General features: G+C 73.6%; 50 protein-coding genes, 1 tRNA gene and 2 pseudogenes. 16 read left to right on the top strand and 37 right to left on the bottom strand.

All coding sequences use genetic code 11. From position 1 onward, the window contains the following. The first annotated feature begins 138 nt into the window (after positions 1 to 138). Positions 139 to 651: a SigE family RNA polymerase sigma factor gene (locus IH44_RS0116495; RefSeq protein ID WP_030460323.1), complete on the top strand. Its 513-nt coding sequence runs from the start codon at positions 139 to 141 to the stop codon at positions 649 to 651. Between the two features lie 29 nt (positions 652 to 680). Continuing rightward, positions 681 to 1970, top strand: a complete 1290-nt coding sequence (locus IH44_RS49405) for an LCP family protein (RefSeq protein WP_051816970.1) — start codon at positions 681 to 683, stop codon at positions 1968 to 1970. Between the two features lie 7 nt (positions 1971 to 1977). Here IH44_RS49405 and IH44_RS0116485 read toward each other — a convergent pair whose 3' ends face one another. After that, on the bottom strand, positions 1978 to 2859 hold the full coding sequence (locus tag IH44_RS0116485) for a phosphotransferase family protein (protein WP_051816969.1): 882 nt from the start codon (positions 2857 to 2859) through the stop codon (positions 1978 to 1980). A 392-nt stretch (positions 2860 to 3251) separates the two neighbouring features. Here IH44_RS0116485 and IH44_RS48070 point away from each other — a divergent pair. Further along, a pseudogene (locus IH44_RS48070) lies at positions 3252 to 3758 on the top strand (carbohydrate binding domain-containing protein); the annotation flags it as partial. Between the two features lie 225 nt (positions 3759 to 3983). After that, a pseudogene (locus IH44_RS48065) lies at positions 3984 to 4940 on the top strand (chitinase); the annotation flags it as partial. An 86-nt stretch (positions 4941 to 5026) separates the two neighbouring features. Here the strand turns inward: IH44_RS48065 and IH44_RS0116475 are convergent. From IH44_RS0116475 to IH44_RS48055, 7 genes are all read right to left on the bottom strand, one after another. Next, on the bottom strand, positions 5027 to 5440 hold the full coding sequence (locus IH44_RS0116475; protein ID WP_030460319.1) for a hypothetical protein: 414 nt from the start codon (positions 5438 to 5440) through the stop codon (positions 5027 to 5029). Next, the gene (locus IH44_RS43665; protein ID WP_081966918.1) at positions 5437 to 6663 is read right to left on the bottom strand and encodes an ImmA/IrrE family metallo-endopeptidase; all 1227 of its coding nucleotides are present in this window, start codon (positions 6661 to 6663) and stop codon (positions 5437 to 5439) included. Before IH44_RS43665 ends, IH44_RS0116475 begins: the two co-directional genes overlap by 4 nt. Positions 6664 to 6734: 71 nt before the next feature. Further along, positions 6735 to 7715, bottom strand: a complete 981-nt coding sequence (locus tag IH44_RS0116465) for a hypothetical protein (RefSeq protein ID WP_030460317.1) — start codon at positions 7713 to 7715, stop codon at positions 6735 to 6737. Between the two features lie 281 nt (positions 7716 to 7996). Then, positions 7997 to 8296, bottom strand: coding sequence for a hypothetical protein (locus tag IH44_RS0116460; protein WP_030460316.1), 300 nt, complete (start codon positions 8294 to 8296; stop codon positions 7997 to 7999). 41 nt (positions 8297 to 8337) lie between these two features. Next, positions 8338 to 8901, bottom strand: a complete 564-nt coding sequence (locus IH44_RS47260; RefSeq protein WP_030460315.1) for a peptide deformylase — start codon at positions 8899 to 8901, stop codon at positions 8338 to 8340. 17 nt (positions 8902 to 8918) lie between these two features. Then, on the bottom strand, positions 8919 to 9260 hold the full coding sequence (locus IH44_RS48060) for a hypothetical protein (protein ID WP_232794963.1): 342 nt from the start codon (positions 9258 to 9260) through the stop codon (positions 8919 to 8921). Beyond that, positions 9260 to 9790, bottom strand: coding sequence for a helix-turn-helix transcriptional regulator (locus tag IH44_RS48055; protein WP_232794962.1), 531 nt, complete (start codon positions 9788 to 9790; stop codon positions 9260 to 9262). The genes IH44_RS48060 and IH44_RS48055 overlap by 1 nt, the downstream gene beginning before the upstream one ends. Before the next feature lie 136 nt (positions 9791 to 9926). On the opposite strand from IH44_RS48055, the gene IH44_RS0116445 reads away from it, so the two are divergent. From IH44_RS0116445 to IH44_RS0116430, 4 genes are read left to right on the top strand one after another with little or no spacing between them, the layout of a single operon-like run. Next, complete coding sequence (locus IH44_RS0116445) at positions 9927 to 11078, top strand: vegetative cell wall protein (protein ID WP_030460314.1); 1152 nt, start codon at positions 9927 to 9929, stop codon at positions 11076 to 11078. Continuing rightward, positions 11075 to 11794, top strand: a complete 720-nt coding sequence (locus tag IH44_RS0116440) for a hypothetical protein (RefSeq protein WP_030460313.1) — start codon at positions 11075 to 11077, stop codon at positions 11792 to 11794. Before IH44_RS0116445 ends, IH44_RS0116440 begins: the two co-directional genes overlap by 4 nt. Next, positions 11791 to 13029, top strand: coding sequence for a hypothetical protein (locus IH44_RS0116435; RefSeq protein ID WP_030460312.1), 1239 nt, complete (start codon positions 11791 to 11793; stop codon positions 13027 to 13029). The genes IH44_RS0116440 and IH44_RS0116435 overlap by 4 nt, the downstream gene beginning before the upstream one ends. Beyond that, the gene (locus IH44_RS0116430; RefSeq protein ID WP_030460311.1) at positions 13026 to 13883 is read left to right on the top strand and encodes a hypothetical protein; all 858 of its coding nucleotides are present in this window, start codon (positions 13026 to 13028) and stop codon (positions 13881 to 13883) included. Before IH44_RS0116435 ends, IH44_RS0116430 begins: the two co-directional genes overlap by 4 nt. Here IH44_RS0116430 and IH44_RS0116425 read toward each other — a convergent pair. The 5 genes from IH44_RS0116425 to IH44_RS0116405 form a co-directional block, all read right to left on the bottom strand. Further along, a complete protein-coding gene (locus IH44_RS0116425; protein WP_081966917.1) occupies positions 13880 to 14422 on the bottom strand; it encodes an ATP-binding protein in 543 nt (180 codons plus the stop codon). The two genes, IH44_RS0116430 and IH44_RS0116425, sit on opposite strands and share 4 nt — an antisense overlap. A gap of 189 nt (positions 14423 to 14611) precedes the next feature. Continuing rightward, positions 14612 to 15955, bottom strand: coding sequence for a GH1 family beta-glucosidase (locus tag IH44_RS0116420; protein WP_030460309.1), 1344 nt, complete (start codon positions 15953 to 15955; stop codon positions 14612 to 14614). Positions 15956 to 16012: 57 nt separating this feature from the next. Then, the gene (locus IH44_RS0116415) at positions 16013 to 16855 is read right to left on the bottom strand and encodes a carbohydrate ABC transporter permease (protein WP_030460308.1); all 843 of its coding nucleotides are present in this window, start codon (positions 16853 to 16855) and stop codon (positions 16013 to 16015) included. Further along, positions 16852 to 17832, bottom strand: coding sequence for a carbohydrate ABC transporter permease (locus IH44_RS0116410; protein WP_030460307.1), 981 nt, complete (start codon positions 17830 to 17832; stop codon positions 16852 to 16854). The genes IH44_RS0116415 and IH44_RS0116410 overlap by 4 nt, the downstream gene beginning before the upstream one ends. A 17-nt stretch (positions 17833 to 17849) precedes the next feature. Next, the gene (locus tag IH44_RS0116405; protein ID WP_030460306.1) at positions 17850 to 19160 is read right to left on the bottom strand and encodes a sugar ABC transporter substrate-binding protein; all 1311 of its coding nucleotides are present in this window, start codon (positions 19158 to 19160) and stop codon (positions 17850 to 17852) included. A 143-nt stretch (positions 19161 to 19303) separates the two neighbouring features. Here IH44_RS0116405 and IH44_RS0116400 point away from each other — a divergent pair, with 143 nt between their 5' ends. The 5 genes from IH44_RS0116400 (at position 19304) to IH44_RS0116380 (ending at position 24413) form a co-directional block, all read left to right on the top strand. After that, the gene (locus IH44_RS0116400; protein WP_030460305.1) at positions 19304 to 20533 is read left to right on the top strand and encodes an ROK family transcriptional regulator; all 1230 of its coding nucleotides are present in this window, start codon (positions 19304 to 19306) and stop codon (positions 20531 to 20533) included. A 148-nt stretch (positions 20534 to 20681) separates the two neighbouring features. Then, positions 20682 to 20984 (top strand): hypothetical protein, encoded by a 303-nt coding sequence (locus IH44_RS0116395; protein ID WP_030460304.1) that lies wholly within the window; start codon positions 20682 to 20684, stop codon positions 20982 to 20984. A 165-nt stretch (positions 20985 to 21149) separates the two neighbouring features. Continuing rightward, positions 21150 to 21350, top strand: a complete 201-nt coding sequence (locus tag IH44_RS0116390; protein WP_030460303.1) for a hypothetical protein — start codon at positions 21150 to 21152, stop codon at positions 21348 to 21350. A gap of 60 nt (positions 21351 to 21410) precedes the next feature. Continuing rightward, positions 21411 to 23267, top strand: a complete 1857-nt coding sequence (locus IH44_RS0116385) for an AfsR/SARP family transcriptional regulator (protein WP_030460302.1) — start codon at positions 21411 to 21413, stop codon at positions 23265 to 23267. A 150-nt stretch (positions 23268 to 23417) separates the two neighbouring features. Continuing rightward, entirely contained in the window at positions 23418 to 24413 is a 996-nt protein-coding gene (locus IH44_RS0116380; RefSeq protein WP_030460301.1) for a helix-turn-helix transcriptional regulator, read from the top strand. A gap of 25 nt (positions 24414 to 24438) precedes the next feature. Here IH44_RS0116380 and IH44_RS0116375 read toward each other — a convergent pair whose 3' ends face one another. The 19 genes from IH44_RS0116375 to IH44_RS0116285 form a co-directional block, all read right to left on the bottom strand. Then, positions 24439 to 26205, bottom strand: a complete 1767-nt coding sequence (locus IH44_RS0116375; protein WP_051816965.1) for a DHA2 family efflux MFS transporter permease subunit — start codon at positions 26203 to 26205, stop codon at positions 24439 to 24441. A 43-nt stretch (positions 26206 to 26248) separates the two neighbouring features. Continuing rightward, positions 26249 to 27424, bottom strand: a complete 1176-nt coding sequence (locus tag IH44_RS0116370; RefSeq protein ID WP_030460299.1) for a hypothetical protein — start codon at positions 27422 to 27424, stop codon at positions 26249 to 26251. Beyond that, on the bottom strand, positions 27421 to 28056 hold the full coding sequence (locus IH44_RS0116365; RefSeq protein ID WP_198545000.1) for a hypothetical protein: 636 nt from the start codon (positions 28054 to 28056) through the stop codon (positions 27421 to 27423). The genes IH44_RS0116370 and IH44_RS0116365 overlap by 4 nt, the downstream gene beginning before the upstream one ends. A gap of 707 nt (positions 28057 to 28763) precedes the next feature. Further along, positions 28764 to 31088 carry a beta-ketoacyl-[acyl-carrier-protein] synthase family protein gene (locus IH44_RS0116360; RefSeq protein WP_030460297.1) on the bottom strand — a complete coding sequence of 775 codons (2325 nt, stop codon included), beginning with the start codon at positions 31086 to 31088 and terminating at the stop codon, positions 28764 to 28766. After that, complete coding sequence (locus IH44_RS49115) at positions 31088 to 32116, bottom strand: aminomethyltransferase family protein (protein WP_030460296.1); 1029 nt, start codon at positions 32114 to 32116, stop codon at positions 31088 to 31090. The genes IH44_RS0116360 and IH44_RS49115 overlap by 1 nt, the downstream gene beginning before the upstream one ends. A gap of 35 nt (positions 32117 to 32151) precedes the next feature. After that, on the bottom strand, positions 32152 to 34176 hold the full coding sequence (locus IH44_RS0116350) for a GNAT family N-acetyltransferase (protein ID WP_030460295.1): 2025 nt from the start codon (positions 34174 to 34176) through the stop codon (positions 32152 to 32154). Positions 34177 to 34220: 44 nt separating this feature from the next. Continuing rightward, a complete protein-coding gene (gene fabZ, locus IH44_RS0116345; protein WP_232794961.1) occupies positions 34221 to 34766 on the bottom strand; it encodes a 3-hydroxyacyl-ACP dehydratase FabZ in 546 nt (181 codons plus the stop codon). A 2-nt stretch (positions 34767 to 34768) separates the two neighbouring features. Next, the gene (locus IH44_RS0116340; protein ID WP_030460294.1) at positions 34769 to 35059 is read right to left on the bottom strand and encodes an acyl carrier protein; all 291 of its coding nucleotides are present in this window, start codon (positions 35057 to 35059) and stop codon (positions 34769 to 34771) included. A gap of 54 nt (positions 35060 to 35113) precedes the next feature. Next, the gene (gene fabG / locus IH44_RS0116335) at positions 35114 to 35866 is read right to left on the bottom strand and encodes a 3-oxoacyl-ACP reductase FabG (RefSeq protein WP_030460293.1); all 753 of its coding nucleotides are present in this window, start codon (positions 35864 to 35866) and stop codon (positions 35114 to 35116) included. After that, a complete protein-coding gene (sbnB, locus tag IH44_RS0116330; RefSeq protein WP_030460292.1) occupies positions 35863 to 36894 on the bottom strand; it encodes a 2,3-diaminopropionate biosynthesis protein SbnB in 1032 nt (343 codons plus the stop codon). The genes fabG and sbnB overlap by 4 nt, the downstream gene beginning before the upstream one ends. Further along, a complete protein-coding gene (gene sbnA, locus IH44_RS0116325) occupies positions 36891 to 37946 on the bottom strand; it encodes a 2,3-diaminopropionate biosynthesis protein SbnA (protein ID WP_030460291.1) in 1056 nt (351 codons plus the stop codon). Before sbnA ends, sbnB begins: the two co-directional genes overlap by 4 nt. Further along, positions 37943 to 40282, bottom strand: a complete 2340-nt coding sequence (locus tag IH44_RS0116320) for a lantibiotic dehydratase (RefSeq protein ID WP_030460290.1) — start codon at positions 40280 to 40282, stop codon at positions 37943 to 37945. The genes sbnA and IH44_RS0116320 overlap by 4 nt, the downstream gene beginning before the upstream one ends. Next, positions 40279 to 41484 carry a PLP-dependent aminotransferase family protein gene (locus IH44_RS0116315; RefSeq protein ID WP_030460289.1) on the bottom strand — a complete coding sequence of 402 codons (1206 nt, stop codon included), beginning with the start codon at positions 41482 to 41484 and terminating at the stop codon, positions 40279 to 40281. The genes IH44_RS0116320 and IH44_RS0116315 overlap by 4 nt, the downstream gene beginning before the upstream one ends. Positions 41485 to 41497: 13 nt before the next feature. Next, the gene (locus IH44_RS0116310; protein WP_030460288.1) at positions 41498 to 41740 is read right to left on the bottom strand and encodes an acyl carrier protein; all 243 of its coding nucleotides are present in this window, start codon (positions 41738 to 41740) and stop codon (positions 41498 to 41500) included. After that, on the bottom strand, positions 41721 to 43259 hold the full coding sequence (locus tag IH44_RS0116305) for a class I adenylate-forming enzyme family protein (RefSeq protein ID WP_030460287.1): 1539 nt from the start codon (positions 43257 to 43259) through the stop codon (positions 41721 to 41723). Before IH44_RS0116305 ends, IH44_RS0116310 begins: the two co-directional genes overlap by 20 nt. Continuing rightward, a complete protein-coding gene (locus tag IH44_RS0116300) occupies positions 43246 to 44193 on the bottom strand; it encodes an ACP S-malonyltransferase (protein WP_030460286.1) in 948 nt (315 codons plus the stop codon). The genes IH44_RS0116305 and IH44_RS0116300 overlap by 14 nt, the downstream gene beginning before the upstream one ends. Positions 44194 to 44283: 90 nt before the next feature. Next, on the bottom strand, positions 44284 to 45081 hold the full coding sequence (locus IH44_RS0116295) for an ABC transporter permease (protein WP_035955325.1): 798 nt from the start codon (positions 45079 to 45081) through the stop codon (positions 44284 to 44286). Next, positions 45081 to 46061, bottom strand: coding sequence for an ABC transporter ATP-binding protein (locus IH44_RS0116290; RefSeq protein WP_030460284.1), 981 nt, complete (start codon positions 46059 to 46061; stop codon positions 45081 to 45083). Before IH44_RS0116290 ends, IH44_RS0116295 begins: the two co-directional genes overlap by 1 nt. Before the next feature lie 201 nt (positions 46062 to 46262). Continuing rightward, on the bottom strand, positions 46263 to 46706 hold the full coding sequence (locus IH44_RS0116285) for a MarR family winged helix-turn-helix transcriptional regulator (RefSeq protein WP_030460283.1): 444 nt from the start codon (positions 46704 to 46706) through the stop codon (positions 46263 to 46265). A gap of 92 nt (positions 46707 to 46798) precedes the next feature. Here IH44_RS0116285 and IH44_RS0116280 point away from each other — a divergent pair, with 92 nt between their 5' ends. Continuing rightward, a complete protein-coding gene (locus tag IH44_RS0116280; protein WP_030460282.1) occupies positions 46799 to 47740 on the top strand; it encodes a zinc-binding dehydrogenase in 942 nt (313 codons plus the stop codon). A gap of 26 nt (positions 47741 to 47766) precedes the next feature. On the opposite strand, the gene IH44_RS0116275 is transcribed toward IH44_RS0116280, so the two are convergent. The 4 genes from IH44_RS0116275 to IH44_RS0116260 form a co-directional block, all read right to left on the bottom strand. After that, positions 47767 to 48780 carry a hypothetical protein gene (locus IH44_RS0116275; RefSeq protein ID WP_030460281.1) on the bottom strand — a complete coding sequence of 338 codons (1014 nt, stop codon included), beginning with the start codon at positions 48778 to 48780 and terminating at the stop codon, positions 47767 to 47769. A 91-nt stretch (positions 48781 to 48871) separates the two neighbouring features. Next, positions 48872 to 50422: an LCP family protein gene (locus tag IH44_RS0116270; RefSeq protein ID WP_030460280.1), complete on the bottom strand. Its 1551-nt coding sequence runs from the start codon at positions 50420 to 50422 to the stop codon at positions 48872 to 48874. 458 nt (positions 50423 to 50880) lie between these two features. Next, positions 50881 to 52110, bottom strand: a complete 1230-nt coding sequence (locus IH44_RS0116265) for an arginine deiminase (RefSeq protein WP_030460279.1) — start codon at positions 52108 to 52110, stop codon at positions 50881 to 50883. A 117-nt stretch (positions 52111 to 52227) separates the two neighbouring features. Then, positions 52228 to 53586: a basic amino acid/polyamine antiporter gene (locus tag IH44_RS0116260; RefSeq protein ID WP_369794956.1), complete on the bottom strand. Its 1359-nt coding sequence runs from the start codon at positions 53584 to 53586 to the stop codon at positions 52228 to 52230. 257 nt (positions 53587 to 53843) lie between these two features. Here IH44_RS0116260 and IH44_RS0116255 point away from each other — a divergent pair, with 257 nt between their 5' ends. Both IH44_RS0116255 and IH44_RS43660 read left to right on the top strand, forming a co-directional pair. Next, positions 53844 to 55016 carry a glycosyltransferase gene (locus IH44_RS0116255; protein WP_030460277.1) on the top strand — a complete coding sequence of 391 codons (1173 nt, stop codon included), beginning with the start codon at positions 53844 to 53846 and terminating at the stop codon, positions 55014 to 55016. Positions 55017 to 55290: 274 nt separating this feature from the next. Beyond that, complete coding sequence (locus IH44_RS43660) at positions 55291 to 55701, top strand: hypothetical protein (RefSeq protein WP_157852344.1); 411 nt, start codon at positions 55291 to 55293, stop codon at positions 55699 to 55701. 75 nt (positions 55702 to 55776) lie between these two features. Here the strand turns inward: IH44_RS43660 and IH44_RS0116245 are convergent. Beyond that, positions 55777 to 55849, bottom strand: a tRNA-Lys gene (locus tag IH44_RS0116245). Between the last annotated feature and the right edge of the window lie 129 nt (positions 55850 to 55978).

Genomic DNA, 55978 nt, shown 5'->3' with positions numbered 1-55978 from the left:
AGGGATACTCCGTTGTCGGACGACTTTTCGAACCGGTCCGGGCGCGGGTGAAACATCGCGGGGGCCCCGGGTCGTCATAGGGCGGACCAGGTCGAGGGGAGACGGAACGTGGGCACTGCTGCCGGACGGCGGGCCGCCATGGAGGAGGAGTTCGTCGCGTTCGCCACGGCCCGGTCCGGGCAGCTCTACCGCTCCGCGTACTTCCTCACCGGCGGGGACTCCCACCTGTCGGAGGACCTGGTGCAGGACACGCTGGGGCAGATGTACGCGCACTGGCACCGGCTGCACCGGCCGAGCTGGGCCGGCCGGATCGACAACCCGGCCGGGTACGCGCAGACCGTGCTGGTGCGGGCGTACCTGACGCACCAGCGGCGGCGCAGCAGCAGCGAGCGTCCCAGCCAGGCGCTGCCGGAGCTCGCCGAGGACGGGCCGGACTCGGCGCTGCGCCTGGCCCTGGTCGAGGCGCTGGCCCAACTGCCGCCGCGGGACCGGGCGGTGGTGGTGCTCAGGTACTGGGAGGACCGCAGCGTGGAGGAGACCGCGGCGATCGTGAAGGACAGTTCGGCGGCGGTGCGGACCAGGTGCTCGCGGGCGCTGGCCAAGCTGCGCGGGCTGCTGGGCGGGGACCTGGCGGAACTGGTGGCGCGATGAACCCGGGGCGCGACGGACGGAGTGGTGCGGTGGACGGCGGGGCGAGCGGGGCGAACGGCGACGGGGAGGGGGAGTTCGAGGTGCAGTTGGGGGCGGCCTTCGGGCTGACGGGCAGCGGGCCGGGGCCGGAGGTGACGGCCCGGCTGGTCGACGGCGGACTGGCGGCCGGCCGGCGGCGCACCCGGGCCAGGCGGCGGCGCACGGTGCTGCTGGCGGGGGCGCTGACCGCGGCGGTCGCGGTCGGGGCGGGGCTGCTGACCGCGCCCCGGGACGTGCCCGGGGAGCGGACCCCGGTGGTGGAGCTGGCCCACTCCGGGCCGGACCCGGCGCCGCCGCCGCTGGCCGGCGGGGTGACGGTCCTGCTGGTCGGCACCGACTCCTCGGTCGACGCCCGGGGCGAGCAGGCCCCGGACGGGCTGCGCCACGGCGACCTGCACAGCGGCGGGGCCAACCAGCTGGACGCCACCGACACCGTGATGCTGGTGCACGTCCCGGCGGGCGGCGGCGAGGTGCGGCAGCTCTCGCTGCCCCGGGACGTGCTGGTGCGGGACGGCAACGGCCACGAGGTGCCGCTGGGCCACGTCTACCTGGACGCGGAGACCGCCGAGATCCAGCGGCTGGACGCCCAGGGCCTGCCGGCGCCGGAGCTGCGCGAGCGGGGCCGGGAGGCCGGGCGGCGGGCGCTGTTCCAGGCCGTCGAGATGCTCACTCTGGTCCGGGTCAACCACTACGCGGAACTGTCGATGACCGGCTTCTACCGCACCGCCCAGGCCCTCGGCGGGATCCCGGTCTGCCTGAACCACGCCGTGGACGACCCGGCCAGCGGGGCCCGGCTGCCCGCCGGGCGGCAGGAGCTGGGGCCCGCCCAGGCGCTCGCCTTCGTCCGGCAGCGGCACGGCGTCGGCGACGGCTCCGACCTGGAGCGGACCCGGCGCGCCCAGGCGTTCCTGGCCGGCGTGGTGGAGAAGCTGCGCGGCGGCGGGGTGCTGGCCGACCCGGGGAAGCTCGGCGCGCTGTACCGGGCGATGGCCGACGAGCTGGTGGTGGACCAGGACTGGAGCCCGGTGGACTTCGTCCGCCAGGTCCCGGCGCTGGCCGCCGGGCGGGGCACCCTGACCACGCTGCCGGTGACGCGGGAGGGCACCCGGCTGCGGGCGGTGGAGGGCGCGGCCCGGCGGATCCTGGCCGACGGCGCGGAGCCGTCCGGCTCCGCCTCCCTGGCCGCGTCCGGCCCCGGTGCCACCGCCCCGGCGGCGGACCCGGGGCCGGAGCCGGGGCCGGAGCCGGTCGAGCTGGGCGGGGCGCCCTGCGTGGACTGACCCGCCGTCAGCCGAGGGCGGTCCAGCCCCAGGGGCGGGGGCCGTGCTCGCCGAACAGGCAGGCCAGCCGGTAGTCGGCCTGGGCGCGGTGGCGGGGGTTGGCGCCGGACTGCTGGAGGGCGTAGCAGGTGAGCCGGAGTTCGCGGATGTCGCGGAGCACCGGGTAGCCGGGCCACTCGGTGACGTCGGCGCCGTAGGCCGCGCAGAACGCGGCGTACGTCCGGGGCGGGACGGTGCCGAAGGTGTGGCGGCCGACGGCGGTGGTGGTCAGGTCCCACTCGGCCGGGCCGAGCGCGGTGCGTTCGAAGTCCAGCAGGTGGGCGGTGGTGGCGGTGACCGCGAGGTTGCCGCTCCAGGCGTCGCCGTGCACGACGTGCGGCGGCCGGGCGGGGAGCGCGAGTTCGCGCCAGGCGGTGCGCAGGTCGTCGAGGCGGGCGTGCAGGCGGCGGCGGTCCGGGCCGTCGAGGGCGGCCGCGGCGATCCGCTCCGGGAGCCGGACGAACGGGTCGAGGACGCCCAGCCCGCCCTCCGGCGGGGGCAGCCCGTGCAGGCGGCGCAGCGCGGTGGCCAACTCGACGGCGGTGCCGGGGCGGTGCGGCGGCAGCTCGTGCCAGAAGGTGGCCGGGCGGCCGCGCACGGCCAGCGGCACCGGCGGGTGGCCGAGCGGTCGGACGGCCGGCACCCGGTGCCGGTGCAGCCACCTGGCTACGGTCAACTCGCGTTCGGCGACGTGCAGTTGGCCGGGCCGGCCGATCCGGGCGACCACTCCGCCGGGCAGCCGCCACAGGGTGTTCTCGCCGGCCCGGATCAGTTCGGCGCCGGCGCTCGGGCGGCCGGCGGCGGCGCAGGCCTCGGCGAGCAGGGCGGCTGCGGGGCTGCGGCAGTCCACGTCTCGGGCTCCCTCCGTTCGGCGTTCGGCGTTCGGGGTGCGGGGCGGGTCGTGCGGCGTGCGGGGGCCGGCGTGCGGGGCCGCGGCCAGTCTGCCTCGCCCGGGGGCGGGCAGGAAGGGCGTACGGGGGCACGGGGTGCGGCTCCGGCCGTTCATGCCCTCGCGGAGGGCCGGCCGGCAACTCCCGTGCTCCGGGCGGCGATCGGCGACCCTTCCCGGGAGTGGTCCAGACCCTCGCTATTGGTCCAGACCTATTGACGCCCCTTGCCCCCGCTCCTACGATCCGGCTGGGCACAACCCCCCACATGTCCCCACCTCACCCACAGCCGGGCATCGCGCCCCCACAGCGCTGGTCATGGTCATGACCAGGTGTTCGGCGGGAAGGGATCACGATGTTCCGTCGAAGGTCGTACACGCCCGTGGAGCGCGCCGCCCAGGCGCCCCGGGTCAGCCACGCCCGGTCCGGCCCGAGCGCCGCGAAGCGCACCCTGGCCGGCGTCAGCGCCGCCGCCGTGATCGGCGCCGGCCTCGCCGTGGCCGGCTCGGTCACCGCGTCCGCCGACGTCGCCAACCTGATCGCCAACCCCGGCTTCGAGAGCGGGCTCGCCAACTGGACCTGCACCGGCGGCAGCGCGATCGTCGGCAGCCCCGTGCACGGCGGCACCGCCGCGCTCCAGGCCACCCCCAGCGGCCAGGACACCGCGCAGTGCTCGCAGACCGTCAGCGTGCAGCCCAACTCGCAGTACACCCTGAGCGGCTTCGTCCAGGGCAGCTACGTCTACCTCGGCGCCACCGGCACCGGCGTGAACGCCTCCACCTGGGCCCCGGGCAACGCCTCCTACGGCCAGCTCAGCACCACCTTCTCCACCGGCGCGTCCACCACCTCGGTGACCGTCTTCGTGCACGGCTGGTACGGCCAGCCCGCGTTCTACGCCGACGACCTGGTGCTCAGCGGCCCCGGCGGCAGCGGCAGCCCGTCGCCCTCCAGCAGCGCGCCGACCTCGCAGCCGCCCACCTCCCAGCCGCCGACGTCCCAGCCCCCGACGTCCCAGCCGCCCACCTCGCAGCCCCCGACGTCCCAGCCCCCGACCTCGCAGCCGCCCACCAGCAACCCGCCCGGTGACGCCACCTGCGCGACCAAGCCCCGGCCGACCGGCAAGGTGCTCCAGGGCTACTGGGAGAACTGGGACGGCGCCTCCAACGGCGTGCACCCGGGCCTCGGCTGGACCCCGATCACCGACAGCCGGATCGCCCAGCACGGCTACAACGTCCTCAACACCGCCTTCCCGGTGATCCTCTCCGACGGCACCGTGCTCTGGCAGGACGGCATGGACACCGGCGTCAAGGTGGCCACCCCCGCCGAGATGTGCCAGGCCAAGGCCAACGGCGCGACCATCCTGATGTCGATCGGCGGCGCCGCCGCGGGCATCGACCTCAGCTCCTCCGCCGTCGCCGACAAGTTCGTGGCGACCATCGTGCCGATCCTGAAGAAGTACAACTTCGACGGCATCGACATCGACATCGAGACCGGCCTGTCCGGCAGCGGCAGCATCGGCACGCTGTCCGCCTCGCAGTCCAACCTGATCCGGATCATCGACGGCGTCCTCGCCCAGATGCCGGCCGGCTTCGGCCTCACCATGGCCCCCGAGACCGCGTACGTCACCGGCGGCAGCGTCACCTACGGCTCCATCTGGGGCTCGTACCTGCCGATCATCAAGAAGTACGTCGACAACGGCCGGCTCTGGTGGCTGAACATGCAGTACTACAACGGCTCCATGTACGGCTGCTCCGGCGACTCCTACTCGGCCGGCACCGTCCAGGGCTTCACCGCCCAGACCACCTGCCTCAACAACGGCCTGACCATCCAGGGCACCACCATCAAGGTCCCCTACGACAAGCAGGTCCCCGGCCTCCCCGCCCAGCCCGGCGCGGGCGGCGGCTACATGGCCCCCAGCCTGGTCTCCCAGGCCTACGGCTCCTACAGCGGCCAGCTGAAGGGCCTGATGACCTGGTCCCTCAACTGGGACGGCTCGAAGGGCTGGACCTTCGGCGACAACGTCAAGTCCCTCCAGGGCCGCTGACGCCCCGCCGGCACCGAAGCACCGAAGCACCGCAGGGCCCCGGGAGCACCCACCGCTCCCGGGGCCCTGCCCGCTCCACTCGGCAGTCAGAGCAGTTTCATCCGACGCACCCATGGCAGGAACCCACCGGACCCGAACGGGTAGCGTGCCCCGGTGTCGACCATCGCGTCGGCGAAGGCGTTCGCCGCGTACTCGGTGATCCGGCCTTCCCGCAGAGCATCGGCGAGGACCCGAAGCGAACCCTGGACCGGCATCCCGTGCTTCTGGGCGGCCCGGCGGGCATCCGCATCGTCGATGACCGCCGTCGCCCCGTGCACCTCGGCCCAGTCGAGGACGGTCGCTTCGCCGTGGTTCGAGCGTTCGCCGGAGACCACTTCCATCCAGCGGACCAACGCACCGAGTTCGTCGAGGCCGTCCACGTGGACCTTTTCCAGCCAGCCGAGACCCGAAATATCCAGGTTCGCGTAGACGAGCTCATCAACAACGGTTGCCGTCGTCACGTTACGGCAGAGGGTCCCCTGCCGTTCCCGAGCGAAGTCGGCCAAGAGGTCGATGCGGTCGGCCTTGATCGCATGGAACAGGGGCGAGGTGTCCCAGACCAGGATGGACGCGCCGGGCGCGGCAGTCGCCACGGGGCGGGTTCCTCCAGCCTGCGCAACGGCAGGTCATCGACGGTGATCGCGCCGTGCAACAGTTCCACCGCGCGCGGACCGGTCACGTCACCACCGGCCCAGGCGTCGAGGACGGCTCTGCGCCACTGGGGTCCGGTGGTGCCGACGGTCAGGTCTTCAACAGGCTCCGCCCCGTGCACGGAGAGAAGATCGCCGCGGGTCGGGGTGTCGGCCCGCAACTGGCGTGCCTGTGCGCTCGAAACCAGCCCGAGCCTGGCGGCCTTGTGCACGACGGCTCCCCACGAGATCCGGTACCGGGCCGCGATCTCGATGAGGAAGGTCCGCGGTCCGACGTCCTGTCCTCGGTTCCGCCACTCCTCCCGGAGGTCCGCGTCCCGGATCAGCAGTTCCTCGGCGAACCGGTCGATGAGTTCTTCCCGTTCGTCCCGGCCGGCCGCCACCGAAAGGTCCGAGTGGTACTCGTCCTGAAGCAGGTGGTGTCCGAGCTCGTGCGCCGCAGTCCAACGACGTCGGCCCGGGGCCGCCCTGCCGCCCACGACAGCCACCCCGAAGCCGTCGAGAAGCAGGGAGGCCCCCTCCCCCTCCGCGTCAACGCTGAGGAGGTACAACCCGAACTGCTCTGCAACGCGTGCGACACCGCCCAGGGGCCCGCCGGGTCTGCCGATCGTTGCGCGTGCTGCCTGGGCGAGCGCTCCTGGATCGACCAGGCCCTCCGGCCTGGTGGGAGCCGGCGGAGGGACGAGGAAACCCTCTCCGATCAGCCACTGCGCGTCCCGCGCATGTGCTTCGAGAAGGGCATCGAAACGAAATCTGGCGCGGGACGCACCATCCGCGTCCTCGTCCAGGCTGTGTCGGCGCGAGACCAACGGGGCCGGCGGGCGGGTGACGAAGTGCGCAGCAGGAACGCCCAGCGCTTCCGCCAGGCGAAACAGCTCCACGGCAGAAATCTTGCGCTCGCCGGACTCGATGCGTACCAGCATGGTGCGGTCCAGACCGAGTCGTACGGCGAGCTCTCCCTGGCTCATCCCTGCGGCTCGTCGTGCTTCCGCAACTCGCTCGCCGATCTCGCTCCAGTTCCCGATCGTCTCCATGTGTGCGATTTTTGCACACCTCGGACACGAACGCGGGTCCTCCCGCCACCGACCAGGACGCGGTGCGCTCCTCAGGCCCACGGGGGCGCACCGGGGGCGACGGGTCGGGACGTTCGGAACGGCACCAGCAGCTCGGAGCGGCGGGGATTGGCAGCCCGCAGGGTCGCGCGAAGGTCGTTCCACTCAGGGGTGCCCGGCCGGACCACCGGGTGGCCGTCGGAGGTGAATCGCTTCGTGACCGGGTGCTGCTCGACGGCTGCGCGCGGACGCGGAATGACGACCGGATGCCGGGGGCGGGGCGGGTGCTCCGGGCGGGTCGGTGGTCGGCCGTCGTACGGGGCTCGCGCGCGCGGAGTGGTCACTGTCCCAACTACCTCAGCCATCCCCGTGTCCAGACGTGTGAGACGTGTCGTGTCCGCACGTGCGGACGAGCCGCTCGTCACGTGCGGACCAGTGACGTCGTCACGTGCGGACGAGTCGGTGTCCTCCGGCGGCGTCAACTCGTCCGCAGGTGCGGACGAGTGAACCCGTCCGCACTCGTCCGCACGTGAGGACGAGCAGGTGCGCACCCGCCCCCGTGCCCGCCCCTGCGCCCGCTCGTGCTCGCGCTTCTCCTGTTGCTTGACCCGCCGGGCGTCCGAACGCAGCACGTCGAGGCACCCCCGCCAGTCCGGCAGGTCGCCGAAGGGCATCAGCAGCCGGTAGCCCGCGATCCGGCCGCCCTGGTCACGCCGTAAGAAAACCAGACCCGCCGCCTCGGCGGCTTCGTAGTAGCGCTGGACCGTCTCCTTCGAGCAGCGCACGAACGCGGCGACGGTGTCCCGGGAGGGCGGCGTGCGCAGGTTGGTGCCGTCCTCGTCGGCCATGTCGCCGAGGTACAGCAGGAACCCGGTGAAGTCACCGGAGAGGGAGCGCCATTGCGACTGCCCCCGGGAGGCCCGGGGGATCTGCTTGACCCACCGGTTCCGTAGGCCGTTGCGCCAGGCCAGCCGGACGGACACGGACGCGTCCCGGCGGGGCGGGGTGGTGACGGTGGTGGTGACGGAGCACATGCGCGTACGCCTTTCCGGGCAATGGCCCAGGCGTACGGAGTCGATCGGCTAGACTCCGAATGCGCCTCCCGCCATACGCCTTGGGGGGCTCGGGCCGCTCCGGGATTTTCCGCCAAGAAAATTTCGCCCGGACCGGCCATGGTTGATTGATCCCTCGGATGCTACATCCGAGGGATCATCCATTTCACCTCGCCCGCAAAGCAATTGACCAGCAGTCAGAAAATAGGATTGCGCCCCATTCCCCTCCCGCCGAAATAATCCGATGAACGGGCGGGAGTGAATTATTCGAATGCGGCCGCCCGTTCGTTGATTTCCTCCGCACCGGCCGTTCCCCGCAACCCGTGGAGCCGGGCCCGCATGTCGTGGACGGCGTCCCGGATTTTGACCGATCTGATGCCGTCCGCACAGTCGAGGAAGTCACACCAGGAGGCGAGCGCGCCGTCCACGTCGTCCTGCCACAGGCGAACGGCCCCGAGGTCGGCGAGAACGATCGCACGGGTACGGCGGCGGTCGAGGCCGTGGATGTCGAGCGCCGCGAGCGCGTACGCGCTGGAAGCGGCCATGAACTCCCGGTGATCCACCACGTCCCTCCGGCTCAGCTCGATGACGGAGTCCGCGATTCTCAGTAGTTCCAGGTGGAACCGGTGCCCCGGTACTCCTCGACGGGGATGGGGTGGACGCCGGGCTGCATCCGGTCGGTGTAGAGCAGGCCGTCGAGGTGGTCGATCTCGTGGGCGATGAGTCGGGCCAGGCCCCGTTCGTAGACCATCGCGGTCTCGGCGCCGTCGGGGCCGGTAGTGGTGACTTCGATCCACAGCGGGCGGGGAACCAGGCCGCGGACGTCGAAGAAGCTGAGGCAGCCCTCGTACTGCTCGTCCGTCTCTGCGGAGGCGGCGGTGACGCGGGGGTTGAGGAGGACGATCGGGGCGGCGTCCGGGGTGGGCGGGAGGACGAGGGCCGCTGCGCGATCGATGCCGATCTGGGGGGCGGCGAGGCCCATGCCCTTGGCGAAGGAGTGGACGCGGCCGATGTGCTCGACGGCGGCGAAGAGCAGGTCGACGGCGGATCGGACGGCGTCGTGCTCGGCAGGCAGGTCGAACGGAACGGACGGCCGGTGGAGGATGTCGGCTCCCTGCTGGACGACACCGAGGTTCTGCATGTGCTGGCTGGGCCGCACCTCGATCACCTGAACTCCTTGGTGGGTTACCGCTGGTGGGGGTTACGGAACCGCCATTCGAGGCGGAAGCGGGCGTGCAGGGCCGGATCGTCCGTCGTCCATTCGTAGATTCTCCGACCGGTGCTGTCCCGGCGTTCGGGAGCGGTCCGCAGGGGCACTGACTCGGCGGTCATCGAGGTCTCCGTGCCCCAGACCACCGGGTCGAGGCCGGCCGGAAAGTCGAGACGGACCAAGAGGTGCTCGGTGGGCAGGCGAACCGCGCGCTGGAACCAGTGGCCCCACTTGCCTTCGGTGACGCTGTAGGCGTACTCGATCCACGTCGCGTCGCCCGGATAGAGGGGGAAGCGGCCGTCCTCGTTCTCGAACATCAGCCACACCTCCTTGAAGGCGTCGCGGTCGTGCTTGGCCTGCCAGCGCATCGCCTCGCCCCGGCACTCGGCGGTGAGCGCCAACTCTCCCCAGGTGAGCGGGTGTTCGGCTCGCCTCCGGTGTTGCGCAGGCGGCGGCGCATGGTGAGCCGGTAGACGCCGTCGTCGAAGCGGAGTCGGGCTTCGTCGTGCTCGACGACCAGGGCGGAGCCGGAGGCGTACGGCTGCTCGGCCCGGCGCGGGGCCGGGGGAACGGCCTGGGGGCGGGTGCGGAGGCGGACGCCGTCGAACTCCGTCCAGCGGCGCCAGACGGCCTTGCCGGCGTTCAGGACCTCGTCGGCGAGGCGGGCGAACTCCTCGGTCGGCCGGTGGCGGCCGGACTCGATGTGGCTGACGTAGGACGGATCGAAGCCCATCTTTCCGGCCAGGCTCCGCATGGACAGGCCGCGGACCTCGCGCCAGTAGGACACCTCGGCGGCGAACGCCTCGGCGGCCTGCTCGACCGGATCGGTTTCGGTCGCCTCGGTCATCCCGCCGCTCGCCCCCGATGAGTGATGAATGAACCGTGAGTGATGGTAGTTCAGCATCCCGTCACCGGCCCAGCCCCCGCTGTCCTGGTTCCCGCAGCCGCCCGTCCGGGCGGCGCGAGGAGAGGGAGAAGCCCTGATGCCGAAGGTGCTGTACCTGCTCAACATCTCCAACCCGGACCGGCTGTCGGCCGACTCCGGCTGGGTGGTGGCCGACACCCTGCTGCCCGCCCTGGTCGACGCCGGCGCGAGCACGGTGTTCGCCGCCCCTGCCCCGGTGACCGATGCGCGGGTGGGCTTCGAGCCGACCCCGGTGCCAGGCACGAAGTACCGGGCCCGCTTCGACGGCGACACCGCCGCCCTCACCGGCCTGCTGCAACGCGTGCGCCCGGACGTGGTGGTGGCCAACCAGGTCGAGTCCGCGCCGCTGGTGCGGGCGGCGATGCTGGAGGCCGGCAACGGCGCGGTCCTCGCGGGTTACTGCCACTACCTGCCGTTCTCCTTCGCCCGCACCGAACTGCTGCTGGACCCGTCGTTGGACGACGGCGGCCTCGGCCACCCGGTGCTGCTGACCTTCCTGGCCGGCGTCGCAGCCCTGGACCGGGTCCTGGTGCACTCCCAGACCGCCGCCCGCTGGCTCACCGACGCGGCCGAGCGGGCCGGGCTGGAGATCGGCGAGCGGCTGCGGATCGTGCCGCCGCCCCGCGATCCTGCCCTCGTCCGCGAGGACACCCCTGACCCGCCGCAGGGCGGGACGGCGACGGCCGTGTACAACCACCGCCTGTACGCCCACTACGGCACCCAGGAGTTCCTGCGCCTGGCCGTCGAACTGGCTTCGCCCGCACTGCGGTTGACGGTGATGGATCTGCTCGGCAACCGGCGCCCGGGCCGCACCGCCCTGGACGACAGCCCCGAGCGCTTCCGCAACGCGCTGGCCGGGCTACCGGGTGTCGAGGTGGTCTCCGACGGCGGTGACCGGGCCCGCTACCGGGAGGTGCTGGCCGCCGCGCACTTCGGGATCGCGCCGTACCGGCCGTCCTGCCCGTGGTCGCTTTCGGTCGTCGACTGCCAGGGCATGGGCCTTCCGGTGATCTCCCCGCGCATGGGGTGGATGGCCGAACACATCCACCCCGACCTGCTCTTCGACACCCCGGCCGAGGCCGCGAAGACCACCGCCCGGCTCATCGGCGACCCCGCGTTCTACGCCGAGCACTCCGCCTTCGCCAAGGCGTCCACCGAGGCCATGGCCCCCGCCGTGATCGCCGCCCGCTACCTGGAGGCCCTCGCGTGACCGGCGCCGGCTTGGACGCGGTGTTCCTGTCCTTCGACGAGCCGCTGGCCTCCGTCCTGCACGCCCGCACCGAACGGGTGCTGGGCCGTCCGGTCAAGCGCCTGCACGGCGTCCACGGGATGCGCCGCGCGTACGGGCTGTGCGCCCAACTCGTGGACACGGAGGCGTTCTTCCTCGGCGACGGCGACTTCGAGATCGACGAGCACTTCGATCCGGCCGCCGTCGCTCCGCTGGCCGAGGGGGTGGCGATGCGGGTGTGGCAGGCCGTCAACCCGGTCAACGGCCTCACCTACGGCTACGGCGGCATGAAGCTGATCCGCACCGCCGCCCTGCGGGAGATGGGCGAGGCGTTCGACGTGCTCGCCGCGCTGCCGGGGAAGGTCGAGTTCGCCAAGGCCGTCGCCGGGATCACCCGGTTCGACCAGAGCCCCTTCCACGCCTGGAAGGCGGGTTTCCGCGAGTGCGCGATGCTCACCCGCGGCTGCGAGTACGGCACCGCCCCGGCGGACGCCCACTTCCGGATCGCCTCCTGGACCGACCGGGGCCAGGGACCGTACGGCGAGTGGGCGGTGCTCGGCGCCCGCGAGGGCGTCTCCTTCGCCGATGCCGGGCACCGCGCCGAGCCGGCCGGCTTCGACCTGATCAACGACCCCGCCTGGCTGCACCGCCGCTTCCACCAGGCGCACGGCACCGCCCTCCCGGCAGGCACCCGGTGAGCGGTCGGCGACCGCTGGTACTGATCGAGCCGCGCGGGGCCGGGCACTCCCCGCGCGTGCTCGCCGACCTCGCCGCAGCGGTCTCCGGCCGCGCGCTGGCGGTCCTGCTCGGCGGCACCGACCACGACACCGCCGCCGCCATCGCCTCCACCGGCGCCCGGCTGGTCGTGCGGCCCTCCGGCGCCCCCGCCCGCGTCCTGTGGGCGGCGGCCCGCACCGCCGACTGCCTGGCCGCTGCGGGGATCCGAGCGACCCGGGCCCTTCGGCTGCCCCGACGGGTCCGGCGGGTGCCGCACCAGGGCGTCCTGCTGGCCCACTGTCTGGCCGAGGCCGCCCACCTCGCCACCGCCCGCGCCGTACTCGCGGACGAACCACCTGGCGCGGTGGTCGTGCTGACCGCCGGCGAAGCCCTGCACCACACCACCGCCCGCCTCGGCCGACTTCCGCACCTGCGGTTCGTCCACGAGGTCGCCACCGTCCCCGCCCGCTTCCTCCAGCGCCTCGACCGCCCCGGCGGGCCCGCAGTACGGGTGCTGTGCCCGACCGAGGCCGTCCGGGCCGACGTCCAGGCCAACGCGCCCCGCGTACCCGTACGGGTGCGCGCGTTCGCGGTCCTCGGGGCCGCGACCCCGCCGGACGAACGGGAGCGGGAGGTGGCCCGGACCGTGTTTGGCATCCCACCGGGCGAGCAGGCTCTCGCACTGGTGGGCGGCTGGTGGCCGCACAAGGACATCCCCACCGTCGCCGCCGCGCTCGGCCTGATCGACCGGCCGGTGCACCTGCTGGTTGCGGGGCACCCGCTGGACGCCGCCCTACTGGGGAAGGTCCGGGCACTCGGGCACGTGCGGCTGCACGTCCTGGAACGCCGAGCGGAGGAGGCGGAGGTCCGGGCCGTGTACGCGGCCGCCGACCTGACCCTGGTCTCCCGCCGCCGCAGGGTGGCCAAGGAGTCGGGCCTGGTCACGGACGCCGCCCGCCACCGGATCCCGCTGCTGGCCTCCGACCACGACCCCGACCTCACCCGTGTGCTGGCCGGTTGCGGCTGGGCCCGGCTGTTCACCGCCGAAGACCCCGCGGCCCTCGCGCACGCCCTCGACACCGCCCACCTCAAGGCGCCCCGCAGACCGGGCCCCGCCGACGCCCGCGCGCTCGGCCTGCCCACCGCCCGGGAGCAGGCCGCCCACCTCGCCGACACCTGGACCCGGCTGACCGCCGAAGGAGACCCGAAGCGATGACCCTGTCCGTCCCGCCGCTGATCGCGGTGATCGGCCCCGTCGAACCCGAGCTGCTGGCCGCGTTCACCGCCCACTACCGGGCGCTCGGCGTCGCCCGCTTCCACCTGGCCTTCCACTTCCCCGACCACGTCACCGCCGACCTCCGCCAGGCCCTCCACGCTGCCTGCGGCAACCTCGGGATCGTTGCGGAGATCACCAGCACCGGGCCGTGGCACGAGAGCGTCAACGGCACCCTGCGCGACGAACTCCGCCACCGGGCCGGGGACGGCTGGCACCTGCTCACCGACTCCGACGAACTCCAGACCTACCCGTTGGGCATCACCGCCGCCGTCGCCCGCGCGGAGGCCGACCGCACCGGCACCGTCCGCGGGCTGATGCTCGACCGGGTCAGCGCCGACGGTTCCCTCACCGGCTTCGACCCCGCCACCGGCTTGGACGCGGCGTATCCGCTCGGTGGGTTCGTCACTCACCGCGTGGTCCGCGGCGACCCCCGGAAGATCGTCCTCGCGCACTCGTCCGTGCCGGTCGCCGCCGGCAACCACCGTGCCCCCGGCCACTGGCCGGTCAACCGACCCCCGGTCGTGGTGCACCACTTCAAGTGGCGAGGCGGTGTCGCCGACGACGTCCGACGCCGGGCCGAGCACTCCGCCAGCGGCGCTTGGCAGGCCCTCGGCCCGTCCCGCCACAGCGAGGCCCAGCGGGTCCTCGCCCACCTGGAGCGACACGGCGGCCGGATCGGCGTTCAGGCGCTGGGGCTGCGGCCGGTCACCCTCGCCGCCGTTCCCGAGTGGTGGGCGAAGGAGGCCCAGCACATCGTGGACACCTGGCGCCCGCCCACCAGGCCGCTCGGCTAGAACGAGCCGGGCTCGACGGTCTCCTCGCCCTCGCCGTCGGGGACGTCGAACCGCTGGTAGAAGTCGTCCAACGCGTCGGCCGTCACGGTCAGCGCGTTGGCGTCCTCACGGCGGTTGCGCTCCTCCAGCCGCCGCAGCAACTCGGCCTTGGGCACCGGGAAGTACAGCAGTCGCCACCGCCCGCCCGCCTCGGTGACCAGCTTCTTCCACTCTTCGCGGTCCCGCCGCAGCCACAGCCCGTGGTCGAGCACCACGTCCATCCCGGCGCCGACCAGCTCGACCAGGCGCTCGCGGACCTCCCCGACCACCGGGGCCTCCAGCTCGAAGTACCGGTGCTCGGGGTAGTCCACCCCGTAGCGGCCGTACCTGGCGTGCACCAGCTCGTCCACCGACAGCCGCACCGCCCCCGACGGCTCCAACACCCGGGTGGCATAGGTCGTCTTCCCCGAACCGGTCAACCCGACCAGCAGGAAGACGGTCGGTGTGTGGTAGGCAGGATCGGGCGTCCGCGGCGCTGCCCCGAAATCGTTCTCCTTCACGCACTCATCGTCCTCTGCGTCCGAGTGGCGTGGAGACCGTCGAGAGGAAACCGTCCGGGTTCTGATCGGGTAGATCGGATCTACGTAGATGCGATCCACCCGTGCGGAGAGCGGCGGCCGGACGACAAGAGGCAGGGCCCCGGGAGTGAGCGGGTGCTCCCGGGGCCCTGCGGGGTGGTCGGTCGGGGGTCAGGCGCGGGCGCGGTGGGCGGCGATGAGTTGGGAGTAGCGTTCGCCGCTGGTCTTGAGGGTGCGGACCTGGGTGTCGTAGTCGACGTGGACGAGGCCGAAGCGCTTGTCGTAGCCGTAGGCCCACTCGAAGTTGTCGAGCAGGGACCAGGCGAAGTAGCCGGCCAGCGGAGCGCCCTTGGCGACGGCGCGGGCGCAGGCGGCGAGGTGGGCTTCGAGGTAGGCGGTGCGTTCGGGGTCGTCGACGCGGCCGTCGGCGGTGACGGTGTCGCGGTAGGCCGAGCCGTTCTCGGTCACGTAGATCTCGCGGACGCCGTAGTCCTCGGTGAGGCGCAGCAGCAGTTCCTCGATGCCGGGGGCGTGCACCTCCCAGTCCATGGCGGTGCGCTCGGGGTTGGGGCCGGGCACCTGGCGGAAGCCCGGGACGGGGCCGGTGGGGTCGTCGGCGACGATCTGGCGGAAGTAGTAGTTGAGGCCGATCCAGTCGAGCGGGGCCGAGATGAGCTCCATGTCCCCGTCCTGGACGGGGAGTTCGACGCCGTAGAGGTCGAGCATGTCCTGCGGGTAGCCGCGGCCGAGGACCGGGTCGAGCCACCAGCGGTTGATGTGGCCGTCGGCGCGCAGGGCGGCGGCGAGGTCGGCGTCGGACTGCGAGGCGGGCTCGATGGTGGAGAGGTTGTTGACGATGCCGATCCGGGCGCCGGGGACGGCGGCGCGCAGCGCCTGGACGGCGAGGCCGTGGCCGAGGTGCAGGTGGTAGGAGGTGCGGACGGCGGCGGTGAGGTCGGTGAGGCCGGGGGCCATCTTGCCTTCGAGGTGGCCGATCCAGGAGGAGCAGAGCGGCTCGTTGAGGGTGCACCAGTCGCGGACCCGGTCGCCGAGGCGTTCGGCGACCACGGCGGCGTACTCGGCGAAGCGCTCGGCGGTGGCGCGCTCGGGCCAGCCGCCGCGGTCCTGCTGGGCCTGCGGGAGGTCCCAGTGGTAGAGGGTGGGGAACGGGGTGAGGCCGCGCTCCAGCATGCCGTCGACCAGGCGGTCGTAGAAGTCGAGGCCGGCCGCGTTGACCTTGCCGTCGGCGAGCGGGACGACCCGGGGCCAGGCGATGGAGAAGCGGTAGGCGTCCAGGCCGAGCGAGGCGGCCAGGTCGAGGTCCTGGGGCCAGCGGTGGTAGTGGTCGCAGGCCACGTCGCCGGTGTCGCCGTTGTCGACCTTGCCGGGGGTGTGCGAGAAGGTGTCCCAGATCGACGGCGCGCGGCCGTCGGTGCTCGCGGCGCCCTCGATCTGGTAGGCGGCGGTGGCGGCGCCCCAGCGGAAGTTGGCCGGCAGCGCGTCGAGGTGGTTCACGGGGTGGTCCTTTCGAGGGTGAGGGGGCGGGCGGCCTGACGGCTCGTCAGCGGTGCGTCACTTGACGGCACCGGCGGTCAGACCGGCCACCAGGTAGCGCTGCAGCAGCAGGAATCCGGCGACCACGGGGAGGCTGACGACCAGCGAGGCGGCCATCACCTGGTTCCAGTAGACGTCGGTCTGGGTGGCGTACCCCTGGAGCCCGACGGCCAGCGTGCGGGTCTGGTCGTTGGTCATGACGGAGGCGAACAGCACCTCGCCCCAGGCGGTCATGAAGGCGTACACGGCGACCGCGATGATGCCGGGCAGCGCGGCGGGGACGATGATCTGCACCAGGGTGCGGATCGGGCCGCAGCCGTCGACCGCGGCGGCCTCGTCGAGGTCGCGCGGGATGGAGTCCAGGTACCCGGCCAGCATCCAGATCGAGAACGGCAGCGAGAAGGTCAGGTAGGTGAGGATCAGGCCGCCGCGGCTGCCGTAGAGCGCGATGCCGGTGGAGTTGCCGATGTTGACGAAGATCAGGAACAGCGGCAGCAGGAACAGGATGCCGGGGAACATCTGGGTGGACAGCACGGTGATCGTGAAGATCTTCTTGCCGCGGAAGCGGTAGCGGCTCACCGCGTAGCCGGCCAGCAGCGCGATCAGCACGGACAGGGCGGTGGCCGAGCCCGCGACGATCAGCGAGTTGGTGAAGTACTTGGCCAGCGGGACGGTCGTCCAGATGTCGATGTACGGCCGGAGGGTCAGGTGGCTGGGGAGCCAGCGCCACGGGCCCTGGACGTCCTGCAGCGGCTTGAGCGAGGAGCTGAGCATCACCGCGACCGGGGTCAGGGTGAAGACGGCCAGCACCAGCAGCACGATCCGGCGCAGCCAGCGGAAGGAGGCGGGCGGGTTGATCATTCTGCGTCCCCCCGACGGCGGTTGGTGGCGAACAGGTAGACCGCGGTCACCAGCAGCAGGAAGAGCAGCAGCAGGACCGACATCGCCGAGCCCTGGCCGAAGTTCCAGGTGATGAAGGAGGACTGGTAGATGTGGATCGAGATCAGGTCGGCGGCCTGCGGGGCGGACTTGCCGAACAGTACGAACGGCGTGTTGAAGTCGTTGAAGGTCCACAGGAAGAGGACCAGCACCAGCACCAGGTTGACCGGGCGCAGCGAGGGCAGGGTGATCCGGCGGATCTGCTGCCAGACGCCGGCGCCGTCGAGCGCGGCGGCCTCGTAGAGCTCGCGCGGGATGTTCTGCAGGCCCGCGGTGAGGGTGAGGAAGGCGAACGGCCAGGACTTCCAGACCGAGACGGTCAGCAGCGCCCAGAAGCTGTTGTCGCCGATCAGCCAGAACGGCTTGTCGCTGGTCAGGTGGAGCTGGTCGTGCAGGACGTGGTTGATCAGGCCGGTGTCCCGCTGGAACATGAACGACCAGGTGATCACGGCGGCGAACACCGGCAGCGCGTACGGCAGCATGAACGCCGCGCGCAGCAGTCCGCGGCCGCGGAAGGCGTCCTGGGTGAAGATCGAGGCGGTGACGCCGATCAGCCAGGACAGGCCGACCGAGAGCACGGTGAAGGCGCAGGTCACCCAGAACGAGTGCAGCAGCGCCTTGCCGACCGGGGCGTCGAACTCCAGCGCCACCTTGAAGTTGTCGAAGCCGGACCAGGGCGCCGAGCCCCAGTCGCGGATGAAGAACTGGGTGAGCTGTTTGAACGCCATCACGATGCCGGTGACCATCGGCACCAGGTGGATCAGCAGTTCGGCCAGCAGGGCCGGGAGCAGCAGCAGGTAGGGCAGGGCGCTGCGCCCGAACTTCTCGCGGATGCGCCGGCGGGCGGGGGCCGCCCCCTGCGGGGCGGCCTCCTGACCGGCGGTCTGACGGTCGATCACTTTCTCGGGCACGTTCGTCAGCTCGCCGGCATCTGCTGCTGGGCCTTGGACAGCTCGTCCTTGACCGTGGCCTCGGTGACCGGCTTGCCCGCGGCGGCGGACGCCAGCAGGTTCTTCACGGCGGTGCCGATCAGGGTCTCGAACTGGCTCTCGGTGGGGACCTGCGGGAGCGGCGCGGCGCTCTTCTGCAGGACGCCCGCGAGGGTCTGCAGCTCGGGGGTGGCGAAGGCGGCGTCGGACTGGGCGGCCTTGACCGGCGGGAGCGAGCCGTAGGTGCCGTTGAGGGTCTTCTGCTCCTCGTCGCTGGTCATGAACTTCACGAAGTTCAGGGCGCCGTCGAGGTTCTTGGTGTTCTTGAAGACCGCGAGGTTGATGCCGGCCACCATCGAGGTGGTGGCCTTGTCGCCGGTGGCGCCGGCCGGGGCCGGGACCGGGACGACGCCGTAGTCGTCGGGGTTCATGCCGTGCGACTTGAGGTTGGCGCCCGCGGACTGCCACATCAGCATGGCGGCCTTGCCGGTGGCGAAGTCGGTCACCGACTGGTTGGCGGCGTACTCGGCGTTGCCGGGGGCGGCGATCTTGTCGTTGGCGATGAAGTCGACGTACTGCTTGACCGCGGCGACCGCCTCCGGGCTGTCGAACTGCGGCTTGCCGGAGGCGTCGTAGAAGCCGGTGCCGTGCTGCATGCCCAGGGTGAAGGCGTGGTGGACGTTCTCCGAGACGTTGCCGCCCTCGATCGCCAGGCCGTACTTGTCGCCCGAGGTGAGCTTCTTGCCGTCCGCGACCAGCTCCTCCCAGGTGGCGGGCGGGGTGGCGATGCCGGCCGCCTGGAACAGCTTCTTGTTGTAGTAGAGGCCGTAGGCCATCGAGTACAGCGGGACGGCCGCCGGGTCCTTGCCCTTGGCGCCGGCCGAGGCGATGGTCGACTCCAGGAAGCGGTCCTTGCCGCCGATCTTGTCGAAGGCGGCCTGGTCGAACGGGAGCAGCGCGCCGGTCGCCTGGAGGGAGGCGGACCAGGTGTTGCCGATGTTCAGCACGTCCGGGCCCTGGCCGGAGGCGGTGGCGGCCAGGATTCTGTTCAGCAGGTCGGACCAGGGGATGACCTCGAGGTTGACCTTGATGCCGGTCTGCTGCTCGAACTTCTTCAGCTCGGGCTCCAGCACCTGCTTGTCGTTCTCCAGGCTGCTGCCCTGGTTGGAGGCCCAGTAGGTGAGGGTCTTCGGGCTGGAGTTGCTGCCGCCGCCGCTGTCGCCGCCGCCGCAGGCGGAGGCGGTCAGGACGATCGCGGCGGTCAGGGCGAGGGCGGCGGAGATCCGGTGGGTGCGCATGGGAGGAGCCCCTCTCGGGCTGTCGTCTCGTGGGGGTGAAGCAGCAGCACGGAGCGCTTACTTCACGCCGAGATTTAACGTCTGAGAAAAGTAGACGTCAAGAGGCGCGACCGCGTAGATTCTGCAACGAAGAAGGGACACCGATGACACCCCGAGGCAAGCAGACCGTCCGCGACCTGCGCCGGAGCAGCCGCTCCACGCTCCTGCGGCACCTGTACTTCCACGGTCCGCTGAGCCGCCAGGAGCTGGGCACCGCGACCGGACTGAGCGCCGGATCGGTCAGCAACGTGACGGGCGAGTTGCTCGCCGACGGCCTGATCGAGGAGTGCGGGTCGGTCGAGTCCGACGGCGGCCGCCCGCGCATCCTGCTCCGGGTCACCCCCGGCCAGGCCCACCTGGTCGGCATCGACATCGGCGAGACCCAGGTCCGGGTCACCCTGTTCGACCTCGCGCTCACCGAACTCGCCTCCGCCGACCAGCCGCTGCTCGCCGCGCACGACCCCGAGCGGGTGGTCCGGATGATCGCCGGCGGCCTCGACCAGGTGCTCGCCGCGGCCGGCGTCCCGGCCGAGAGCGTGCTCGGCATCGGCATCGGCGTCCCCGGCATCGTCGAGCAGGGCACCGGCCCCGACCCCGGCGCCGGCATCGTCGTGCACGGCCAGACCTTCGACTGGGACGCCGTCCCGTTCGGCCGGATGCTGCGCGAGCACACCGCGCTGCCGCTGTACGTCGACAACGGCGCCAAGACCCTCGGCCAGGCCGAGATGTGGTTCGGCGCCGGCCGCGGCAGCCGGCACGCCGTGGTCGCCCTGTTCGGCTCCGGCGTCGGCGCCTGCGTGATCGCCGACGGCGTCCGCTTCCGCGGCGCCACCAGCTCGGCCGGCGAGTGGGGCCACACCAAGGTGCACGTCGGCGGCCGCCGCTGCCGGTGCGGCTCGCGCGGCTGCCTGGAGGCGTACGTCGGCGCCGAGGCTCTGGTCGAGCGCTGGGACGGCACCGTGCCCGGCACCAGCGAGAAGGCCGGCCTGGCGGCCCTGCTGCGGGCCGCCGAGGACGGGCAGCCCGCCGCCGTCGAACTGCTGGACGAGGCCGCGGAGTTGCTCGGCGCGTCGATCGCCGACCTGGTCAACCTGTTCAACCCCGAGCGGATCGTCATCGGCGGCTGGGCCGGCCTGCTGCTCGGCCCCCGGCTGCTGCCCGCGATCGGCGAGGCCGCCACCCGCTACGCCCTCTCCTACCCCCGCTCCCGCACCACCATCACCCTCTCCGACCTCGGCCCGGACGCGGTGACGCTCGGCGCGGCCACCCTGCCGCTGACGCATTTCCTGGACAGCGGCGGCGAAATGCCCGACCACCTCGCCGCGGCCGTCTGACCCCCGGGCTCCCCTTTTCCCTCCGGTCCCACTCGTACCGCACATCCCGTCCGCTCGAGAATCGCTCGAGCGGACGCTTTATGCCACGGCATAAAGCGACCAGCCGGAAGTCGTTCGGGTACTTAGAGGCGGGACCGAAGATGGAAGCATGTATCTGGTTCACGCGAGGTTGCGCATGCCGGCCGGCGGTGGAGTGCCCCCCGGCCTGGCCGAGATGATCCACGCCCACGCCCGGGAGGCGGACGCGCTGGAGCACGTCAGCGTCCACGGGGAGGAGTCCGGCGAGGTCACCGTGGGGGTGTTCAGCCTGGCCGCCGGACTGGCCGAGGCCGAGGAGCGGGCCGCCGACCTGCTGGTGCGGGCCGTCGACCTGGAGCCGCAGCTGGCCGGCTCCGCCGTGCTGTCGGTGGGCGCGGCCCTGGTTCCGGGCCCCTGGTGGGACTTCGACTGAGGCCGGTGTGGACGGCTTAGGTCAGTGCATGTTCCGTCCAGCCGACCCCTGTTCCCTCCCGCTCCCGGGAGGCGCACAGTAGAGATGTCGGCGGGAGCGAGAGCCCCGGCCAGGAGCCCCGGGAAAGAATCCCGGGAAAGCCCACCAATTTCCGAGGAGAATTCCGTGCTGGTCACCCGTGTCTCCAAGTTCGCCGCTTCCGTGGTCGTCACCGTCGCCGCCCTGACCGTTTCGGCCGGCGCCGTGGAATTCTCCGGAAACGTCGCGGACGGCGCAGGGACCGTCCAGGTCGACCCGACCCCGACCGCCACCGCCACCCCGCACCCGGGCGTCTCCCCGCAGGGCGACGTCACCTGGGGCGGCTGAGCCGGCCGGGCACGGCAGCGCACGACCACAGACCGATCGCATTCACGGGGGTGAAGGACGATGGAATTCCTGGTGCTGGGCGCCCTGGAGGCCCGCGAGAGCGGTGTCCCCGTGGACGTCCGGGGCATGCGGCAGCAGAGACTCCTGGCGCTGCTGCTGCTGAACGTCGGCCGGGTGGTGCCGATGGACTTCCTGGTGGACGAGCTCTGGGAGGACCCGCCGACCTCGGCCCGCCCCCAGGTGCACAACGCCATCCGGGACCTGAGACGGGTGCTCGCCGCGGGCGAGCACCGGCTGGTGACGGCCGACGTCGGCTACCGGCTGGCCGCCCCGGAGGACGCGGTGGACGCCAACCGGTTCGCCCGCAAGGTCCGGGAGGCCCGGACCGCCGAACGGGACGGACGGTTCGCCGAGGCGATCCGGCTGCTGCAGTCCGCCGTCGACCTGTGGCGCGGCGAGGCCTTCGCGGGCATCCACTGCCCGGCGGTGACCAGCGCCGCGGTGAAGCTGAACGAGCAGCGGATCGCCGCCGTCGAGGACCTGATGGCGCTGCGCCTGAAGGTCGGTGAAACCTCCTCCCTGGTGGGCGAGTTGACCGCACTGCTGGCCGAGTACCCGCTGCGCGACTCGCTGCGCCGCAGCCTGATGACCGCGCTGTGCCGCAGCGGCCGGCAGGCCGACGCGCTGGCCGTCTACGACGAGGGACGGCGCTTCCTGGCCACCGAACTGGGCCTGGAGCCCAGCCCCGGGCTGCGCGCCCTGCACGCCGAGATCCTGGCCGACGGGCCCGGCGTGCACGGCGCCGCCGCCGCCCCGTCCGAGCCGCCCGCGCCGCGCCCCGCCCGGGTGCAGGAACCGCCGGGCCGGCCCAACTGCCTGCCGCACGACCTGGCCGACTTCACCGGCCGGACCGCCGAGTCCGCCCTGCTGCTGGAGGCGGTCGGCCGGCGGGCCCCGGGCGCCCCGCTGATGCTGGCGGTCGACGGGATGGGCGGCGTCGGCAAGACCACCCTGGCGGTGCGGATCGCCCACCAGCTGACCGGGCAGTTCCCGGACGGCCAGTTCTTCGCCGCGCTGGACGGCTTCGACGAGTCCCGGCCCCCGGTGCCGCCGATCCAGGCGCTGGCCGCGCTGCTGCGCGCCGACGGCCTGCGGCCCGAGGAGGTCCCGGCCTCGCTGGAGGAGCGCAGCGCGCTGTGGCGGGCCCGACTGGCCGGCCGGCGCTGCCTGCTGGTGCTGGACGACGCCGCGGACAGCGCCCAGGTCCGCCCGCTGCTGCCGGGCGCCGGGGAGACCCTGGTGCTGGTGACCGGACGGCGCAAGCTCAGCGCCCTGGACGGGGCGGTGGCGCTGCCGCTGGACGTGCTGCCGCCGTCCGACGCGATCGAACTGCTGGCCCGGGTGGCCGGTCGGGCCAGGGTGGCCCGGGAGCCCGCCCGGGCCGCCGAGGCCGTCGCGCTCTGCGGGCACCTGCCGCTGGCGGTGCGGATCGCCGCGACCCGGCTGCGCGACCGCCCGGCCTGGACGGTCGCCGACCTGGTGGCGCGGCTGGCCGACCCGGCCCGGCGGGCCCGCTGCCTGCGCACCGCGGACCGGGACCTGATGGTGCTGCTGCGCGCCTCCTACCAGTACCTGGACCGGGCGCAGCAGCGCTTCTCCCGGCTGATGAGCCGGCAGGCCGCGGGCAGCTTCGACCTCCAGCGGGCGGCGGCGCTGACCGGCCTGAGCCCGGACGAGGCCGAAGGTTTCCTGGACGTCCTGCTCGAACACAACCTGCTGCGGCAGGATCCGTCCGCGCTCTTCTCCTTCCACAGCCTGCTCCGTGACTGTGCGTCGGCGCTTCCCGAGCCCCCGGCGGAGCCGCTTGTCGAGGTCACCGAGCTGGTCGGGCAGCTGCTGATGTCGGCTGCCGTCTGACCGTCCGTCAGGAGGTGTACGGTCGGTGAACTCCCGTGCGTTGGCCGGACATCTTTCCGGAACATGACGGTCAGTGCGTGGTTGCCCCGCATCAGTAAGCTCTGAGTCCGAGCAAACGTTACTGGCGCTGATCGAGACGGGGATCGATTCATGCTGGACGCACTGGGACTCGACACCGAGGCCGAATCCATCTACCGCCGGATGCTGGCCGAGCCGCAGTCCGGAGTCGCCGCACTGGCCCGGTCACTGGGCCTCACCGAGGAGAGAGTCCGCCACGGGCTCGACCGGTTGAGCGAACTGGCCCTGGTGCAGCCGTCCGCCCGGGAGGGCATCGGGTTCCGGGCGGTCGGCCCGGAGACCGCGATGGAGGTGCTGCTGGCCCGCCAGCAGGCCGAACTCGCCGCCCAGCAACTGCGGGTGGAAGCCTCCCGGGCCGCCGCCGCACAGCTGATCGCGGAGTGCTCGGCGCTGCGGCCCACCGCGACCGACGCCGCCTCCGAGCAGCTCAGCGGACCGGAGGCGATCCGCGAGCGGCTGGCCGAACTGGCCGGCTCGGTCCGCCAGGAGGTGGCCACCTTCGCCCCCGGCGGCGCGCACTCCGAGGAGGACCTGCGGGCCAGCCGGCAGCCGAACGCGGCCCTGCTGGAGCGCGGGGTGCAGATGCGCACCGTCTACCTGGACAGCGTCCGCAACCACCGGCCCACCCTGGACCACGTGACCTGGCTGAACCTGCACGGCGGCCAGGTCCGGACGGTCCCCGAACTCCCCATCCGCATGATCATCTTCGACCGGCAGCAGGCCGTGCTGCCGATCGACACCGAGGACGCCCGGGCCGGCGCCGTGGTGCTGCGCGGCGCCGGCACGGTGGCCGCGCTGTACGCCCTGTTCCAGGGCGTCTGGGACAACGCGATCCCGGTCGGCGACCTCCCCAAGTGCGACGCCGACGAGATGCCCCCGCAGGAGCTCGCCGTCCTCAAGATGCTCGCCCAGGGCCACACCGACGAGGCGATCGCCAAGCGGCTGGGCGTCTCCCCGCGCACCGCCCGCCGGTTCGCCGCCAACCTGATGGAACGGCTCGACGCCCGCAGCCGCTTCGAGGCCGGGGTGCACGCCGTCCAGGACGGCTGGCTCCCCGCCACGCGCTGACCGCGGGCGCCGCGCTGACGCACCGTCAGTTCGCCGCCTGCTGCTGGCGCTTCTCCCGGCGGTCCGCCAGGAGCAGCGCCAGCGCGGGCAGCAGGGTCACCCCGTAGACCCCCAGCAGCCAGCCGAAGGAGTGCGCGAACGCCGCCGGCACCATGCCGCGGTGCGCCTTCGCCGAGTCGGTCAGCACCACCGTGACCACCGCGATGGCCAGCGCGCCGCCGATCCGCTGGGTCAGGTTGAGCTGCGAGGAGGCGTCCGGGATGGACTCCTGCCGGATCGACTGGAACGCCCGGGTCATCGTCGGCACGATGGTCAGACCGGTGCCCAGGCCGCGCACCACCAGGCTGGCGCAGATCAGCGGGTACGCGGTGGTGCCGGTCAGGCCGGTCATCGGCACCGTCGCCAGCATGGTCAGGCCGATGCCGATCAGCACCGTCGCCCCGCCGCCGATCTTCCGCAGCAGCACCCGGGACAGCCAGGCCGCCGTCACCACGCCCAGGCCGCCGACCGACATCAGCAGACCGGTGTTCACCGCCGACTCGCCGCGCGCCGACTCGAAGTACAGCGGGATCAGCATCATCGGCGAGTACAGCACGAAGCCCAGGCAGAAGATGTTCACCACCGCGGTCGCGTACACCGGGATCTTGAACAGCCGCAGGTCCAGCAGCGGCGCCTTCGCCCGCAGTTCGCGCACCACGAAGACCACCGTGCCCAGCACCGCCAGGCCCACCGGCACCAGCAGCGCCGCGGCCGCCCGCGCCCCGTGCTCGGCGTACTCGTGGATCGCCAGCACCGTGGAGACCGTCGCCGTCGCCGAGGACACCAGACCCAGCACGTCCAGCGGCCGGGCACTGCCGGCCGGCGGCGCGTCCTTGCGCACCCAGCGCAGCGCGGCCGCCAGCAGCACCGCGCAGAACGGGATGTTCACCACGTACACCGCCGACCAGCCGCCCCAGCCCACCAGCAGGCCGCCGATGGTCGGGCCCAGCAGCGGGCCGATCAGCATCACCGAACCGTTCAGCGCCTGCACCCGGCCCAGGTGCTCGCGCGGCACCCCGCGGGTCAGCAGGATCGTCGACACCGGCGTCAGCACACCGGCCGCCGCGCCCGAGATGCCGCGCGCCGCGATCAGCTGGTCCAGCGACTGCGCGGCCGCGCAGCCCAGCGAACCCAGCGCGAACAGCGTCACCGCGGCGACGAACACCCGCTTCGTCCCGAACCGGGTGGCCAGCCAGCCGGTCGCCGGCATCACGGCCGCCAGTGCCAGCAGGTAGGCCGTCACCACCCACTGCACCTGGTTGATGCCGCCGAACCGGGCCGTGGTCTCCTGCATCGAGACGTTGACGATGGTGGTGTCCAGCAGCGCGATGAAACCGCCGGCCATGGCGATCACCATGGTGAACAGCGCGGCCTTCGACGGCGCCTCGGCGGGGGGCGCCGACTGCTCGGGGGCGGGAGCGGGAGCGGGAGCAGGGGCGGTGGCCTCGGCCGGGGTGGCCGCGGGCTGCTCCTCGACCGCGACGGCGGCCTTCGGGTCGGGCTGCGCAACCGGCTTCGGAGTCGCTTGCGGGGACGGGGACTTGGCGCTCTGGGCCTTGGGCTTGGCCGTGGTCTTGGCTGCGGCGGGCTTGGCCGTGGTCTTGGCTGCGGCGGGCTTGGCCGTGGTCTTGGCGGCCGTGGTCTTGGTGGCGGTGGGCTTGGCGGCGGTGGCGGGCTTGCGGGCCGGGGCCGGCTTGCGGCGGGCCTTGCCCTTGGCCGCGTTCACCGTGGTGCGGGCGGGTGTGGTGGGCATCTTCGCGGGTCCTTCATCAGCGGGGAGAGGAGGATGGGCCGGGTCAGTCGACCGCGAGCAGGGCGCGCTCGACCTCGTCCAGCACGGCTTCGGCGGCCGGTCGGGCGTCCGGGCGGTTGCGGCAGGACAGGGTGAGCTCGGTGCGGTCGTCGATCTGACAGGTGCTCAGGAACATTTCGGCGTACGGGACGAGCATCGGCAGGGTGTAGTACCCGGTGGGGCGGAAGTGCGCGGTGCGGTACAGCTCGGTGTCGATCCGGCCGTGGTCGGTGAGGATCGCGGTGCACGGGAAGCGGCTGCCGTCCAGCTCCTGGGCCTCGCGCAGCGAGTTGGCGAACGGGTTGTTGCGCAGGAAGTCCCGTTCCAGGGAGGCGACTTCGCGCTTGCGGAGCATGGCGGCGAGCAGCTGGCTGTGCAGCCGGTTCCAGCGGTCCTCGCGGTGCAGGTCGAGCACCAGCTGGGAGGTCAGGTTGGCGGTGGAGCGCACCTCGCGGTCGTGCCGGCGCAGGTCCACCGGGATGATCAGCCGCCCGGTGTCGGTGGCCAGCAGCCGGGAGACGGCCGCGCCGACCCGGGCGGTCACCGCGGACGGGGTCGCGGCGACCGAGCGGCGCAGCCACAGCGCGGTGCCGTCGGCCTCGCCCTGCCCGAGGATCGCCGGGAAGCCGGCCACCCGGGCCGGGACGGGCGCCGCCGGGACGGGGGCGGCGGCGGCCCGGAAGTGCGTGTCGTCGACGGTGGAGTCGGCGCCGACCGGCTGCTCGCCGCGCAGCGCCCGGAACAGGTCCTCGATCCAGTGCCGCAGCCCGCGGCCGTCCGTGACGATGTGGCTGGCCCGCACCACCAGCCGGGTCACCGGCCCCTCGGACAGGCCGAGTTCGCAGACCGGGCCGGCCACCACGTCCAGGTCGCGGTGGAAGAACGGGTGCGTGAACCCGGCGTCGGCGGGCAGCACGGTGACCGGCGGGAGGGCGGCGTCGTCGGCCCGCCAGTTCGGGCCCTTGCGGCGCACCGCGAGACCGGGGTTGGCGGCGGTGGACTCCCGTACCGCGTCGGCGAGTTCGGCCGCGTCGAGCCGGCCGGTGCCCTCGATCACCATTTGGATCAGCTGCGGGGTGCCGGTGGCGTTGGCGTTCAGGTAGCCGCGCTCGATCTGGGAGATCCGCCGGGCGTAGGACCTCCCCGGCGCGGCGGCAGTGGCAGTGGCGGTGGCGGTCATGCGGCGGGCTCCAGGGTCGGGGTGGCGGTGCGGACGGGCTGGGCGGCGGGGTCCGGCTGCCACCACCAGCGGACCCGGGCGGGGGCGTCGGTGGCCAGGGCCAGTTGCAGGCCGTCGCCGAGGTCGGCGGAGCGGACCAGGTAGCCGACGTTGGTGGGGCGCCAGCCCGGCCGCCAGTCCGGCAGCCGGACCCCGGCGAAGGTCTCCTTGCGGATGTGCGACGCCTTGATCAGCGCCTCGCACTCGGCGAAGTCCCGCATGGTGGCGGGCTCGCCGTCCGGCCGGCCGAGCAGCGCGCCCAGCCACTGCATGGCGAACGGCCGGTCCCGGTGGTCCTGCAGGTCCACCCCGACGGTCTGCCCGGACACCAGCGCCACCGTCGAGTACGCGGCGCAGTGCGCGACCGAGGCGGTCAGGCCCAACTCCGGTACGCTCCACCGCCGGTGCTCGTCCCGGGCCAGCTCGCGGGGCGACAGCCGGACCCCGTGCAGGTCGGCCACCGCCTGGGCGATCAGCCACCGGCCGGCGTCGTTCAGCCGGTGGCCCATCCGGTCCCGGGGCAGCCGCGGATGGTGGGTGACCAGGCAGTCCACGATCGCCTCCAGCACTCCCGCCGGGGTCCGCTCCGCCACGACGGCCGGAGCGGCCGCGGGAGTGGAAGCGGTGGGGGCACCGGGGGCGGCGAGGAGGGCCGGACCCGGCCGCCCCCCGCCCACCAGCCGGGCGGTGGCCCGGCGCGCGGTGAGACAGGCCCCGGCCAACCGGCGGCCGACGCCACCGGCCCCGGGACCACCGGCGACAGAGCCGTCCCCCGCCGACGGCCCTCCCGCCGGGGGCAGGGCCGCGGGCACCGGAGCGGGCTGCTGCTCCGACCGGGCCCCCGGCCGGCCGGCCGGACCGCCGTCGGCAGACCCGGCCGACTCGACCGACCCGGCCCACTCGGCCGTCGACGACTGTTCTGACGGAGCGGGTCGACCACCCCGCCGAACCCCCGCCGGGGTCCGGAAGGCAGCTTCGCCCGCCGGGGCCGACTGTCGTTCCGGCCGAGCGGCCGCCGGGCTTCCACCGGCCCGGCCAACCGCCAACGGGCTCTCACCCGGAGCGAGTTGGCTGCCCGGCCGGGCCACCGCCGAGTTGCTCGCCGACGACCGTCCCGCCGGGTCTCCACCGGCCGTCCCGGCCGTCCCGTCCGCCGGTGGCCGTCCGGCCCGGGCGGGTCGGCCGTCCGGCTGCGGGTCCGCCGGGTGGCGGGTGGCGGCGTGGAGGGCCGGGCCGAGGTGGAGGGACCAGCTGGCGGTGAGGGCGGAGGTGGGGGGCGGGGGTGTCCGTCGGGGGGTCATCAGGCCCTCGCGTCGAACACCGCGGCGGCGTAGGAGCCGCCGTAGGCGAAGCTGGAGAGCAGGAGGCGTCCGGCGGGGGCGTCGCCCGCGAGGGCGGCGACCAGGCCGAGGGCGCCGGCGGAGCCGTAGGTCTCGCCGAGTTGGGCCTTGGGGGTGCGGGTGGGGCGTTCGGCGAGGCCGGCCAGGTCGAGGGCGCGGCGCTGGGCGAGGTCGACCAGGCGGTAGCCGGAGGCGGCGGAGACCACGGTGTCGATCTGCTCGGGGGTGCTGTCGGCTTCGGCGAGGGCGGCGCGCAGGGCGCGGGCCCAGGCTTCGCCGTCGCGGCCGATCCGGCCGATGCCGGCCGCCTCGCCGGAGGCCCCGAAGCCGCGGACGTCCGCCAGGACGTTCGCGCCGCGGGCGGCGGCGGAGGCCTCGGATTCGAGCAGGATCGCGGCGGCGCCCTCGGAGAGGACGGTGCCGGTGCCGCCGCCGGGGACGACGTGCGGGGTCTTCGCGTAGCCGGGCAGCCGGGCCTGGGTGGCGAGGGCCTGGGCGGGGAACTCGTCGGCGACCACGACCATGATCCGGTCGGCCATGCCGCGGGCGATGACCCGGGCGGCGAGCTGCAGGGCGAGGACCGAGGAGGTGCCGCCGTTGGCGATGGTGGCGGTGTAGCCGCGGTAGCGGTGCAGCATCGCGACGTGGCCGGCGGCGGCGTTGACGACGGTGTTGGCGAACATCGCCGGGTTGGCGCCGGTGATGCCCTGTTCCAGCACGCCCTGGTGGAAGTTGAGGACGGAGGTGACGGGGCCGTAGCCGGTGGCGAAGACGATGCCGGTGCCCTCGGCCTCGGCCCGGGAGGGCTTGCCGTGGCGGTCGTACAGGTCGCCGACGGCGCCGGCGGCGAGCACGCCGAGCGGGTCCATCCGGCGGGCCTTGCTGGGGTTGAGCCGCTTGGTGACGGCCTTGACGTCGATCCGGCCGATCGGGCGCTCGCCGATCCCGGCGACCTCTTCGAGGGTGTCGAAGCCGATCCGGCCCTCGGCGAGGGCGGCGGTCAGTTCGGCGGTGGAGCCGGCCGAGCCGGCCAGGCCGGCCACGCCGGTGACCACGACGTGGTGCACGGGCTGGGTGTGCCGGGCCGAACGGGCGGGCCGGCCGGGCTTGTTGAGGACGACGGTGGCGTTGTTGCCGCCGAACGCGAAGGAGTTGGAGGCGACCACCTCGAGCGGCGCGGGCCGCCCGTTGTCGGGGACGATGTCCAGGCCGAACGGGGAGGCGGTGCCGCGGGTGTTGACGGTCGGCGGGATGACGCCCCGGTCGATGGCCATGGTGGAGACGATCGCCTCGACCGCGCCGGCCGCGCCCAGGGTGTGGCCGAGCATCGACTTGGTGGAGCTGGCGGGCGGCAGTTCGGTGCCGAACAGCAGCTTCACGGCCTTGGGCTCGGACACGTCGTTGGCGGGGGTGCCGGTGCCGTGCAGGTTGACGTAGTCGACGTCCTGCGGTTCGAGGCCGGCGGTCCGGAGGGCCTGGGCCATCGCGGCGGCCGCGCCCTTGCCGCTCGGGTCGGGGGCGGTCTGGTGGTAGCCGTCGCAGGAGAGGCCGTAGCCGCCGAGTTCGGCGAGCGGGGCGGCGCCGCGGGCGGCGGCCCGTTCGACCGACTCCAGGACCATGAAGCCCGCGCCCTCGCCGAGGGTGAGCCCGGTGGAGGCGGACATCGGCGCGCACGGCTCGGGGTCGAGCGCGCCGAGGGCGGAGAAGCCGTACGCGGAGAGTTCGGCCAGCGGGTCGACGCCGCCGCAGATGACGTGGTCGACCTCGCCCTTCCAGAGCAGTTCGGCGGCGTAGCCGAGGGCCACGGCGCTGGCCGCGCAGGCGTTGGAGAGCACGATCCGCGGGCCGCGCAGGTCGAACTCGGCGGCGATGTAGTCGCCGACGCACGGGAGTTGGGAGGCGGCGGCGGCCGGGGCGTCCAGCTCGCCGTCCTTGACCAGGCCGCGGTGGACGTTCTCCAGGGTCGGCATCGCGCCGAGGCTGGAGCCGACCACCACGGCGACCCGGTCGCGGTCCACGGTGTCCAGGTCGAGGCCGGAGGTGCGCAGGGCCTCGCGGATCGCGGTGGCGGCCAGCGCGTAGCAGCGGTCGAGGTCGGCGGGCTGCTCGGCGGTGACCATGCCGGCCCAGTCGGTGAGCAGCTCGGTGGTGTCGAACAGGGTGTTGGTCTTGATGCCGGAGACGCCCTGGGAGATGGCGGCCCAGCTCTTCTCGACGTCGTCGCCGGCGCCGGTGATCAGGCCGAGCCCGGTGAGGGCGATGCGTTCGGTGGTGGTGTCGGTCATCAGTGGATCCGGGTGGTGAGGGAGCGGGCGATGACGCGGGGCTGGGTGACGGTGCGCAGCGGGGTCTCGGCGGCGTCGCCGGCGGCGAGCTCCAGGCCGGGGACCCAGAACGGGGCGTCCAGCAGGGCGACGACCAGTTCCTCCTCGGCGTTGGCGGAGGGGGCCTGCCAGACGACGGTGCCGACCTGCTGCCCGCCCGCGGTGACCGGGGTGCCGGCCGGGACGACGGCGCCGGCCGGGGCGGCCAGGGCGGTGGTCTTGGCGGTCTCGGAGGTGGGCTTGACCAGTTCCTCGGAGCCCTGGAACTCGCCGATCCGGTTCCAGTCGACCATCCAGGCCAGGTCGGCCTCGTGCACCGGCAGCCCGCCGAAGCCGGCCGCGTAGACGGACATCCCGGCCTCGGCCTGGACCCGGGCGAGGCCCTGCTCGCCGACCTCGGCGCCGTCCTCGGCGGTGACCGCGTCGAGGACCGCGGCGTGGGCGGCCTCGGGGGCGTTGGAGAGCAGCAGGTAGCCGTACTCGCCGGTGGTGCCGACCCGGGCGAGGTGGGCCAGCGCGGCGGGCTCGCCGGGGACGGCGGACTCGGTGACGCCGTGCAGGGTCAGGCCGGAGATGTCGAACTCGACGAACTTGGCGGCGGCGGCCCAGGCGTGCGGGCCCTCGAAGGCGCTGGCGCCCCAGCCCTCGGGGGCGACCTCGACGGTGGCGTCGGCGGGGGCGTCGACGGCCTCCAGGTAGGCGGTGAGCTGCTCAGCGGTGACGGGGGTGCGGGGCAGCAGCCAGGAGTCGTCGCCGATCTCGAAGTGCAGCAGGACGGCGAACGGGGTGCCGTCGGTGTTCAGCGCCAGGGCCTCGCGGACGGTGTCCGGCTCGACGTACTCGCTGGACTTGGCCAGGAACAGGTCGAGGAACTCGTAGCGGTCGCCGCCGGAGACGCGGACCAGCGGGGCGGTGATCCGGTAGGCGCCGATGGCGGTGCGGACGGTGGTGTAGTCGTCCTGCGCGGTGCGGGCGGGGGCGGTGGTCATGGTCGTTCGGTGTCCTTTCGAGGGGTGACTGTGTGTCAGATCGCGGGTGCGGGGTGGACGGACAGCTGCCAGGCGGCTTCGGTGCCGGTCGCGGCGCAGCCGATCAGCAGTCCGGAGGTGGTGGTGCGCAGGACGATCTCCTGGCTGCCGGGGCCGCCCGCGGGGGCGACGTGCAGCCAGTGGCCGCTGCTGAGCCGGACTGCGGCGGCGGCGGCCCAGACCTGCCGGAAGCCGGCGCTGTCCAGCTCGCGGCGGGTGCCGGCGGAGTCGAGCACCACGGCGGTGTCGGCCGGGGTGTCGGGGGTGAGCCACAGGACGGTCTCCTCGTCCGCGCCGGGGGCGTGGACGTCGATCCGGACCGGCCGGGCGCACTGCTCGGGGGCGGTGACCTCCCAGCTGATCCGCTCCTGCGGGGCGGCCAGGCCGAGCGGGTGCTTCTGCTCCCAGGCGGGTTCGGTCGGGACGCCCCAGCCGAGGCCGGTGGCGAGGCTGTGCCGGTGGTGCTCGCGGGTGACCCACGCTCCGGCGCTCCAGCGCGGGTTGCAGCCGAAGGGCCGGGTGCGGGGGGCGGGGCTGCGCAGCACCTTGGTGCCGTCCTCGGTCCAGCCGGTGATCCCGCCGGCCGCCGCCTTGACGGTCAACTTGCGCTGTCCGTCGAGGAGTCGGGCGTCCGCGACCGGTCGGGTCGCGACGGGGCGGGGGCCGGTGGCGAGCTCGGTGCGCAGGCGGGCGGTGCCGTCGGCGTCGGGCTCCAGGTGGCGTTCGACCAGGGTGGTGGTGATCAGCCGGACGGGGTGGCCGGCCGGGAGTTCCACCCGGTTGGTGCCGTCGGTCCAGGCGAGGGCGCTGCCGGCCGGGGCGGTGCGGGCGGCCGCGACCACCTCGGAGGTGTCGCGGACGCCGAGGCCGGTGCCGATCGGGTGCTGTTCGGCGGTGCCGTCGGGGCCGGTCAGGGTGAAGTCGCCCTGGCGCAGTCCGACGGTCTGGAAGATCCGGCCGGGCCGGGTGGTGTAGCTGAACTCCTGGTGCAGCACCCCCTGGTGCAGGGTGAGGGTGCCGGTGACCAGGTTGCCGCCGGTGCGCTCGGAGACCCGCACGCCGTGTTCGACGGGCTCGATCTCCAGCTCCCGGGCCTGGCCCTCGCGCCAGCCGGCCGAGCGGTCGGCCTCGGCGCTGGGCCAGGTGGAGACGAACACCGGCCCGTGGTGGCCCTCGGCGTGCACGGTGAGGGTGCCTTCGGCGGCGTCCAGTTCGGCGGTCAGGCCGCGGTCGCCGAAGCGGTGCGGCTGCCCGTCGCCGGGGGCCTTGACCTGGTAGGGCGGTTCGGCGATCCGCAGCTGCCGGGTGGTGTCGTCGGGGCCGGTGAGGGCCGCGTCGAGCATCAGGCCGCGGTCCACGTCGATGGTGGCGGTGAGCTTGAAGGCGCCGAGGGCCAGAGCGTAGGCGACGGTCCGGATCCCGTCCACCATCCGTACGTCGGAACGGAGTTCGCCGTCCCGGCCGTCGGTGACGTTGCCGAAGCTGCTGAGCTTGCCGAGCTCCGCCACGGCCTCGGGGCCGAGGTCGTGGAAGACGCTGCGCAGGATCAGCGGGATGTAGTTGTGCAGTTCGACGTTGCCGTCCTCGCCGGGGACGGTCTCGCCGACCGAGACGCAGCCGACCCGCCGGTAGAGCTTGAAGGCGACGGTGTTGGCCGGGTTGACGGTGAGGCGCAGCACCAGGCAGCCGCAGCGCATCATCCATTCGACGGCCTCGGTGAACAGCCGTCCGGTGATGACGCCGTTGCGGTAGGCCGGGGCGACGAAGAACATGTCGGCGATCAGTTCGCCGGCCCGGGCGGAGCGCCGTCCGGTGCTGTGGAACAGCCCGAAGGTGCCCACCACGCGGCCGTCCTCGGTCGCGATCAGGAAGGTCGCGGTGTCGCGTTCGGCGAGTTCGCGCTCCAGTTCGGCGCCGGTGATTCCGCCCGCCACCGGGTTGGGGTTGTCGCGGTGCCGGTTGTACAGCTCGGCGATGTCATGCGCGTCGCCCTCCTGGTAGGGGCGGATCGTGATGGACATGGCACACCTCCTTGTCTGTGCTGGTCCGCTGGGGTGACGCCGGGTCAGCCCTTGCGTTCGGTGGTGACGATCAGCGAGCCGGCGGCGGCGAGTTCGGTGCCGACCGAGGCCCGGACCGAGACCGAGCGCAGGCCGCCGAGCTTCTGGCCGAGCTTGGCCTCCAGGGTGAGCTGGTCGCCGGGGACGACCAGCCGGGAGAACTTCATCGAGCTGATCGAGCCGAGGTAGCCGACGCTGGCCGACGGGTCGGCGGGCTCCTCCCCGGCGGCGGGGGCCGGGGCCTCCAGCAGTTCGGCGACGTAGACCACGGCGACCAGCTGGGCCATCGCCTCGACGATCATCACGCCGGGCATGATCGAGTGGTCGGGGTAGTGGCCGGCGAAGAACGGCTCGTTCACCGAGACGCTCTTGACGCCGCGTCCGGAGACGCCGGGGACCACGTCGTAGGCGCGGTCGATCATCAGCATCGGCCAGCGGTGCGGGAGCATCCGCTTGATGTCGTCGGAGGAGTAGGCGAAGGTCTTCGGCTTCTCCCGGCCGGCCGCCTTGGCGGCGGCCGCGGCCCTGGCGGGGGCGGGGGCGGTGGTCACGGTCAGACCTCGCGGGCTTCGATGAAGTCGACCAGGGCGTTGATGGAGCCGAAGGCCTCGAAGTCGTCGTCGCTGATCAGCACGTCGTACTCGTTGTTGATCATGACGACGATCTCCAGGGTGTCCAGCGAGTCCATCTCCAGGCCGCGGCCGAACAGCGGCTGGTTGTCGGAGACGACCTCGGCCTCGGCGTCCAGGCCCAGGCGCTCGATGATCATCGACTTGATCTTCAGGTTCTTCTCCAGGCGCTGCTCGGCCTGGGTCCGGACGTCCTCGAAGGTGGCGGTGGACATGGTGGGGCTTCCTCTCGGTGGGAGTTGATGGAACTTCAGTTCGAACGGAGGGGGCTAGCTGTAGAGCATCCCGCCGTCGACGGTGAGCACCTTGGCGGTGATGTACGAGGCCGCCGGGCTGGCCAGGAAGACCGCCGCCTGCGCGACCTCCTCCGGGGTGCCCATCCGGCCCAGCGGGATCGCCGCCGCGGCCTCCTTCAGCTGGGCCCGGGGCACCTTCTTCACCATGTCGGTGTCGATGAAGCCCGGCGCGACCACGTTGACCCGGATGCCCTTCGGCGCGCCCTCGTAGGCGAGCGTCTTGGCCATCGCGATCACCCCGCCCTTGGAGGCGGCGTAGTTGGCCTGGCCGACCCGGCCGGCGATGCCGGAGGTGGAGGCGATGAAGACGATCGAGCCGCCGGAGGCGTACATCTGCTTGGTGGCCTCGCGGGCGGTCAGGAACGCGCCCGTCAGGTTGGTGGAGATCACCTCCTGCCACTTGGCGGCGCTCATCGCCGCGAAGTGGCCGTCGGCGGTGATGCCCGAGTTGAGGACCGCGACGTCCACCCCGCCCCAGGCGGTGCGGATCTCCTTGTACATCGCGGTGACCTGCGCCTCGTCCGAGACGTCGGCCTTGACCAGCAGGGCGCGGCGGCCCAGGCCCTCGATCTTCTCCGCCAGCTGCTCGGCCTTCCCGGCGCTGGAGCGGTAGTTGAGCGCGACGTCGCAGCCGTGCTCGGCGAGCTGGAGGGCGATGGCGGCGCCGATGCCGCGGGAGGCGCCGGTGACGACGGCCCGGGTGCCCTCGGGGAAGAGACCGGTCATGCCGCGCTCCCGGTGAGGTTGGAGGTGACCTTGTGGGTGCCGGGGTCGAAGCCCTCGGCCTCGGTGCCGAGCCCGGCCTTCTCGGCGGCGTTCAGCACCGCCTCGGCGACGGCCAGGTCGAGCACCCCGAGGCCGAACGGGGAGAACACCACGGTGCGGGCGTCGGCGGGGAGTCCGGCGGTGCCGTCGAGCAGCGCGCCGATCTCGGCGGTGACGAAGCGGCGGTGGCCGGCCTGCTGCTCGGCCTTGTGCAGCGAGGTCTGCTCGCGGATCGCGTGGTCGGCGTCGTCGACCACGTTGACCGCGCCGAGCACCGAGCCGACCGACAGGTCGCGCAGCGACAGGTGCAGCACCACCTGGCCGTGCGGGCGCTGCGGGTGGTCGGCGAGGTCGAGCCAGTACGAGGAGTCGGTGGTGGCGATCGACACCGTGTCGGCGGTCAGCACCTGGCCGAGCGCGGCGGCCCGGAAGGACAGGTGCGGGTACTCGGCGGCCAGTTCGGCGGCGAACACCTCGGCCCGCTCCGGGAAGGCGTCCTGCAGCAGGACGGTCTCCAGCTCCTCGTGCACCTGGTCGAGGAAGTGCACCACCCGCTGGTTGATGGTGCCGCAGCCGACCAGGCCGACCGTGCGGACCTCGCGCCCGGCGTTCAGCAGGCCGGAGGCGAGCGCCGCGCCGGCCGCGGTGCGCACCGCGGAGATCTGGCTGCCCTCCATCAGGGCGAGCGGGTAGCCGGACTCCAGGTCGTTCAGGATGCACAGCGAACTGGCGCGCTGCATCCCGCGCTTGACGTTCTCCGGGAAGGACGAGATCCACTTCAGGCCCATCACCGGGGCCGGGCCGCCGAGGTAGGCGGGCAGCGCGATGATCCGCGAGTCGGAGCGGTGCAGCGGGCGCAGGAAGGTCGAGAAGGGGAGGTCGGACTTGCCCTGGCCGTGCAGCACGTAGGCGTTGCGGACCAGGTCGACGACGGTGGCGTCGAGGCCCGCCAGGGCGGTCCGGACGTCCTCCCGGCCGAGGATCCTCATATCGTTTCTCTCTCTTGCTCGGTGGGCGGCAGGTACTGCCGGAGGTAGGACTCGACCCACTGGTCGTCGTAGATGGTGTCGAGGTAGCGGTCGCCGCCGTCCGGGAGCACCGCCACGCAGGTGGAGCCGGGCTCGATCCAGGAGGCGGACTGCCCGATCGCGGCGATCACCGCGCCGGAGGAGCCGCCGGCCAGGATCGACTCCTCGGCGAGCAGGCTGCGGCAGCCGCGGATGCACTCCGAGTCGGTCACCTTGACCACCCGGTCGGCCAGGCCCGGCCTGAGCAGGGCGGGGACGACGGCCGCGCCGTGGCCGGGGATGGTGCGCTTGTGGGAGGACTCCCAGGGCTCCGGCGGGCCGAAGATCACGCTGCCGACGGCGTCCACCGCGACCACCCGGGTGGGCAGTTGCTGGTCATGCAGGTACTCGGCGCAGCCGCGCAGGGTGCCGGTGGTGCCGGCCGCCAGGAACAGGTAGTCGGGGGCGGCGGGCAGCGCCTCGACGATCTCGCGCATGGTGCCGTGGTGGGCCCGCGCGTTGTCCTCGTTGGCGTACTGGTTGGGCCACCAGGCGTCGGGGACGGTGTCCAGCAGGTGCCGGACCCGGGCGATCCGGGCCGGCAGGTACTCGCCGGTGGCGGGGTCGCGGTGCTCGACCACCTCCACCTTGGCGCCGTAGGCCCGCATGATGGCGAGGTTCTGCGGGGTGGTGCGCGGGTCGACCACGATGACCAGGCCGAGCCGGTGGAAGTTGCACAGCTGGGCGAGCGCGATGCCCAGGTTCCCGGAGGAGGACTCCACCACGGTGGAGACGCCGGGGACGATCCGCCCGGTGGCGATCGCCTGCTCGACCATCGACTTGGCGGCGCGGTCCTTGACGGAGCCGCCGGGGTTGAACCGCTCGCACTTGGCGTACACCTGGAAGCGGGCGGGCGGGAAGAGTCGGTCCAGCGCCACCAGCGGGGTTCCGCCGATCGTGGCGACGATGTCGGGGTCCGACGGCCGGTGCGGGCGGGCCCGCACCGTGGCGCCGTCGGGGACGAGCACGGTCATTGGGGCACCTCTCGGCTGATCTGGAGCCGCAGCTCACTGACGTAGCGCTCGCCGTCGGCGTCGGGCAGCCAGGACTCCTCGGTGGCCGGCAGCGGCTCGCTGACGGTCACCCCGGCGTCCGGGTCGGCCTGCACCGCCCGGCGGACGAGGTTGGCGAAGGAGAGCACCAGCGCGGGGCTGGTGAAGTCGACCAGGGAGGGCTTGGTCTCCTCGGGGAACTTGACGAAGGCCCGGTCGGGCAGGCCCCGCGCGGCCACCCAGCGGCGCACCGCCAGGTAGTCGCGGTGCCGGTCGGCCTTGGGCGCCAGCTCCACGCCCCGGGCCGGCAGCCGCCAGGTCTCCCGGAACAGCACCAGGCCGTCGAGGGTGACCCGGGGGGCGTGCGGGCGGTCCAGGCCGATCTTGAAGGCGTCGCAGGCGATGATCGAGATCAGTACGGCGAGCAGTTCGGACAGCGAGCGGGAGCGGCCGTCGGCGGTGGTCGCGGTGACGGTGCCGTCCTGCTCGGCGAGCGTGATGGAGACCGCGGGCTCGATCCGGCCGCGCTGGTCGAACGGGGCGCGGGTGAAGCCGATCAGCCGGTCGCCCTCGCCGATCGGGGCGGGCACCATGCGGCCGCTGTTGCGCTTCCAGCCGACCGGGAGCAGCGGCACCAGGCGTTCGGCGCCGATCACCCGGTTGACCTTGTCGCGCACCGAGCCGCCGCCGGCCGTCCAGTCCAGGAAGGGCAGGTCGAGGGTGGCCAGGCAGGCGTGCATCTCGCCGAGCACCACCAGGTGCTCGCCCGCGTTGACGGCGTCGACCGAGCGGGCCACCACCTGGAGGTCCGGGCTGTGCACGGCCAGGTGCGGGGAGCGCACCGGCCCGGTGGCGAACACCTCGCGGACCCGGCCGGCGATCCGGTCGACCGCCAGGTCGACCCGGGTGGCGCCCTCGGGCACCTCCCCGATCACCTCGCGCCACTTCAGGGCGAGTTCCCGGACGGCCTGCTGCACGGGGTGGTCGTGCTCGCCCCAGAACAGCGCCAGGGTCTGCGGCCAGACGTCGGCCAGGGTGACGGCGGCGCCGACGGGCAGCCGGCCGGCGGCCTTGCGGACGAAGCCGGCCACCTCGGCCTCGACGAGTTCGGCGAGCCGGTTGCCGAACCAGTCGGCGGCGTCGGCGACCAGGGCGAGCGGGCGGGCGATGCCGTCCAGGAAGTCCCGGCCGAGCTCCATCCGGCAGTCCCGCAGCGCGTCCTGGTAGCTGAGGGTGCGTCCGGCGTACGCCTTGCCCTCCTCGCGGGAGGCGGCCTGGCCGGTCACCTCGACGAAGCGGGCGTCCAGCGCGTCCAGCGCCTCGACCAGCTGCTCGGCGGTCCGGGCCCGGTGCACGGCGTCCTTGAGCCGGGCGAGTTCGGTGAGCACCGCGTCGTAGCGGACGAACAGGGCGGGGTCGCCGATCGCGTCGACCCGGCGGCGCAGCACCTCCTCGGCCCGGACGTCGACCGGGATGTTGGCGTCCCAGCCGAGCACCCGCTGGCGCAGCAGCCGGCCCAGCGCCTTCTCGACCCGCTGATGGGCGGTGGCGGCGTCCCAGCCGTGCTCGGCGACCAGCAGGTCGGTGAGCTGCTCGGCGTTGCGGTCGCCGTCGGCGAGCCGCAGCAGCTGGGCCTCCTCGGGGCGCAGCCGCAGCACCTTGCGGGTGGGGAGCACCAGCTGCTCGCCGTCCAGGTGGACGTCGGGGCGCAGCATCGGCGGGAACCACCAGCGGGCGCCGGGCTGTTCGGCCATCCAGTCGGCGACCGCGGCGACCGTCCAGCGTTCCAGGGCGGTGTGCGAGGCGGCGACCAGGGCGGGGCCGTTCTCGATGGCGATGGCGCGGTCGGTGCGGCCGACGCCGATCCAGGCGGCGGGGCCGAAGAAGCCGATGGTGTCGGCCTTGGCGCAGTAGCGCAGCCAGTACATGGCGAGGGTGCGTTCGCGCTGGCGGCGCTTGGTCTCCTTGCCGCCGGGGGCGGCCAGCGAGTCGAGGATCCGGAAGACGGTGCGGTTCTGCCAGGCGATGGCCAGGCGGAGCTTGGGGTCGGTGGCGAGGGCGGCGAGGGCGGTGCCCTCGCGGTCCACGTCGGCGGTGTAGGCGGTGCGGAACTCCTCCTCGGTGGCGTCGCCGGCGGCGAGGGCGGCGGCCGCGGCCGGGGCGCGGGTGCCGCCGACCAGGTCGAGGCCGGAGACCGGGAAGCCGGCGTTGCGGAGCAGTCCGACGCTCCAGACCTTCCAGTCGGTGCCGGCCAGCCGGTGGTGCGGGCCGAAGTCCGCCCAGTCGGTGCCGGCGGCCTCGACGGCGGGCGCGGTCATCCGGCCACCTCCGACAACTCGCGCACGGCCGAAGGGGTTTCGGTGAGGGCGGCGGCGAGCCGGCCGATGCCCTCGGTGATCTTCTTGCGGGGCACGTTGCTGAAGCACAGCCGCAGGCCGTCGGCGTGCTCGCCGTCGATCGAGAAGTGGCCGCCGGGGACGACCGAGACGCCGCGGGCGGCGGCGGCCAGCGCGTACGGTCCGGCGTCGGCCCGGTCGCGGTGGCGCAGCCACAGGTAGAAGCCGCCGTCGGGGCGCTGCCACTGCCAGGGGCTGTCCGCGCCGAGTTCGGCGTCCAGCGCGTCGGCCATCAGGGCGCAGCGCTCGCGGTAGCTGTCCCGGTAGCGGTCGATCAGGTCGGTCCAGCCGGAGCGGGCGTAGTGGGCGGCCAGCGCGCCCTGGGCGAGCGCGGAGGGCGAGAGCGAGATGATCTCGGCGACCCGGGCCAGGTCGTACCGCAGGTGCTCGGGGGCGGCGATCCAGCCGGAGCGCAGGCCGGGCGCGAAGATCTTGGAGAACGTCCCGAGGTAGACCACCTGCTGCGGGTCGAGGGCCTGGAACAGGGTGGTGGTGGTGCCGTCGAAGCCGAGCAGCCCGTACGGGTTGTCCTCGACCAGCAGCAGGTCGAGCTCGCGGCAGGCGGCGAGGATCTCGGTGCGGCGCGGGACGGCGAGGGTGGCGCCGGTCGGGTTCTGGAAGGTCGGGTTGGTGTAGAGCAGCCGGACGGTGTGCCCGGCGGCGCGCAGGGCGGCGACGTCGCGGCGCAGCTGCTGCGGGTCGAGGCCGTCGGCGTCCTCGGCGGCGGCGTGCGGCAGCAGGCCGGCGGTGCGGAACGCGGCGGTGGCGCCGGGGTAGGCCGGGGTCTGCACCAGGATGGTGTCACCGGGGCTGCCGAGGGCCAGCGCGACGGCGGTCAGGCCCATCTGCGAGCCGCTGGTGGGGATCAGGTTGCCGGCGTCGGCGTGGCCGTCCTCCCGGGCCATCAGGTCGGCGACGGCGGGGACGAGGGCCTTGGCGACGTGCGGGGTGGTGTACTGCAGGGCGAGCTTGCCGCCGAGCCGCACGAGCCGGGCGAGCTGGGCGGATATCTCGGCGAGCGGCAGGACGTCCAGGTCGGGCAGGCCGCCGGCCAGCGAGATCACGTCCGCGCCCCGTTCGAACAGCTTCGGCATCTCGGCCGGGGGTCTGGTGTCGGTCCACATGGCTGTCGGTCCCTCAGATCCCGGCCGGGGCGGCGGTCCGGGTGTGCACGTAGCGCAGCAGGCCGGCCGGGGAGGCGAGCGCCGGGTCGGCGAGGGCGTCGGGGTCGACCTCGAAGCCGAACTCCTCCTCGATCGCCATCAGCAGGGCGATGGTGTGCAGGGAGTCGACGCCCAGGTCCACCAGCGGGGTCTCGGAGTCGGTGACCTGCACGGAGCAGGTCCGCTCGACGAGCTGGTCAAACTGCGACTGGTTCATGGCTGCTCCTCGGGGATGCGGTGGTCTGCGGGGCGGTGCTCGCGGTCGGCTCGTCGGCGGCCCCGGCGGCTTCGACCAGGCGTTTGGCGGCGGCCCGGTCGGGCTTGCCGTTGGCGGTGAGCGGGACGGTGGTGATCGGGACGACCCGGTCGGGCATCCGGCTGTGGTCGAGCCGGTCGGCCAGCAGGGCGCGGACCCGCTCGGGCGGGAGGGTGCCGTGCACGGCCAGCAGCAGCGGGGCGCCCTCGGGCTCGGGGCGCAGCGCGACGGCGGCGCTGACGCCGGGGATCCGCTCGGCGGCGTCCTCGACCTCGGTGAGGGCGATCCGCATGCCGCGGCGCTTGACGATGTCGTCGTCGCGGCCGACGAAGTACAGCCGGCCGTCCTCGTCGAGCCAGCCCTTGTCGCCGGTGCGCAGTTCCAGGGTGCCGTCGGGGCGGCGGACGAACCGGCTCTGCTCCTCGATCGGGATGCCCCAGTAGCCGGCCATCACGGTGGGTCCGGTGACGGTGATCTCGCCGGTCTCCCGGGGGCCGAGCTCGGTGCCGTCGGCGGCCAGGATCCGGATCCGGTCGCCGGGGATGGCCGGGCCGACCGAGTCGGGGTGGGCGGCGTACTCGTCGGGGTCGAGGATGGAGATCCGCTTGCACTCGGTCATGCCGTACATCGAGGCGAACTCGGAGCCGGGGAACAGCTCCAGCAGTTCGGCGGTGACGGCCCGGCCGGGGCGGGCGCCGGTGTTGGTGAACAGCCGGACCTTCGTGGGCCGGTGCAGCTTGCCCTGCAGCAGGGTGAGGATCTGGGCCAGCGAGGGCACCAGCGGGACGACGGTGACGCCGGTGCGCTCGATCAGCCGGAGCAGTCCGCGGTCCTCGCTGCGCCGGGCCAGTACCAGGGTGGCGCCGACCAGGGCGGACATCAGGGCCTGGTAGAGGCCGTAGTCGAAGGAGAGCGGCAGCCGGCACAGCACCACGTCCCGCTCCTGGTAGCCGAGGCAGGCGTGGACGGCGTCGACGGCGGCGAGGATCTGGCGGTGCGGGCAGACCACGCCCTTGGGGCGGCCGGTGGTGCCGGAGGTGTAGATCAGCAGCGCCACCGCGTCCTCGTCGACCTCGGCCCGGTACGGGTCCGGGGCGGTGGCCAGCACCTGCTCCCAGGCCGGTTCGACCTCGACGGTGCGGGCGGCCCGGCGGCCGGCCGCCGGGCGGCAGAGGGCGAGGACGGCGCCGCTGTCGGCGACGATGTGGTCGATCTGGTGGTCGGTCAGCTCTGGGTGGACCGGGACGAAGACGGCGCCGGCCCGCAGGGTGGCCCAGAACAGGGCCAGGAAGGCCCGGTCGTTGCCCCCGGCGTACACCACCCGGTCGCCGGGGGCGACGCCCTGGGCGCGCAGCCAGCCGACGGCGCGCTCCACGGCGGTGCCCAGTGCGCGGTAGTCCAGGGTGCCCTGGGCGTCGATCACGGCGGGGTGCTCGGCCCGCTCGCCGAGCGGGTACTCCAGCAGGTCAGACACCGGCATGGGCGGACGCTCCTCGGCCGGCGGGGGCGGCCAGCCGCTCCCGGGCCCGGGTGACGTCCCGGGCGGTGGTGACGGACAGCACTTCGAGCTCGGGGTGCTGGCGCTTGAGGATGCTCGCCAGCGTCTTGGCGGGCGGCAGCGACACCGTCAACTCCGGTGCCACCGAAGAGAGCTGGTGCAGGCACAGGTCCCAGCGGACCGGGCTGACCACCTGCCGGACCAGCCGGCGGCGGATCTCGTCCGGGTCGCTGACGCCCGCGCCGTCGGCGTTGGAGAGCAGCAGCTGGGACGGCCGGGCGAACGGCACCCGGGCGGCGGCCTCCTCGAAGGACTGCCGGGCCGACTCCATGTACGGGGTGTGGAAGGCGCCGGCGACGCTGAGCCGCTTGACGGTGGCGCCGGCCGGCGGGGCGGCGGCGAGCTGGTCGAGGGTGTCGGCCAGGCCGGCCGCGACGATCTGGCCGGGGCCGTTGAAGGTCGCCGCGTACAGGCCCAACTCGCCTATTCGGTCCAGGACTTCGCCCTGCTCGCCGCCGACCACGGCGGCCATCGAGGTGGGCGCCTCGGTGCAGGCCACCGCCATCGCCCGGCCGCGGACGGCGGCCAGTCGGACGGCGTCGGCGGGGCTCAGCACCCCGGCGTAGACCGCGGCGGTGAGTTCGCCGACCGAGTGGCCGGCCGCCACCGCCGCGCCGTCCGGGACGGCGTCGTGCAGGGCGTGGTGGGCGAGCAGTCCGGCGGCCACCAGGAGCGGCTGGGTGTGCTCGGTGCGGGCGATCTCGGCGGCCGGGGCCTTGGTGCCGAGCTGGACCAGGTCGACGTCGGCGGCCTCGGACCAGGCCCGCACCCGCTCGGCGGTGGCCGGGTCGCGCAGCCAGGCGGCCAGCAGGCCCGGGGTCTGGGAGCCCTGGCCCGGCGCGATGAATGCGAACATGTGTTCTAACCCCCTTTCGGGTGGGGCCCGCGCCCGGGTGGCGGGCGCCGGATTGCTTGGGTGGACGGTGCGGACGGGACTCCGGACGCGCTACGGGCGGCCGGTGGACTTGCGGAAGCGGCGGACCGCCAGGAACGAGAACCCGGCGAACCAGGCCAGCAGGTTGAACACCGCGCCGGCCACGCTGGAGTGCTCCCCGTGGAAGGAGAAGCCGTCGTTCAGCGGGTACCGGGCCAGCGTCGCCACCCCGTACATCGGGGTGTAGCGGGAGACCTCCAGCATGGTGCCGCTGAGCGGGATGAACAGGTTGCCCAGGAAGGCCAGCGCGGTCATGGTCAGGCCCGGCATGTGCATCACCACGTCGGGCTTCATCGCCAGGCCCATCCCGATGCCGAGCGCGGCGAACACCGCGGACCCGACCCAGGCCACCAGCAGCGAGACCACCCACACGTTCGCGTCGGCGTGCGCCCCCGTCAGGGTGCCCAGCACCCCCACGATGGCGACCGGCACACCGGCCATCAGCACCGAGCACAGCACCTTGACCAGCAGGTAGCCGGGCGGGGTGAGCGGGCTCATGGCGATGGTCCGCATCCAGCCGACCGACTTCTCCACCGAGATGGTGGCGGCCGAGCTGACCGCCGCGGTGGCCGCGCCGTACACCGCCTGGCCGATCATCATCCAGGCCGCGAAGTTGCCGTGCGGCAGGCTCGCCCCGCCGGACGGGGCGGTGCGGAACAGCGCCAGGTACAGCACCGCGGGCAGCAGCACCGTGAAGATCGTGGTCTGGCGGTTGAAGCGCCGGCGCAGCTCGTACCGGACGAAGGTCGGGTTCACCCCGTTGAAGACCGAGGTGCGGGCGGCGGCGGGCGCCGGGACGGCGGCGGCCATCAGACGTTCTCCTTGCTGGCGGTACGGGCCGCACGGGCCTCACGGGCTTGCTCGGTGATGGCCAGGAAGGCCTCCTCCAGGCTGCGCGGCGCCACCTCGACGTCCCGGGCCTGGGTCTCGCCGACCAGCACCCGCAGCAGCGCGTCCGAGTCGGTGCAGGTGAAGTAGGTGCGGTCGCCGCGCACGGTGCTGGAGCGCACCCCCGGCGTCCGGGAGACCAGTCCGGCCTCGTACGGGCTGAGCACCGCCGAGACGGTCCGGCCGCTGGTCGCCGCGCGGATCGAGGAGGCCGAGCCGTCGGCCACCACCACGCCCTTGTCGACCATCACCACGCGGTCGGCGAACTGGTCCGCCTCCTCCATGTAGTGGGTCGCGAACATGACCGTCATGCCGCGCGCCGCGTCCTCCCGGACGGCCGCCCAGAAGTCCCGCCGGGCCACCACGTCCATGCCGGCCGTGGGCTCGTCCAGCACCAGGAAGTCCGGCCGGGACAGCAGCGCCAGCGCGAACCGCAGCCGCTGCTGCTCACCGCCCGAGCAGGCCGCCACCCGGCGGGAACGCAGCTCGGTGATGTCCGCCCGGGCCATGCAGCGCTCCGGGTCCGCACCCGGGTGCAGCGAGGCCAGCATGTGCACCGTCGCCTCGACCGTCAGGTCCGGCAGCAGCCCGCCGGACTGCAGCACCGCCGCCACCCGGCCCGCCCGCACGGCCTGCTCCGGGTCCGTCCCGAACAGCCGCACCTCTCCTTCGTCCGGGCGGGTCAGCCCGAGCAGCATGTCGATCGAAGTGGTCTTGCCGGCGCCGTTCGGCCCGAGGAACGCCACCACCTCGCCCCGCCGAATCCGCAGATCCAGCCCGTTCACCGCGGTGAACACCTCGCCCTTGGCATTGCTGAACCGCTTGACGACACTGGTCAGTTCAGCCGCCAGGGGGTCGGACGCCGTCCCCCTCGGCTCCGTTCGGTTCTGGTAATCGATCATCATCCGAGTCCTCACGATTCGGCGGAGGTTCGCCTCTTTGTGAGCACCACTCTCCCGGCCGCCCCTATCCCCCCGAACCGACCCGCCTATCGGCCCCCTATCCCCTCCCGCACCCGCCCGCCGGGGCCCCGCCCCCAGCCGCCCCGACACACCGGAGGCGGCACCCCGACCGCTCCGGGGCACCGCCTCCGACCAGCACCGTCAGGGCGTCACCCGCCCCGCCAGGAGCTTGCCGAGGAGGGTGGTGAGCTGTTCGCGTTCGGCCGCGTCCAGCGGGGCGGTGAGGTCGGTGTTGGCCTGCCGGCCGAGGTGTTCGGCCCGGTGGAGGAGGGTGCGGCCGGCCGGGGTGAGGGTGATGAGGTTCTTGCGGGCGTCGCGGGGGTCGCGTTCGCGGGTGACCAGTGCGCGGGACTGGAGTTCGTTGAGGGCGGCGACCATGTCCTTGGGGTCGATCCGGACGGTGCGGGCGAGTTCGGCCTGGGCCAGCGGGCCGTGCTCGGCGAGGGCGCAGAGCACCGCGTGGTGGCCCATCCGCAGGCCGGCCTCGGCGAGGCGGTCGGCGACCAGGCGGTGGGCGAGGGAGCCGGCCCGGCCGAGCAGCCAGCTGGGGAGGGTCTGGAGGCGGGTGAGTGCGGGGTCGTCCATGGCCGGAAGCCTACCCCCGGAAACGTTGGACACCCCAATGAATCTCCGGCTATCGTTGGGGCATCCAACGACTTCCCGAAGGGCCGTTCCCCATGCGCGAGTTCACCCTGCACAGCTACGACGGCCCGGCCGGACTCCGACTCCAGGACTCCCCCGAACCGACCCCCGGCCCCGGCGAACTGCTGGTCCGGGTCGAGGCCGCCGGGCTCGCCCTGCCCCTGCTGCGCACCCTGCGCGGCCACGGCCGCCCCGCCCTCCCGCACTCCCCCGGCGGCGACCTGGTCGGCCGGGTGGTCGCGGTCGGCGAGGGCGTCACCGCCCACCGCCCCGGCGACCGGGTCGGCGGCGTCACCTTCTCCGGCGTGTACGCCGAACTCGCCCTGGTGCGACCCGAGTTGGTCACGCCGGTGGCCGAGGGCACGCCCGCCGCCGAGGCCCTCGCCGTGGTCCGCAGCGGCCTGGTCGCCCTGGCCGCCCTGCGCACCGGCCGACTCGCCCCCGGCGAGTCGGTGCTGATCACCTCGGCGGCCGGCGCCGTCGGCCACCTCGCCGTCCAACTCGCCGTCGCCCTGGGCGCCCGCCGCGTGGTGGCCGCCGCCGGCTCCCCCGCCAAGGCCGACTTCCTGCGCGGCCTGGGCGCCACCGAAGTGATCGGCTACCACGACCTCCCCGCGCTCGACCCGGTCGACCTGCTGGTCGACAACGTCGGCGGCGAGACCCTGCACGCCGCCCACGCCGCCGTCGCCCCGTTCGGCCGCCTGGTGGTCAACAGCGGCGCCGGCGGCACCCTCGACGCGGGCGCCCTGCTCCGCGGCATGCACACCGCCACCGGCCTCGCCATGGCCCGACTCGCCCACCACCGCCCCGACTTCGTCGCCGCCTGCCGCACCGACCTGTGGCAGCACCTGGCCGCCGGCACCCTCCGCCCGGCCTGCACCACCTTCCCCCTGGAACACCTCCCCGAGGCCGCCACCCTGCTGGAACACCGCGCCAACCTCGGCAAACTCGCCGTCCTGCCCACCGCCGCCCGCTGACCTCCGCAGGCCGTCCGGAAGGGCTGCTACTGAAGGCTCCAGCGGTGCGGGTGGGCGGGATCGGCCGGGCAGGCGAAGACGTTGAGCTCACCCCACCGGCCCACGGTGACCTCGGTCGGCCTGGCCGTGGGGGACGGGCCGAGGCCCGCTTCCTCCAGCGGCCGCCAACTGCCGCTCCCGCCGTCCCACTCGGTGCTGTCGACGGTCAGCAGCAGGTGCATCGGGGTCGCACAGGCCGGGCAGTCCATCGGGTACGGGTCGGTGGCGTGCCAGGAGGCGAAGCCGCCGGCCCGCCAGCCCGGGGGGATGGACAGGTCGTACTGGTAGCCCACCGGCCCCGCACCGCCCCCGTCCCCGTCCTCCTCCATCGCCTCCTCCCAGGCGTCGATCCGGGCGCACAGCTCCGCCGGGAGGAGATCGGCGAACGGGTACGTGGTCACCTGCTCCGGGTGCAGCACGCACGGCTCCGGCAGGTACCCCTCGTAGCCGACGACCTGCGGCTGCGGCGGCGCGGCCAGCACTTCGGCGACCTCCCACGACCGGCGCCAGCGGAGGTCGAGCAGCATCCCGGCGCCGCTCGGGCCGTGCCCGTCGAACGGGCACCAGAACACCTGCAGCAGGTCGCAGCCGTCCGGCCCGGCCGGCAGGTCCGGGACGTCCCGCCGGTACAGCTGGGCGAGGCCGACCAGCGGCAGCGGACCGGTGGCCGCTTCGACGCGGTGCCGCTGCCTGAGCCCGTCGAGCAGCTCCCGTTCCTCGTCCGTGGGGCCGGGGTCCGGCTCCCGCCGCCACGCGGCGGCCAGGACCTGCCGTTCCCGGTGGACGTCCGCCGGACGGCGGCCGCGCGCGTGGCCGTGCGGCTCGGGGCACACCGGCCAGGGCTCGTCCGCCGGCCACAGCAGCGGTCCGCCCACCGAACTCGCCGCCGCGTCCGGCCGTCCGGGACGCGGGTGCAGCCTGGTGGTGGTGCCACGATGGGCCGCCAGCTCCGGGAAGAGCGCCTCGACATCGAGCGGGCGCGGCGGTGTGGTCCTCGACATGCCGCCGACTCTAGACACCCGCCACCGGCCCCCCTCCACCGCCCGACGCCTCGCACCCGACACCCCGCCCGGAACCCCGCCCGACGCCCCGTCAGGGTGCCGACAGCGGTACGTCCTTGCTGCGGTCGAACGCCTGGACGGGCGTCATGGGGCCCTTGTAACCGGGCAGTTCGACGGTGCCCTCGTGGCCGACCTTGGCGCAGCCGCTGGTGTCGTCGGCGGTGGAGGCGTCGGCGCCCTTCAGGAGGGTCTTCGGGTCGGCGGGGGGTGCGGACGGGGCGGTGCCGCCGGTCCCGGACGGGTAGCTGGTGCCGGTGGTCCAGTCCGCGCCGATCAGCAGCTCGATCGAGCTGCCCTTCCCGGCCTGGACGGCGCTCGCGGGCAGTCCCAGGGCGGCCGCGACCTGCTGGGCCTCGGCCTCCTTGCCCGCGGGGTGGGTGACCGTGGTGTGCTCGGCGGTGGTGCTCGGCCCGGTGTCGGTGCCCTTGGCGAAGCCGTCCTGCCGGAGCGCGTCGACGAGCGCCTTGGCCCGCCCGGTGACGCCGGTGCCGTTGCGCACCACGACGGTGATCCCGCTCCGGTCCGGTCCGGTCGCGGCCGGGGGCGCCGACGACGGCGCGGACGGGGCGGCGGGCACGGACGGGGCGGTGGAGGCGGCCTCGCCGGGCTGCGGGCCGCCGCTGAGCGACTGGTCGTTCCCGATCGCCCGGAACAGCTCGGTCGCGCCCGGGCCGATCAGCCGCCGGCTGTCGTTCGCCGGGTCGTGGATGATCTGCATGGTGGTGAAGGTGATCCGCTCGGACGGCACCTTGCTGATGTCCTGGCCGAGGCCGACCAGTTTGGTGATGCCGTCCAGCCCGGGGTCGACGGTGAGCGCCTTGGTGGCGGCGTCGGCGAGCGAGAGCAGCTTGCCCGGGTCGGTGAGCGTCCCGGCGCCCTTCAGCTGGCGGACCATCGAGCCGAGGAACAGGTGCTGGGCCGAGGACCGGCCGGTGTCGGTGCCGTCGCCGAAGCCGTGCCGGGTGCGGACGAACTGCAGCGCCGCCATGCCCTGCAGGGTGTGCTCCCCCTTGGTGAGCCGCAGGTGCGAGTACGGGTCGTACACGTTGTCGCTGACGCACACCGGGACGCCGCCCACCGCGTCCGACATCTTGATCACGCCGGTGAAGTTGACCTGCACGAAGTGGTCGATCGGGAGGTCGGTGAGCTTGCGGACGGCCGCCACGGTGCAGCCGGGGCCGCCCTGCAGGGTGGAGTTGATCATGCCGCGCTGCGCCTTGAAGACGGACTTGCCGGCCTTGTCCTTGCAGCCGGGCAGGTCGGTCACCAGGTCGCGCGGGATGCTCATCACGGTCGCGTTGCTGCGGTCCGCGGAGACGTGCAGCAGCAGGTTGACGTCGGCGTTGGCGCCGCCGCCGCAGTCGCCGCCGATCTGGCAGTCCTCCGGGTTGTCGCGCGAGTCGGAGCCGATCACCAGCACGTTGATCGGGGTGCGGCCGAAGGCGTCCGGCACCTCCTTCCCGGCGTCGCCCTCCTCGCCCGCGAACAGCGGCGCGTTCTGGATGTTGGCGTTCAGCCGGTAGTACAGGTAGCCGCCCGCGCCGGTGGCCAGCACCACCGCCCCGGCCGCCGTCCACAGCACCGCCTTCTGCCAGCGCCGCAGCCGCCGCCGGCCCCGCCGCCCCTGCCGCCGGGCCGCCTCCCGCCGCGCGGCCCGGCCCCCGGACCCGGCGCCCGGCTCCCCGTCCGACCCACCGCCTGGCCCGCCGCCCGGTATGCCGTCGGGCCCGCCGCCACCCGGTGCGCCGTCCGCCGCCCCGCCCGGTGCGCCGTCCGCCCGCCGACGGGCTCCCGGCCCGGCGTTCCCGGCCTGTCCGCGTATCACATCGCACCCCCGTGACCCGGCCGTTCCGGGTTGTCACCCCTATAGATGCACGGCCGGCACCGCATGTTTCACGGGTTTTCCGAACACTTCGCCGAACACTTCCCGCCACCCCTCCCGCTCGCCCGCCAGACCGTCAGGAACCCGGCACCCGGCACCCGGCACCCGGCACCCGGCACCCGGCACCCGGCGGGATCCCACCGGGTTCCCACCGCCCGTCAGAAGTCCACGGGATCGCGGACCAGCGGGCAGGTCATGCAGTGCCCGCCCCCGCGCCCGCGGCCGAGTTCCGCGCCGACGATGGTGACCACCTCGATGCCGGCCGCGCGCAGCAGCGCGTTGGTGGTGGTGTTGCGGTCGTAGGTGACCACCACGCCGGGTTCGAGCGCCACCGCGTTGTTGCCGCTGTCCCACTGCTGGCGCTCGGAGGCGTAGACGTCGCCGCCGGTGCCGATCACCCGGAGCGCGGGCAGGCCGAGCGCCTCGGCGACCACCGCGGTGAACGCCCGGGAGCCCTCGTCCACCACCTCGACGCCGGGGGCGCGGTCGGTGGGGTAGAGCGAGAAGGCGTGCACCCGGTCCATGATCGCCGGGTAGAGGGTGACGGTCTCCCGGTCGGCGAAGGTGAAGACGGTGTCCAGGTGCATCGCGGAGCGCAGCCTGGGCATCCCGGCGACCACCACCCGGCGGGCCGCGCCCGCGGCGAACAGCGCGGCGGCGACCTGGGTGATCGCCTGCCGGGAGGTGCGTTCGCTCATGCCCATCAGCACCAGGCCGTTGCCGACCGGCATGACGTCGCCGCCCTCGAAGGTGGACTGGCCCCAGTCCCGTTCGGGGTCGCCCCACCAGACGGTGGCGCCCGCGAAGTCCGGGTGGAAGGCGTACACCGCCTTCATCAGCAGCGTCTCGTCGTGCCGGGCGGGCCAGTACAGCGGGTTGAGCGTGACGCCGCCGTACAGCCAGCAGGTGGTGTCGCGGGTGTAGAGGGTGTTGGGCAGCGGCGGCATCAGGTACTCGCGCACGCCGGTGGCCTCCCGGGCCAGCGCCAGGTAGCCGGAGCGGAACTCGCCGGGCAGGTCGGCGGTGGCCAGGCCGCCGACCAGGTACTCGGCGAGCGCCGCCGGGTCCAGGGTCTCCAGGTAGCCGCGGGTGCCGTCGACCAGCCCCAGCCCGACCTGGTCGGGGACGATCTTGCGGTCCAGCAGCCAGTCCCGAGCGCCGGGCACGGCCATGGTCTGCGCCAGCAGGTCGTGCAGTTCGACCACCTCGACGCCGCGCCCGGTCAGCTCGGCCACGAAACCGGCGTGGTCGCGCTGGGCGTTCTCCACCCACATCACGTCGTCGAACAGCAGGTCGGCGGCGTTGCCGGGGGTCAGCCGCCGGTGCGCGAGCCCCGGCCGGCAGACCAGCACCTTGCGCAGCCGACCGACCTCGGAGTGGACACCCATCGCAGTCGTCACAGCAGTCCTTTCACAGCACGGCGGACACCGGCCGTCCCGGCGCCCGGAGGACGTCGACCGTCCCGGCGTTCCCCGGACACCGGCCGTCCCGGCGCCCGGCGGGTCTCACAGGCTGATCCACCCGGCCGCCAGCGCCACCACGCCCAGCACCGCACCGGCCGCGGACACCGCCAGCACCACCGCCTCGCGCGGCGAGAACAGCCGGCGGCCCTGCTCGCGGCGGGCCATCACGAACAGCACGGTGGCGGGCGCGTAGACGATGAACGACACCAGCAGGTACGCCCAGCCGGCCGCGTACACCAGGAACGCGGTGTAGCCGGTGGCCAGGCCCGCCACCAGCAGCGCGCCCGTCCCCGAGCGGTCCTGCCGGGCCACCCGCACCGCGTAGCCGGCCGCCAGCAGGTACGGGATCAGGCTGAGTGTGCTGGTCAGGTCGAGCGCGAAGTCGAAGGCGTCGTCGGAGAAGACCGTGACCACCAGCATCACCTGCGACAGCGCGGTGGTCAGCAGCAGCGCGGGCACCGGCACGTCCCGGCCGGTGGTGCGGGCCAGGAAGCGCGGCATGTCCTCGTCCTTGGCGGCGACGAACAGCACCTCGGCGGCCATCAGCGTCCACGCCAGGTACGCGCCCAGCACCGAGACGATCAGCCCGACGCTGACCAGCACCTTCCCCCAGGTGCCGACCGCCGCCTCCAGCACGCCCGCCATCGACGGCTGCCGCAGCGCGGCGATCTCGCTCATCGGCAGCAGGCCGTAGGAGACCACCGTGACCGAGGCGAACACCGCGAAGACGCTCAGGAAGCCGAGCACGGTGGCCCGGCCGACGTCCGAACGCCGCCTCGCGTGCCGGGAGTAGACGCTGGCGCCCTCCACCCCGAGGAAGACGAACACGGTGGCCAGCATCGTCCCGTGCACCTGGTCGTACAGCGAGCCCGCGTAGGAGGCGCCCCGGAAGTTGGCGGCGCACACGTCCGCCTTGAAGCAGAACAGCGCCAGCACCACGAACACCAGGATCGGCACCAGCTTGGCCACCGTGACGACCCGGTTGATCATCGCGGCCTCCCGCACGCCGCGCCGCACCAGCAGGAAGAACCCCCACAGCCCGGCCGAGGAGAGCACCACCGCGAGCGCGGTGTCCCCGTCCCCGAGCGCCGGGACCAGCGCTCCGACCGTCGACATGATCAGCACCCAGTACGTCACGTTGCCGACGCAGGCGCTGGCCCAGTAGCCGAACGCCGAGAAGAAGCCCAGGTACTCGCCGAAACCCGCCTTCGCGTACGCGTACACGCCCGCGTCCAGCTCCGGCCGCCGCACCGCCAGCGCCTGGAACACCAGCGCCAGCATCAGCATGCCCGTCCCGGCGATCAGCCAGGACACCAGCGCGCCCAGCACCCCGGTCTCCTGCGCGAACCGCCCCGGCAGCGAGAACACGCCCGCGCCGACCATCGAGCCGACCACCAACATGGTCAGCGTCCGCAGCGTCAACTTCGCCGTGCCGACCGCCGGTTCCCGGACCGCCTCCTCCGCCACCACCCGCGCCACTCCCTCCCGCTGACCGCTGTCCAGCCGCCGCCCGGCCGCCGCCGCGGGCGGAACGCTACCAATCCGGCGCCCCCTTTGCCCCGTTATGCCCGCTCCCGCGCGCCACCCCTCCCCCGCCCGGCCGTAGCCTGATGACCCGTCAACCGCCAACCCGCCGACACCGACCCCAGGAGATCCACATGGCACCCACGCACCAGGGCGGACCACTGCGACTGGTGGTCACCGGCGGCGGCACCGGCGGGCACACCTACCCCGCGCTGACGGCGGTCCGGGCGCTGCAGGAGCGGCTGGCCGCGCAGGGGCGGACGGTCGAGGTGCTCTGGATCGGCACCGCCGCCGGCCTGGAGGCCCGGGTCGCGCCCGCCGAGGGCATCCGCTTCGCCCCGGTCGCCACCGGCAAGATCCGCCGCTCCTCCAACCCGCTGAAACTGCTCTCCCCGGCGAACGTCCGCGACATGTGCCGGGTCCCGCTGGGCGCCTGGCAGGCCCGCGCGCTGATCACCGAGTTCCGGCCGGACGTCGTCCTGGCCACCGGCGGGTACGTCGCGGTGCCGGTCGGGCTCGCCGCCCGCTCCTGCCGGGTCCCGCTGGTGGTGCACGAGCAGACGGTCCGCCTCGGCCTGGCCAACCGGCTGCTCGCCCGCGCCGCCACCCGGGTCGCCGTCTCCTCCGAGTCGACGCTCCCCCTGCTCCCGAAGTCCGCCCGCCCCACCGCCGCCGTCACCGGCAACCCGGTCCGCCCCGCCGTCCTGGCCGGCCACCCCGACAAGGCCGTCGCCGCCCTGGGCCTGGACGGCTTCGACCGCACCCTGCCCACCGTCTACGTCACCGGCGGCGCCCAGGGCTCCGCGCAGATCAACACCCTGGTCTCCGCCACCCTCCCCTGGCTCCTCGACCGGGCCAACGTCATCCACCAGTGCGGCCCCGCCAACGAGCCCGCCCTGCGCGCCCACGCCGAAGCCCTCCCGCCCCGGCTGGCCGCCCGCTACCTCCTGACCGGCTACCTCGGCGCCGAACTCCCCGACGTCCTGGCCCTCGCCGACCTCGTGGTCAGCCGCAGCGGCGCCGGCACCCTCGCCGAACTCACCGCCCTCGGCAAGGCCGCCGTCCTCATCCCCCTCGCCTCCTCCGCCGGCAACGAACAGGCCCACAACGCCACCCACCTCCACCGGTCCGGCGCCGCCACCGCCCTCCTCGCCCCCGTCACCCCCGACCACCTCCGCACCGCCCTCACCCCCCTGCTCGCCGACCCCCACCACCGCGAAACCATGGCCACCCACTCCCGCCACCACGGCCGCCCCGACGCAGCCCAACACCTGGTCGACGTCCTCCTCACCACCGCCACCCCCTGACCCGGCCCCCAGCCCCCAGCCCCCCGGAGGAAGCGGGGTGGAGTCACGAGTCGAGCACACCTGCTCCACGCCGCCCACCAGGCCGGTACCGTCCCCCTGCACACCACGCCACCAGGGGAGATCCATGCGCCGCACCGCCCTCACCGCCATCGCTGCCGGCATCGCCGTAGCCCTGACCGGATGCTCCAGCGGCTCAAACGCCGGCAGCCCTGCGACACGGACCGCCACCGCCCCCGCCGCAGCGGCGCCGTCGGCGACCCCCGCGAATCCGGCCATGCCGCAGCCCGACTCAGCAGCACCCCGCGATGCCAGGGCCGCAGTCGCGGCGCTCTCCGCCACCGTGCCGAACGTCAGGGAGGTGAAGACCTACACCGCCGACAACGACCCGAACCACCTCCTCGGCCGCCCCCACCAGTACGTCTCCAAGACCGCGTTCACCGACGCACGCATCCAGCCCGCAGACGTCGAAGGCGAGGACGAGGACTCGATGACCCGCGGCGGGTCCGTCGAGGTGTTCGCCACCGCGGCCGACGCACAGGCCCGGGTCGACTACATCGCGGGCATCATCAAGAACATGCCGGTCTTCACCGAGTACGACTACGTGCACGGCACCGAGGTCCTGCGGGTGTCCAAACTGCTGACACCGAACCAGGCGGCGAGCCTGGAGACAGCCCTGAAGAGCTGAACGCGAGGCCGCCCGAGGCCCCCGAAAACCCGAAGAGCCAGGCCGGACACCGTCCGACCTGGCTCTCGCTGCACGTGGGCCGCCAGGGGTTCGAACCCTGAACCTACGGATTAAAAGTCCGCAGCTCTGCCAATTGAGCTAGCGGCCCGCGGCAGGCGTGGACCGGGTGGGACAGCGCCTGCCGGGGTGATCCTACCTGGTGCCCGGTGGGGGAGGGCCAGTGGATTGCCGGGCGGGTCGCGGGGGGCGGCGGGGAAGCCGACGGAGGGTCAGGGGG

It is taken from the genome of Kitasatospora sp. NRRL B-11411, assembly GCF_000721345.1.
Classification (GTDB): Bacteria; Actinomycetota; Actinomycetes; order Streptomycetales; family Streptomycetaceae; genus Kitasatospora; species Kitasatospora cineracea.
This window is presented reverse-complemented; position numbering and strand designations above follow the sequence as displayed.

Bases quoted from the DNA above. Each gene is read 5' to 3' on its own strand.
- IH44_RS0116310 (WP_030460288.1), bottom strand. From the start codon at position 41,740: ATGAACCAGTCGCAGTTTGACCAGCTCGTCGAGCGGACCTGCTCCGTG.
- IH44_RS0116445 (WP_030460314.1), top strand. From the start codon at position 9,927: ATGCCGAAGGTGCTGTACCTGCTCAACATCTCCAACCCGGACCGGCTG.
- IH44_RS0116370 (WP_030460299.1), bottom strand. From the start codon at position 27,424: ATGACCGCCACCGCCACTGCCACTGCCGCCGCGCCGGGGAGGTCCTAC.
- IH44_RS49115 (WP_030460296.1), bottom strand. From the start codon at position 32,116: ATGACCACCGCCCCCGCCCGCACCGCGCAGGACGACTACACCACCGTC.
- fabG (WP_030460293.1), bottom strand. From the start codon at position 35,866: ATGACCGGTCTCTTCCCCGAGGGCACCCGGGCCGTCGTCACCGGCGCC.
- IH44_RS0116280 (WP_030460282.1), top strand. From the start codon at position 46,799: ATGCGCGAGTTCACCCTGCACAGCTACGACGGCCCGGCCGGACTCCGA.
- IH44_RS0116260 (WP_369794956.1), bottom strand. From the start codon at position 53,586: ATGTTGGTGGTCGGCTCGATGGTCGGCGCGGGCGTGTTCTCGCTGCCG.
- IH44_RS0116405 (WP_030460306.1), bottom strand. From the start codon at position 19,160: ATGCGCACCCACCGGATCTCCGCCGCCCTCGCCCTGACCGCCGCGATC.
- IH44_RS48060 (WP_232794963.1), bottom strand. From the start codon at position 9,260: ATGTTCGAGAACGAGGACGGCCGCTTCCCCCTCTATCCGGGCGACGCG.
- IH44_RS0116315 (WP_030460289.1), bottom strand. From the start codon at position 41,484: ATGTGGACCGACACCAGACCCCCGGCCGAGATGCCGAAGCTGTTCGAA.
- IH44_RS43660 (WP_157852344.1), top strand. From the start codon at position 55,291: ATGCCGCAGCCCGACTCAGCAGCACCCCGCGATGCCAGGGCCGCAGTC.
- IH44_RS0116495 (WP_030460323.1), top strand. From the start codon at position 139: ATGGAGGAGGAGTTCGTCGCGTTCGCCACGGCCCGGTCCGGGCAGCTC.
- IH44_RS0116300 (WP_030460286.1), bottom strand. From the start codon at position 44,193: ATGTTCGCATTCATCGCGCCGGGCCAGGGCTCCCAGACCCCGGGCCTG.
- IH44_RS0116375 (WP_051816965.1), bottom strand. From the start codon at position 26,205: ATGCCCACCACACCCGCCCGCACCACGGTGAACGCGGCCAAGGGCAAG.
- IH44_RS0116415 (WP_030460308.1), bottom strand. From the start codon at position 16,855: ATGATCAACCCGCCCGCCTCCTTCCGCTGGCTGCGCCGGATCGTGCTG.
- IH44_RS0116395 (WP_030460304.1), top strand. From the start codon at position 20,682: ATGTATCTGGTTCACGCGAGGTTGCGCATGCCGGCCGGCGGTGGAGTG.
- IH44_RS0116275 (WP_030460281.1), bottom strand. From the start codon at position 48,780: ATGTCGAGGACCACACCGCCGCGCCCGCTCGATGTCGAGGCGCTCTTC.
- IH44_RS43665 (WP_081966918.1), bottom strand. From the start codon at position 6,663: ATGGAGACGATCGGGAACTGGAGCGAGATCGGCGAGCGAGTTGCGGAA.
- IH44_RS0116295 (WP_035955325.1), bottom strand. From the start codon at position 45,081: ATGGCCGCCGCCGTCCCGGCGCCCGCCGCCGCCCGCACCTCGGTCTTC.
- IH44_RS0116305 (WP_030460287.1), bottom strand. From the start codon at position 43,259: ATGCCGGTGTCTGACCTGCTGGAGTACCCGCTCGGCGAGCGGGCCGAG.
- IH44_RS0116380 (WP_030460301.1), top strand. From the start codon at position 23,418: ATGCTGGACGCACTGGGACTCGACACCGAGGCCGAATCCATCTACCGC.
- IH44_RS0116385 (WP_030460302.1), top strand. From the start codon at position 21,411: ATGGAATTCCTGGTGCTGGGCGCCCTGGAGGCCCGCGAGAGCGGTGTC.
- IH44_RS0116265 (WP_030460279.1), bottom strand. From the start codon at position 52,110: ATGGGTGTCCACTCCGAGGTCGGTCGGCTGCGCAAGGTGCTGGTCTGC.
- IH44_RS0116320 (WP_030460290.1), bottom strand. From the start codon at position 40,282: ATGACCGCGCCCGCCGTCGAGGCCGCCGGCACCGACTGGGCGGACTTC.
- IH44_RS0116290 (WP_030460284.1), bottom strand. From the start codon at position 46,061: ATGATCGATTACCAGAACCGAACGGAGCCGAGGGGGACGGCGTCCGAC.
- IH44_RS0116255 (WP_030460277.1), top strand. From the start codon at position 53,844: ATGGCACCCACGCACCAGGGCGGACCACTGCGACTGGTGGTCACCGGC.
- IH44_RS0116350 (WP_030460295.1), bottom strand. From the start codon at position 34,176: ATGTCCATCACGATCCGCCCCTACCAGGAGGGCGACGCGCATGACATC.
- IH44_RS0116400 (WP_030460305.1), top strand. From the start codon at position 19,304: ATGACACCCCGAGGCAAGCAGACCGTCCGCGACCTGCGCCGGAGCAGC.
- IH44_RS0116430 (WP_030460311.1), top strand. From the start codon at position 13,026: ATGACCCTGTCCGTCCCGCCGCTGATCGCGGTGATCGGCCCCGTCGAA.
- sbnA (WP_030460291.1), bottom strand. From the start codon at position 37,946: ATGACCGTGCTCGTCCCCGACGGCGCCACGGTGCGGGCCCGCCCGCAC.
- sbnB (WP_030460292.1), bottom strand. From the start codon at position 36,894: ATGAGGATCCTCGGCCGGGAGGACGTCCGGACCGCCCTGGCGGGCCTC.
- IH44_RS48055 (WP_232794962.1), bottom strand. From the start codon at position 9,790: ATGACCGAGGCGACCGAAACCGATCCGGTCGAGCAGGCCGCCGAGGCG.
- IH44_RS0116465 (WP_030460317.1), bottom strand. From the start codon at position 7,715: ATGTGCTCCGTCACCACCACCGTCACCACCCCGCCCCGCCGGGACGCG.
- IH44_RS0116340 (WP_030460294.1), bottom strand. From the start codon at position 35,059: ATGTCCACCGCCACCTTCGAGGACGTCCGGACCCAGGCCGAGCAGCGC.
- IH44_RS0116360 (WP_030460297.1), bottom strand. From the start codon at position 31,088: ATGACCGACACCACCACCGAACGCATCGCCCTCACCGGGCTCGGCCTG.
- IH44_RS0116285 (WP_030460283.1), bottom strand. From the start codon at position 46,706: ATGGACGACCCCGCACTCACCCGCCTCCAGACCCTCCCCAGCTGGCTG.